Origin of the sequence: Nonomuraea sp. GTA35 (assembly GCF_041950525.1) — a bacterium.
In the GTDB taxonomy this organism is placed as follows: Bacteria; Actinomycetota; Actinomycetes; order Streptosporangiales; family Streptosporangiaceae; genus Nonomuraea.
Map to the genome: position 1 here is coordinate 1 of NZ_JBGNUV010000023.1, position 56,408 is coordinate 56,408.

Genomic DNA, 56,408 nt, shown 5'->3' on the forward strand with positions numbered 1-56,408 from the left:
GCCGCCCTGAACCTGCGCCGCCTGATCAACCTCGGACTCGCCCACGCTCAGGGCACCTGGACGCTACAGCCGGCCACCGGCTGAGGCCATCCAGCGGGCAACAACCCAGGGCCGCTTCACCATCAAAACCTCGATCGCCAGACCCTCAGCCCGTGATCCATCACGCCAGCAACATCTTCAGAGGGGTCCTAGGCGCGCGGCCCGTACGCTGCACGCGATCCCCCCGATAGGAAGATGTCCGGCCATCCTGGTGTTGAATGTTCGGAACCCGTACACCCGGACGAAAGGATCGACTGTGCCCACGATCGGTGTGCTCGCCCTTCAGGGAGACGTGCGCGAGCATGTGCGCATGCTCCAGGAGGCAGGCGCCACGGCCGCCGCCGTGCGCCGTCCCGCCGAGCTGGACGCGGTCGACGCCCTGGTCATCCCCGGCGGCGAGTCGACCACGATGTGGAAGCTCGCCGAGACCTTCGACATGCTGCAGCCGCTGCGCCTGCGCGTCAAGGAGGGCATGCCCGCCTACGGCTCCTGCGCCGGCATGATCATGCTGGCCGACCGGATCGAGGACGGCATCGCCGGGCAGCAGACCATCGGCGGCATCGACATGGTGGTCAGGCGCAACGCCTTCGGCCGCCAGGTCGACTCCTTCGAGTCCGACCTCGACTTCGCCGGGGACCGGGTGCACGCGGTCTTCATCCGGGCTCCCTGGGTGGAATCCATCGGCGCGGACGTCGAAGTGCTGGGCAGGTGCGAGCCTGGGGATAGGATCGTCGCGGTCCGTCAAGGGCCGTTGCTCGCTACGTCGTTCCATCCCGAGCTCACCGGGGACGTACGCGTGCACCGTTACTTCGTAGACATGGTGAGGGAGCTCTAGGTAATGTCCGGCCACTCCAAATGGGCGACGACGAAGCACAAGAAGGCCGCGCTCGACGCCAAGCGCGGCAAGCTGTTCGCCAAGCTCATCAAGAACATCGAAGTGGCGGCACGGACCGGTGGCCCTGACCCGGACGCCAACCCCACCCTCTTCGACGCCATCTTCAAGGCCAAGAAGAACTCCGTGCCCAACGACAACATCGAGCGGGCGCGCAAGCGGGGCGGCGGCCTGGAGGCGGGCGGCGCCGACTGGCAGACGATCATGTACGAGGGTTACGCGCCCGGCGGCGTCGCGGTGCTCATCGAGTGCCTCACCGACAACCGCAACCGCGCCGCCTCCGAGGTGCGCGTCGCGCTCACCCGCAACGGCGGCTCGCTGGCCGACCCCGGGTCCGTCTCGTACATGTTCAACCGCAAGGGCGTCGTGATCGTGCCCAAGGCCGACGGGCTCGACGAGGACACCGTGCTGATGGCCGTGCTCGACGCGGGCGCCGAGGAGGTCAACGACCTGGGCGACACCTTCGAGGTCGTCTCCGAGGCCGGCGACCTGGTGCCGGTGCGCAAGGCCCTGCAGGACGCCGGCATCGACTACGACTCGGCCGAGTCGAGCTTCCTGCCGACGATGAGCGTGCCGCTCGACGAGGAGGGCGCCAAGAAGGTGTTCCGCCTCATCGACGCGCTGGAGGACAGCGACGACGTGCAGAACGTCTTCGCCAACTTCGACGTCTCCGACGAGGTGCTGGCGGCGCTCGACTAGCGTACGGACGCGATCGCGAGGGCCCGGCCACCGCCGGGCCCGTCCGTTTTCGTGCCCGGATCGGCGCATACCGGGCCGCATCGCCACCACGCCCGCGCAACGCGTTTCTTCGCGTGCGAGAGGGCCCGCGGCAGCGTAGGGTCTGGCGACGTGACTTCCCCCACCCCTCCTCAGGCCAACGTCCCACCCGCCCTCGGCTGGCTGCTCGCCGTGCCCGCGCTGCTCGGCGCGCTCATCACCCTGGTGCTGCCGACCGCGCAGACGATCTGGCTCAGCTTCCAGAGCGGCGGCGTCCTGCGGGAGAGCGCCTACGTGGGGATGGCGAACTACAGCGAGCTGCTGGGCGGGGGCGACTTCTGGCGGGCGCTGGGGTTCACGCTCTCGCTGACGGTGATCCCGCTGCTGGTGGCCGTGGTGGTGGGGCCGCTGCTGGCGCTGGCGCTGGACCGGGCCGGCACCTGGCCGCGGCGGGCCGGGCGGGTCGTGCTCTCGCTGGCCGTCGTCGCCTTCTCGCCGGTGGCGGTCGCGGGCGCCTGGCTGCGGGGGGCGATGCCGCACGCGTCCGGCCTGGTGACGCTGGCCGAGGGGCTGCGTGAGCCCGCGACGGCGCCGGGAACGTTCCGGCTGATCGTGGCGGCGGCCACGTTCGGCGTCGTGTGCGCGCTGGCCGTGATCGCGTTCCTGCCCGCCCTGCGCGGCGGCACCCCAGGCCCCGCGACGCTCGTCGTCGCGGTGCTGGTGGCGCTCTCCGTGGTCGCCGTGGGGCTGCAGACGTTCTCGTTCGGGCTGGTGCTCACGCGGGGAGGCCCTCAGCGGGCCACAGAGACGCTCGCGGGGCTGCAGTACGACTACGCCTTCCGGCTGGCCGAGTTCGGGCCTGGGGCGTCCGTCGCGGCCCTCACGGGGGTGATCCTCGGCGTGCTGGGGATCGTCGCCACGGTCGTCGCGGTGGCGGCCCGGCTCCGCATCACGCTGACGCCGCGCACCACGTCCCAGGAAGAGACCGGCACCCCGTACCCGCAAGGGACGGGCACCTCGCATCCGTACGGGACCGGCATCCCGCATCCGCAGGGAACAGGCATTCCGCACCCGCAGGGAACAGGCATTCCGCACCCGCAGGGGGCGGGCGCCCCGCAGCCGCACGGGACGGGCGCCCCAGCCTCGCAGGAGACCGGAACCCCGGTCCCGGTCCCGGAGAAGACGGACACTCCGGCCCCGGCGCCGCCCGCGTCCGCCGGGATGGCGGTGGCCGGCGTCGTCGCGCTCGTGCTCGTCGTCGCGATCGCCCTCGTCCTCACCTGGCCCTGGATGGACGGCGTGCTGGCCTCGCCCGCCACCCCGGCCGGAACCCTCACCGCCCAGATCAACACCTGGGTCCCCGCCGTCGCGGGAGCCGTCGTCTCGGTCGGCGTGGCCTACCTGGCGGCGCTCGGCATCGGCGGCCTGCGCCCGCTCGGCCGGGCCAGCGAGTGGCTGCTGCTGCTCTTCGCCCCCTGGCTGTTCGTCGGCCCGGGCCCGCTCGCCGTCGCCAACTGGCAGAACGTCCACAACCTCGGCCTCATCGACTCCTTCCCCGCGCTCATCCCGCCCCTCCTGATCAGCGTCCCCGCGCTGCTCGTGCTCACGCTCCTGTGCAAGGGCCTGGCCGAGCGGGCGGGCGGTGACTTCTTCGGCGGCGTGCTGTTGCCGTCGCTCCCCATGGCGGGCATCCTCGCCGGCGCCGTCGCCCTGATGAACGCCCACGACCTGCTCTGGCCGATGCTGGTCGTCCAGAAGCCGGACCTGTTCACCACCCCGGTCGCGCAGGTGAACCAGCTCGCCGGCTACACCGCGACCACGCCCGACGTGGGCGCCGCCACGCCGCTGGCCGTGGTCGCCGTCGTGCTGGCCGCCCTGGCGGCCGCCCAGCTCCTGTATCTCGACAGGCTCGCCATCCGGACAAACAGCTCGCACGTTCGCACACCGCCTGCGTAGGGTGGCCGCTTGTGGACATTCGCGACCTGACTACCGAAGACCTCGACGACGTTCTCGACCTGCGCAAGCGCTCCTTCGGCCCGCTGTCGGCCGACGACAGGGAGAAGTGGCGCAAGGCGGTGCTCCCGGCGCTGGGGGAGGGGCGTTACCTGGGCGTGTTCGACGGCACGCGGCTGGCGGCGGCGGCGCGCCTGCGCAGGTTCACGCAGTGGTGGCACGGCAAGCCGCAGCCGATGGCGGGCGTCGCGGGCGTCACCGTCAGCCCGGAGGACCGCGGGCGCGGCCTCGGCACCCGGATCATGCGCGCGGTCATCGGCCGCGCCGTCGAGCTCGGCGACGCGGTCTCCGCGCTCTACCCGGCCACCACGGCGATCTACCGCGGGGTCGGCTTCGAGCACGCCGGTGCCCAGCACAACGTGCGCCTGCAGGCCGAGTCGCTGCGCGGCATCCGCCCGTCGGGGCAGGTCAAGCTGCGCAGGATGGGACCGGGCGACGCCGCGGAGCTGATGTCGGTGCTGCACCGCGTGCACGGCGCGGCCCGTTCCAGCGGACCTGTCTCCTGGGACGAGGACACGTGGAACGTGTGGCTCGCCGACGAGGACGACTTCCTCTACCTGGCCGACGACGGCTACGCCATCTACCGGTGGAAGGGCGACGACATCGAGGTCGAGAACCTCGTCGCCGCCTCGCCCGAGACCCTGCGGGCCCTGTGGTCGATGGTCGGCAGCGCGTCCACGATCGCCCGCGAGGTCGTCGCCTCCGTGGCGCCGGACGACCCGGTGCTGTGGCTGCTGCCTGAGCGTACGCGGGAGCGCGTCCAGCAGGTGCGGTGGATGTTCAGGGTGCTGGACGTGGCCGCGGCCGTCGAGCGGAGGGGTTACCCGGCGAACGCGGCCTGCGAGGCCGTCGTCACCGTCGACGACCCGATCAGGGGCGGGGGCACGTGGCGGCTGGACATCTCCGGCGGATCCGGCACGGCCACGCCGGTCGAGGCGACCGGCGTCACGCTCTCGGTGAACGGCTTCTCCGCCCTGTACGCCGGAATCCCCACCCGAACCCTTCGCCTCGCCGGTCTCATGTCCGGACATGACGGCTACGACCAGGCGCTCGACGCGGCCTTCGCCGCCAAGCCGTACATGCTCGACTACTTCTGACCCCCGCATCCCGCTGCACGCCCACCCCGGCCGGAGTAAAGTCTCATGCCGAACAGATGTTCGGCGACGGGAGGGTGGGGCCGGTGCGGGTGATGGGCGTCGATCCAGGGCTGACCCGGTGCGGCCTCGGTGCTGTCGAGGGGCGCCCGGGCGCACCGCTGAGCCTGGTGGCCGTCGGGGTGGTGCGCACCGGGGCCGACGAGGAGCTCGGCGCCCGGCTCGTCGGCATCGAGGCGGGCATCGAGCGCTGGCTCGACGAGGTGCGGCCCGACGCGGTGGCGGTGGAGCGCGTCTTCAGCCAGCACAACGTACGCACGGTGATGGGCACGGCCCAGGCGGCGGGCATCGCGGTCCTCTGCGCGGCCAGACGCGGCCTCCCGGTGGCCCTGCACACCCCGTCGGAGGTCAAGGCCGCGATCACGGGCAGCGGCACGGCCGACAAGAAGCAGATCGGCGCCATGGTCACCCGCCTGCTGCGCCTCGCCGAAATGCCCAAACCCGCGGACGCCGCCGACGCCCTCGCCCTGGCCATCTGCCACGTCTGGCGCGGCGGCGCCCAACACCGCCTCGCAGAGGCCCTGGCCCGCGCCCCCCGCAGAAACCCCGCCCGATGACACGCGGCCACGCACCCCGCCCACCTCTCGGCGCCACACCGGCGTCCGGCGGCACGGAGCCGGGCTCCGCGGTGCAGAGGGGCGCCAGGCTGAGCCGCGCAGTGGGCGACGTGAGCCCACAGCCGCGCCCGCGCCCTGGGGGACGAGCCACGCCCCCTGCGCCAGGCGACTGCGTGACCGCACGACTGCGGCCGCGACTGCTCGACCGCGCGCCGCAGCCGCGCGACTGCACGACCGCGCGGCTGCGACTGCGTGACCGCGCGACCGCGGCCGAGACTGCGCGACCGCGCGACACGATCTGGCACGACCCGACCTCCACCACACGATGCAGGACCACTGCCAAGCCCACCCGAGGGCCACACGGGCCGATCTCACCCCAAGCGCCCACACGGGCCGACCCCACCTCAAGCGCCCACACCGGCCGAACCGCAGGGGGCCGCCACACGGGCCGAGCCGGCCCGCTGGGTCGCGTGGTCGCGCGCTCAGGCGGCGAGGCGATCGGCACCGGTGATCGGCCACGGCGATCGGTGCCCACGCGTTCGGCACGGCAAGCCAGAGCCGCCTGGAGCGGTCGCAGCGCGTGGGCGCGCGAAACAGCCACGCAGGATGCGTTGTGGGCCGTGGAGCGCGGCGTGAGTGGGCTCCACGGCGCGAAGTGCGCTATGACAGGAGCCGGTGATGGAAGCCGAACCGTGGCGGGGCCGATGACAGGAGGACGGTTGTGATCGCGTCGGTGGCGGGCAAGGTGACCGCGATAGCGCCGGACGGCGCCGTGATCGAGGTGGGCGGCGTAGGCATCCTCACCCACTGCACCCCTGGCACCCTCGCGACCCTCAGGATGGGCGAGCAGGCGCGCCTGGCCACCTCGCTGGTGGTGCGCGAGGAGTCACTCACCCTGTACGGCTTCGCCACCGACGACGAGCGCGCCGTGTTCGAGCTCCTCCAGACCGCCAGCGGCGTCGGCCCCAAGCTGGCCCTGGCGATGCTCGCCGTGCACACGCCCAACACGCTCCGGGTCGCGGTGGCCAGCGCCGACGTCAAGGCGCTCACGCAGGTGCCGGGGATCGGGCAGAAGGGGGCGCAGCGCATCATCCTGGAGCTGAAGGACCGGCTCGGCACGCCCGAGGAGGCCGTCAACGCCGCACTCAACGGGGAGCGGCGGGTGGCGGTGTGGCGGGAGCAGGTCCACTCCGGGTTGGTGGGGCTGGGCTACTCCAGCAAGGACGCCGACGAGGCGGTCGCCGTCGTGGAGCCGGACGCCGAGGCCGAGATCGCCGCCGGCCGCCAGCCCCAGGTGGCCGCCCTCCTGAAGGCCGCCCTCCGTTCCCTGAGCGTCCGATGACCCCCTCCCTCCCCGCGTGCGCCCCGCCCGCGATGGCCGGCGATGTGCGCGGCAGGGTCGCGGGTGTCGCGCGCGGCACCGGGGTGAGGGATGCGGGCCGCAGGGTGACATCTTCGGACCCCGGAGCGCGGCACCCCCACCATGACGGCTCCGCCCCCTCGGCCTACCAGGCGCCGGCGTCCACAGCCCTCACCACGGGACCGGCGATCACCCCGCCTCGCGGCGCACCGGCGATCACCCCGCCTCGCGAAGCACCGACGTCCCCGCGGCGTCGCGCAGCGGCGACGCTCACACCGCCTTGCCGCGCACCGGTGGTCGTGCACCACGCGGTGACCGCCGCGCGGGGCCGCCGATCACCCACCGACGTCCGAATGCAGACCCGAGAGCGCAGGGAGAGGAGGTGCGGGCGTGGGACTTGAGCGGGAGGAGATCCTTTCGTCCACGGCCGGAGGCGACGACCTGCAGATCGAGGCCGCGCTCCGGCCCAAGCGCCTCAGCGAGTTCATCGGCCAGGGCCGCGTGCGCGAGCAGCTGTCGCTGGTGCTGGAGAGCGCCCTGCGCAGGCAGAGCCCGCCCGACCACGTGCTCATGAGCGGCTCCCCCGGTCTCGGCAAGACGACCCTGGCCATGATCATCGCAGCGGAGCTGAACGCCCCGCTGAGGATCACCTCGGGCCCGGCGCTGGAGCGTGCCGGCGATCTGGCGGCGATCCTGTCCACGCTGGCCGAGGGCGAGGTGCTGTTCATCGACGAGATCCACCGGATGGCCAGGCCGGCCGAGGAGATGCTGTATCTCGCGATGGAGGACTTCCGGGTCGACATCGTCGTCGGCAAGGGCCCGGGCGCCACCGCCATCCCGCTCGACATCGCGCCGTTCACGCTGGTCGGCGCCACCACGCGGGCGGGGCTGCTGCCGGCGCCGCTGCGTGACCGGTTCGGGTTCACCGCCCACATGGACTTCTACGAGACCGCCGAGCTGGAGCAGGTGCTGCGCCGCTCGGCCAAGCTGCTCGGGGTGGGCCTGCCGGACGACGGCGCGCACGAGATCGCGCGGCGGTCCCGTGGCACGCCGCGAATCGCGAACCGGCTGCTGAGGCGCGTGCGCGACTTCGCCGACGTGCGGGCCGACGGCGTGATCAACCGCGACATCGCCGCGGCGGCGCTGAACCTGTACGAGGTCGACGGCGAGGGGCTCGACCGGCTCGACCGGGCGGTGCTCGGCGTGCTGCTGAAGAAGTTCGGCGGCGGCCCGGTCGGCCTGTCCACCCTGGCGGTGGCCGTGGGGGAGGAGCCGGAGACGGTCGAGGTGGTGGCCGAGCCGTTCCTCGTACGGCAAGGTCTGCTGGCCAGGACCCCGCGCGGCCGGGTCGCCACGGCGGCGGCGTGGGTTCACCTGGGGATGACACCACCACCAGATGCGTTCGGAGCGTCACTTTTCGAGTGATCACAGATCGGTTGCAACCGTTTCATTATGGGAACTTCCCCGCGCGCCGGAACGCTGCCTCGTTGCCGCGTTTCGCAACAAGCGCCTACACTCCGTGGCTTGGCTGGCTGTGTAGGCTGACGGGCTGAGCGGCGCGGCCCGACGCAACGCACGGAATTTCCGGCGCGAGGCCGGTGTCAACTTCTTGTACGACAATGGAAGGTCGCCCCTTATGGACATGGGACAACTCGGAAGCATCCTGCCGCTGATCCTTCTGGTGGTGGTGTTCTACTTCCTGCTGATCCGCCCCCAGCGCAAGCGCCAGCAAGAGGCGATCCAGATGCAGAACTCGCTGACGCCCGGCACCCGGGTCATGACCACGACGGGCCTGTTCGGTACCGTCGTGACGGTCGACAACGAGGACGTCGTCCTCGAGGTCGCGCCGGGCATCGAGACCCGCTGGGTGAAGGCCGCGATCGGCCGGGTCGTCGCTCCCGGCGACGCCCCGGTCAGCGACGACGAGTCGGCCGCTGACCAGGTCGAACTCGATGAAGAGGGCAAGAAAGGGTCCGAGGCCACCGTAGAGCGCGACGGCGACCAGGGCTCCAGTACCAAGCAGTCCTGACTAAGCTCTGCGACAAACCTCTATCCGAAAGAACTGACGACCAGTGGCCCGACCGACCAGCCGCCACAGCCGACCGGGGCGTACGCTCCTCGTGCTTCTGGCGCTCATCCTCGCCCTGGGCGGGACGATGTTCCTGCAGCAGGCGTACACGCCGAAGCTGGGACTCGACCTCGCGGGCGGCACCACGGTGACTCTGACTCCCGTGACCCAGAACAACGCGTCGCCGCCTGAGGAGATCCTCGACCGCGCGGTCAACATCATCCGCGACCGGGTCAACGGCACCGGAATCTCCGACGCCGAGGTCGCCAAGTCCGGCGACAACATCATCATCTCCATCCCGGGCGTCGGTCAGAACGAGGCCATCAAGCTGGTCGCGACCACTGCGGAGCTGCGCTTCCGCCAGGTGCTCGCCGTGGCGGCCACGCAGGCCCCGCAGGATCTGGCCACCAACGCGCCGACGCCGGGCAGCACGCCCTCGGGGTCGGCCAGCCCGTCGGCCAACCCCTCCACGTCGCCGACGGCCCAGCCGTCCACCCAGCCGTCGTCCTCGCAGTCGATCACGACGCCGAGCGCCTCCCCGACGGGCAAGGCGCTGTCGTCGGCGCTGACCGCCCCGACGCCGGCGGCCTCGGCCCCGGCCCAGGGCTCCGCGGACCCGTCGGCCAAGCCGGCCACGACGCAGAAGACCGGACAGACGGGCCAGGACAGCAAGACCCAGACGGCCCAGGACGGTAAGACCCAGACGGGCCAGGACAGCAAGACTCAGACCGGCCAGGACGGCAAGAACCAGGAGCAGGGCGGCAAGAAGGGGCAGGAGGCCAAGACCTCCCCGACGGCCAAGGCCAGCCCGAGCGCCCAGCCGAGCACGCCTCCCGCGCAGGACCCCAACGCCGGCATCGACACCACGGGCATCGACCCGGCGGTGCTCCAGCAGTTCAACAAGCTTGACTGCGCCAACCCCGCCAACCGCGGCCAGGGCGTCCAGGACGACCCGGCCAAGCAGTACGCGGCCTGCGAGACCGACGGCAGCTACAAGTACGTCCTCGACGTCGCCAAGGTCGTCGGCACCGACATCGACACGGCCTCGGCGGGCGTCCGCCAGGGCACCACCGAGTGGGTCGTCCAGCTCGACTTCAAGAGCAAGGGCGCCGGCGAGTGGGGCAAGCTCACCACCACCGCCTACAACTCGCCCGAGCCGCGCAACATGGTCGCGGTCGTGCTCGACGGCGTCGTCATCACCGCCCCGGTCATCCAGAGCCCGATCCCCGGCGGCCGGGCCGAGATCACCGGCGGCTTCGACCAGCTCAGCGCCACCAACCTGGCCGACCAGCTCAAGTACGGCGCGCTGCCGCTGAAGTTCAACCGCAGCTCGGTCGACACGGTCTCCTCGACCCTGGGCCAGGACCAGCTGGAGGGCGGCCTGATCGCCGGCATCATCGGGCTGGGGCTCGTGGTGCTCTACTGCCTGCTCTACTACCGGGGCCTGGGCATCGTGGCGGTGCTGAGCCTCGTGGTGGCCACGATCATCACGTACACCTCGGTGGTCGTGCTCGGCCACAACGCCGGCTTCCGGCTCTCGCTGCCGCACATCATCGGTTTGGTGGTCTCGATCGGTATCACCGCCGACTCCTTCATCGTGTACTTCGAACGTATTCGTGATGAGATGAAGGAAGGTCGGCGGACGCTTCGCGCGGCCGTCGAGGTGGCCTGGGTTCGTGCCCGGCGCACGATCCTGATCGCCGACGCCGTCATGTTCATCGCCGCCATCGTGCTGTACTTCCTGGCGGTGGGCGGTGTGGCCGGGTTCGCGTTCGCGATGGGCCTGACCACGCTGATCGACATCGTGGTGGTGTTCCTGTTCACCAAGCCGTTCATCGCCCTGCTGGCGAGGATGAAGTTCTTCGCCAAGGGGCACCCGCTGTCGGGTCTCGACGCCGAGCGCATGAGCGAAGTGTCGTCCACCGGCCGCACGACCACTCCGCAGGAGGCCTGAGATGGGACTTGCGCGTCGCCTCTACCGCGGCGAGATCGACGTCGACTTCGTCGGCAAGTGGCGGTTGTGGTACAGCCTGTCCGGCCTGCTGCTGGCCATCTCGCTGGCCGGTCTGCTGGTCAACGGCCTCAACCTCGGCGTCGAGTTCAAGGGCGGCACGATCTTCTCGTTCAAGGCCACCCAGACCTCCGTGCAGGAGGTCCGCGAGTCGGTCCTCGACGAGGGCGTGCACCAGGTGATCGTCCAGCAGGCCGGCACCGACGGCTGGCGGGCGACCACGGAGAGCCTGTCGGAGGACACCAGGGTCCAGGTGCAGAGCGCGATCGCCAAGGACTTCAACGTCCCGGTCGATCAGGTCAGCATCCAGGCCATCGGCCCGTCCTGGGGCGGTGAGGTGTCGCAGAAGGCGTGGATCGGCCTGGCCGTGTTCATGCTGGCGATCATCCTGTACCTGTCGATGGCGTTCGAGCCGAAGATGGCGCTGGCCGCCATCGTCGCGCTCATCCACGACCTCGTCATCACGGCCGGCATCTACGCCTGGTCGGGCTTCGAGGTCACGCCCGCGACGCTGCTGGGCTTCCTGACCATCCTCGGTTACTCGCTCTACGACGCGGTCGTGGTGTTCGACATGATCAAGGAGGTCACGGCCAAGCTGGGGCACACGTCCAAGCAGACGTACTCGATGGCCGCCAACAACGCGCTCAACCACACGCTGATCCGGTCGCTGAACACCTCGCTGGTCGCGATCCTGCCGGTGGCGGCGATCCTGTTCATCGGCACCACGGTGCTCGGCGCGGGCACGCTGAAGGACCTGTCGCTGTCGCTGTTCGTCGGCATGATCGTCGGTACGTACTCGTCGCTGTGCGTCGCCACGCCGCTGCTGGTGACGCTGAAGGAGCGTGAGCCGAAGTACCAGGCCATCGCCAGGCGCCTGGCCTCCACGGGAGGTGGCGGCAAGGGGTCGAAGGGCTCCAAAAGCGCGGCGGTAGCCAAGGGTTAGCCGCCGCAGGTCCCCGGCCTGCACACGTACGGCGCCCTCGCCCCGCAACGGGGCGGGGGCGCCGTTCGCGTGCGGCCGGGGCCGGACAGGGCCCGGTACGCACGGGTGCCGGAATGCACCATCATGGACCCCGGCAGACGGCCGGTGGAGAGATGCGAGGGAAACGCCAATGACCGAGCTGAGCACGCTGATCCTGGACCGGATCAGGGATGTGCCCGACTATCCCAAGCCCGGGGTCATGTTCAAGGACATCACCCCGCTGCTGGCCGACCCGGTCGCGATGGCGGCCGTGGTGGACGAGCTGGCCGGGCTCCACCAGGTGGACAAGATCGTGGGCATCGAGGCGCGAGGGTTCATCCTGGCCGCGCCGGTGGCCTACCGGGCGGCGGCGGGGTTCGTCCCGGTGCGCAAGAAGGGGAAACTGCCCGCCGCGACGCTGGAAGAGTCCTACGATCTGGAGTACGGCTCCGCGACCATCGAGGTGCACCGTGACGCGTTCGCGCCCGGTGACCGGGCGCTCATCGTCGATGATGTGCTGGCCACGGGAGGCACCGCGAAGGCGGCCGTGGAGCTGGTGGAGAGGGCCGGAGCCGAGGTCGTCGGCATCGCCGTGCTGATGGAGCTGGCCTTCCTCAAGGGACGTGAGCGGCTGACGGGGGTGGACTTGCACTCCCTCGTGATCGTCTGAGCCCGGCCCGCGACGGTCCACGTTCGCCACCTGGATACACTGGGGGGATCTGGACTCGAAACGTGAGGAGCTTTGCGTGGGGAGTCAGTGCGGGAGGAGTCTGAGTGCCCCGTGATGTGGTCGTGCCCGACGTAACCGATTCTGGCAGCGCCGAGGCGCCCGGCGTGCCCGCGGTGCGTCGACGGCGGTTTGGGGGTGGGGCCATGAATCCGGTGCTGGAGCCGCTGTTCCGCACGGTCAGGGCCACCCATCCCAAGGCCGATCTGCGGCTGATCGAGCGCGCCTACGACGTGGCCGCCTACCACCACCGTGACCAGAAGCGGAAGTCGGGCGATCCGTACATCACGCACCCGCTGGCCGTGGCGACGATCCTGGCCGAGCTGGGCACCGACGACGAGACGCTGTGCGCGGCCCTGCTGCACGACACGGTCGAGGACACCGCCTACAGCCTCGACGAGCTGCGCGGCGACTTCGGCGACACGATCGGGTCCCTGGTCGACGGCGTCACCAAGCTCGACAAGGTCAAGTTCGGCGACGCCGCGCAGGCCGAGACCGTGCGCAAGATGGTCGTGGCCATGTCGCGCGACATCCGCGTACTGATCATCAAGCTGGCCGACCGCCTGCACAACATGCGCACCATGCGCTACCTGCCGGAGCACAAGCGCCACCAGAAGTCGCGCGAGACGCTGGAGATCTTCGCCCCGCTGGCCCACCGCCTGGGCATGAACACGATCAAGTGGGAGCTGGAGGACCTCGCGTTCGCCATGCTCTACCCCAAGCGGTACGACGAGATCGCCCGCATGGTGTCGGAGCGGGCGCCGCGCCGCGACCTGTTCCTGCAGGAGGTCATCGAGAAGGTCCACGGCGACCTGCGCGAGGCGAAGATCCGCGCGGTGGTGAAGGGCCGGCCGAAGCACTACTACTCGGTCTACCAGAAGATGATCGCCAGGGATGTCGCGTTCGACGACATCTACGACCTTGTGGGCATCCGCGTGCTGGTCGACAGCGTGCGCGACTGCTATGCCGCGCTCGGCACCATCCACGCCAGGTGGAACCCGGTGCCGGGGCGCTTCAAGGACTACATCGCGATGCCCAAGTTCAACATGTACCAGTCGCTGCACACCACGGTGATAGGTCCCGAGGGCAAGCCGGTGGAGCTGCAGATCCGCACCCACGCGATGCACCACAGGGCCGAGTACGGCGTGGCCGCGCACTGGAAGTACAAGGAGGAGGTCGGCGCCCCCGGCCCCACGGGCAAGGTCAAGCCGGGCAGCGACATGGCCTGGCTGCGCCAGCTCCTCGACTGGCAGAAGGAGACCTCCGACCCGGGCGAGTTCCTGGAGTCGCTGCGGTTCGACCTGTCGGTCTCCGAGGTCTACGTGTTCACCCCGAAGGGCCAGGTCATCGCCCTGCCCGAGGGTGCCACGCCGGTCGACTTCGCGTACGCGGTGCACACGGAAGTGGGGCATCGCTGCATCGGGGCCCGGGTCAACGGGCGGCTGGTGCCCCTGGAGTCGCGGCTCGGCAACGGCGACACGGTGGAGATCTTCACCTCCAAGTCGCCGGACGCGGGGCCGTCGCGCGACTGGCTGAAGTTCGTCAAGTCGGGCCGGGCCCGCAACAAGATCCGGCAGTGGTTCTCCAAGGAGCGCCGCGAGACCGCGATCGAGGCGGGCAAGGAGGCCATCGGCCGGGCCATGCGCAAGCAGGGCCTGCCGCTGCAGCGGCTGATGTCCGGCGAGGCGCTGCTGGCGCTGGCGCGCGACCTGCGCTACCCCGACGTGTCCGCCCTGTACGCGGCCGTGGGCGAGGGGCACATCGCGGCCCAGGCGGTCGTGCAGAAGCTGGTGGCCTCGATCGGCGGCGTCGACAGCGCCGAGGAGGACATCGCCGAGACCTCGCTGCCGACGCGGCTGCGCGGCCGTCCCCGCGGCGGTGGCGGCGCCGGCGTGGTGGTGGCGGGCGACGCCGACGTCTGGGTACGCCTGTCGAAGTGCTGCACCCCGGTGCCCGGCGACGAGATCGTCGGCTTCGTCACCCGGGGCCACGGCGTGTCGGTGCACCGGGCCGACTGCACCAACGTGCAGCAGCTCAAGTCGCAGCCGGACCGCCTGGTGGAGGTGAGCTGGTCGCCGAGCGACGACAGCGTGTTCCTGGTGGCCATCCAGGTGGAGGCGCTCGACCGGCCGCGGCTGCTGTCGGACGTCACCCGTACGCTGTCGGACCAGCACGTCAACATCCTCAGCGCCTCGGTGACGACGTCGCGCGACCGGGTGGCGATCAGCAAGTTCACCTTCGAGATGGGCGACCCGAAGCACCTGGGCCACGTGCTCAAGGCCGTGCGCAGCATCCAGGGCGTGTTCGACGTCTACCGGGTGAGCGGCGCGGGCGGCTAGTGCTGGCGCAGGTCGGGCAGGTTGACCACGACGGCCTCCTGCGTGCTGCGCGCGATCACCACGACGGCCTCCTGTGACGGGTCGGGGTTCTCCTCGCGGTGCGGCACGTACGGCGGCACGAACACGTAGTCGCCGGGCCCGGCGTCGATGCGCCTCTCCCGCCCGTCCTCCAGGAACACGAACGACGGTGTGCCGCTGACCACGTAGATGGCCGTCTCGCAGGCGCCGTGGTGGTGGTCGGTGGAGCGGGTGGCGGGGGCGACGTGGGTCTGCCCCATCCACAGCCTCGACGAGCCGGCCGTGGCGCCGCTGATGGCGGCCAGCCTCCTCATTCCGCCGCTCTGCGCCGTTTCGCCGGAGAGCGCCTGTGAGGGCACGTGGCGCAGCGGCTGGTGGAAGGGGTCACCCTGGGCGCGGTAACCCTCCCAGAGGCGCCCTCCGGCCCGCTCAAGGACGTCCGTGGCCACCGCGGCCAGCCTGGCCGGGTCGTCGCGGGCGGCGAGCAGCTCATCGGCCAGCCTCGCATCGTGGGCGCGCAGCTCGCGCAGCAGCCACTTGCCGTTGCCCTGCCACGCCCGCCCCACGCCCAGCGCCGTCCGCGCGGTCGCCTGGACGACCTCCCAGCCGATGAACGCCCGCTCGCCGGGGTCGCTCGCGCCCGACAGGTCGTCCAGCAGGTCGGACAGCACGTGCCTGAAGCGGTCGGCCTGGCCGTCCGTGAGCCCGGAAGGGCCGTCCGCGAGGCGGTCGGCCAGCTCGCCCTGCAGGTCGCTGGCCCTGCCGCCCGTCCTGTCGGTCACCACCGCGCCCTCGGCGCAGATGCGCGCCAGGACCGGCCGCCGCTGCTCGAAACCGTTGTCGATGTAGACGGCCAGGCTGGTCTCGCTGTGCGCGAACAGCTCCACCGGCCACTCGTGCCAGCGCAGCGTCTCCCGGTACGGGGCCGCCAGGCCGTCGAGCACCACCACCACGTCGAGGTCGGAGGTGCTGGTGCGGCGCTCGGTGAGCACGCTGCCGCCGACGAAGGCGTACAGGGCGCCGGGGAAGAGCTCTTCGACGAAGGCACGCGCGGCCGCGACGGGGTCCATGCCCGCCAGCCTAGATCCCGGGCCCCGTCGCGCGCCGCCCGATCGGCGACGGCGGCCCGGGGGAGAGTCCTGGCCGGACTCCTTGCTGAACCCCTAGCTGAACCCCTAGCTGAACCCCTAGCTGAACTCGGTGAGCGTGCGCTCGGCCTCCGCCAGCCACGAACGGCGGGCGATCAGGGCCTCCTCGGCCTCCTTGACGTCCTTCGCGCGCCCGGCGGCCTGCGCCTTGGACAGCCGCTTCTCGAGCTGCTCGATCGAGGTGCGCAGCTGGTCCACCGTGCTCTGGGCGCGGGCCCTGGCCTCGGGGTTGGACCGCTTCCACTCGGCGTCCTCGGCCTTGCGCACGGCCTCGTCGACCTTGCGCAGCCCGCCCTCCAGCCGGTCGCGCTGCTCGCGCGGCACGGGCCCGGCGGCCTCCCAGCGCTCCAGGATGTGCCGCAGCGTCGCCCTGGCCGTGCGCACGTCGGTGATCGGCAGGAGCTTCTCGGCCTCGGCCAGCAGCACCTCCTTGACCTCCGCGTTGGCGGCCAGCGAGGCGTCACGTTCGGCGAACACCGCCGAACGGGCCTGGAAGAACTGGTCCTGGGCGGCCTTGAAGCGCGCCCACAGCTCGTCCTCGGCCTCGCGGGAGGCCCGGCCCGCGTTCTTCCACTGCTGCATCAGCTCGCGGTAGATCGCCGCCGTCTGGCCCCAGTCGGTCGAGTCGGCGATCGCCTCGGCCTCGGCGACGATGCGCTCCTTGGCCGCGCGAACACCCTCGCGCTGCTCGTCCAGACCCGCGAAGTACTGCTTGCGCCGCTTGGCGAACGCCGTGCGCGCGGCCGACAGCCGCTTCCACAGCGCGGCCTCGGTGACCCGGTCGATCCGGTCGGCGGCCTTCCACTCCTCGACGAGCTGGCGCAGCCGCTCGCCACCCGACTTCCAGTGGGTCGTCTCCTCCGCGATGCGCTCGGCCTCGCCGACGATCCGCTCCTTGACCACCCTGGCCTCGGCCCGCGCGTGCTCGCGAGCGGCCTTGACCTCCTCGCGGCGCTGCGCGACGAGCTCGGTCAGGCCGTCCAGCCGCCGGGTCAGCGCGTCCAGGTCGCCGATGGCGTGCGCTTCGGAGACGGCCTCGCGCAGCTTGGTGATGCTCGCCTCGGCCTGCGCCGGAGCCAGATCGGTGCCCCTGACACGCTGTTCGAGCAGCTGCACCTGACCGGCCAGCTCGTCGTACTTGCGATGGAAGTAGGCCAGTGCCTCTTCGGGTTCACCGGCCTGCCAGGAGCCGACGGCCCGCTCTCCCTCAGCCGTACGCACGTAGACGGTGCCGTCGTCGTCTACCCGGCCCCACGGGTCGGTGCTCACCGTGTCCTCCCGCACTATCCATCAGACCCTTCGGGACTACTTCGTCCCTAGTTTGTATTACGTCAGCTCTTGCCGGCGATTGTCACGTCTTTGATTTCGACGGTTTGCTTCGGTGCTCCAGTCCCATCTCCCATGGCGCTAGGGATGTTGCCTGCTTTGTTCACCTTGTCCAGGATGTCGAGCCCCTTGGTGATCGTACCCACCGGTGTGTAATCCGGGGTGAGCCCGATGTCGCCGTAAACCAGGAAGAACTGGCTGCCCGTGCTGCCCGGGGCCTGCGTTTTGGCCATGGCCATCACGCCGCGCTTGTACTGGGCGCCCTGCAGGTTCTCCTCGGCCATGACGTAGCCGGGGCCGCCCTGGCCGTCGGTCTGGTTCTTGCCGTCGGCCTTGGCCGTCGGGTCACCGCACTGCAGCATCGGGAACTGGTCGCCGCCGAGCCGGTGGCACTTGCTGCCGTCGTAGTAGTTCTTCTCCGCCAGGAACTCCAGCGAGTTCGTCGTGCACGGCGCCTTGGCGTTGTTCAGCTCGACCACGATGTCGCCCAGGTTCGTCTTGAACGTCATCGTCTTCGTGGCCGGCTCGGTCTTGACCTTCGCCGGCGGCATGCCGACGTCCTTGACCGTGCCGCCGCCGGTGTCCTTGACGTAGTCGCACGTGCCCGTCTTGGCGTCGTACGGCTTGGGCCCCGTGCTCGCCGACGCCTGGGCGGTGTCGGCGGGTGTGGCCGAGGCCGACGGCGAGGCCGCCGCCTCGGTGCCCGTGTCGTTGCCGCCCAGCAGCGCGACCGCGGCCACGATGCCTCCGACCACGATCACGACGCCCACGGTGGAGCCGATGATCGCCGTGCGCTTGGCCTTCTGCTCGCGCTCGATGCGGCGCTGCATCTGCCGCTCGTAGTGCTCGCGCGCCAGCTGCTTCTGCCGGTCCTTCCCCGTGGCCACCGCTTTGCCTCCCATAGTCAATCAACTGAGGTGGGCGAATCGTATCGGCCAACGGGTAATGATTCGCAGCCCGGCGACCCGCACCGGTACCCTTCGGTTACATTCCCATTGGCTTTTCGACGAGATCACCTGAGGCAGATGCTCATCGCAGGCTTCCCCGCAGGGGCCTTCCAGACCAATTGTTACGTCGTCGCGCCCGCGGCCGGCGAGGAGTGCGTGATCGTCGATCCAGGTCAGGACGCGACCGAGGGCGTCGACGAGCTGCTGCGCGAGCACCGGCTCAAGCCCGTCGCGGTCCTGCTCACCCACGGCCACCTCGACCACGTCTGGTCGGTGGCCCCCGTGTGCGGCGCGCGCGACGTGCCCGCGTGGATCCACCCCGACGACCGCCACCTGCTGAGCGACCCCGCCGCGGGCTGGTCCGACACCAGCGCCTCGCTGTTCGGCGGCATCACGCTGAGCGAGCCCGACGACGTGCGGGAGCTGTCCGACGGCGCCGTGCTCCAGCTCGCGGGCCTCGAGCTCGTGGTCGACCACACGCCCGGCCATACCAGGGGGTCGGTGAGCTTCCGGCTGCCCGGCGACGAGATCATGTTCTCGGGCGACCTGCTGTTCGCCGGCTCCATCGGCCGCTCCGACCTCCCCGGCGGCGACTACCCGACGATTCTGCGCAGCCTGGCTACCAAGTGTCTGCCGCTGCCTGACGATACGGTCGTCCTGCCGGGCCACGGACCACAGACCACGATCGGCCGCGAGCGCGCGACCAATCCGTACCTCAAGGAAGCAGCGCCGCACGCCGGTCCCACACGAGGGATCTAATGACTTTCCAAGCACCCAAAGGCGTCAAGGAGTACGTCCCACCGCAGGCGTCGACGTTCTACGCGATCCGCGGGGCGTTCGCGGAGACGGCCAGGCGTGCCGGCTACTCCTACCTGGAGACCGCGGTCTTCGAGGACACGCAGCTTTTCGCCCGCGGCGTCGGCGAGTCGACCGACGTCGTCAGCAAGGAGATGTACACCTTCACCGACCGCGGCGGCAGGTCGCTGACGCTGCGCCCGGAGTTCACCGCGGGCGTGCTGCGCGCGGTCCTGGAGTACGGCCTGCACCGCGGCCAGCTCCCGGTCAAGGTGTGGACGGACGGGCCGGTCTTCCGCGCCGAGGCGCCGCAGGAGGGCCGCTACCGCCAGTTCTACCAGCTCGACCTGGAGGCCATCGGCAGCGAGGACCCTGCGGTCGACGCCGAGACCATCGCGCTGGCCTGGAGCTGGTACACCTCGCTCGGCCTCACCCAGGTCCGGCTGCTGCTCAACTCGCTGGGCTGCGCCGAGTGCCGCCCGGTCTACCGGGCCAGGCTGCAGGAGTTCCTGCGCGGGCTCGACCTCGACGAGGCCACCCGCGCCCGCATCGAGATCAACCCGCTGCGGGTGCTCGACGACCGCCGCCCGGAGGTGCGCGCGCAGCTCGAGGACGCGCCCCTCATCGGCGACCACCTGTGCCCCGGCTGCAAGGCCTACCACGACCGCGTCAAGCAGCTCCTGGCCGATCTGGACATCCCGTGGGAGGACCAGCCCCGGCTGGTACGCGGCCTCGACTACTACACGCGCACCACGTTCGAGTTCGACCACCCGCTGCTGGGCGCCCAGTCGGGCATCGGCGGCGGCGGCCGCTACGACGGGCTGTCGGAGGCCATCGGCGGGCCGCGCCTGCCCGGCATCGGCTTCGGCCTCGGCCTCGACCGCACCGTCATCGCCCTGGAGCGCGAAGGCGTGAGTCTCGACGTCCCCGCCCGCTGCGAGGTGTACGGTGTGGCGCTGGGCGACGAGGCGGCGCGGGCGATGTTCAAGCTCCTGAGCGAGCTGCGCGCGGCCGGTGTCGCCGCCGACATGGCTTTCGGCGGCAAGGGGCTCAAGGGGGCGATGAAGGGGGCCGACCGTTCCGGCGCCCGCTTCGCGCTGATCCTGGGCGAGCGCGACCTCGCGGCCGGGGCCGTGCAGGTGAAGGACCTGGCCACCGCCGAGCAGACCGAGGTGCCGCTGGGCCAGGTCGTCGACGTCTTGAAGGGAAAGGTGTTGTGATCCGCAGGTCAGCGCGCGCCGGATCGCCGCCGCCCTTCTCCTCCTATCCGTATGAAGGGAAAGTGCAGTGATCCGCACGCATACCGCCGGGTCGCTCCGTGAGGAGCACGCCGGGCAGCAGGTGACGCTCGCAGGATGGGTGGCCCGCCGCCGTGACCACGGCGGCGTCGTCTTCATCGACCTGCGCGACGCCTCCGGCTCGGCGCAGGTGGTCTTCCGCGAGGAGGACCACGCCCACGACCTGCGCGCCGAATACTGCGTGCAGGTCATCGGCCAGGTCAGGGTGCGCCCCGAGGGCAACGAGAACCCCGACCTGCCGACGGGCGCGATCGAGGTGGTGGCCGAGCGGGTCGAGGTGCTGAGCGAGTCCGCGCCGCTGCCGTTCCCGATCGAGGGCAACGTGGGGGTGTCGGAGGAGGCGCGGCTGAAGTACCGCTACCTCGACATCCGCCGCCAGCAGGTGGCCGGCGCGATGCGCACCCGCTCCAAGGCCACCTACCTGGCCAACGAGGTGATGCACGAGCTCGGCTTCGTCTACGTCGAGACACCCACGCTGACCCGCTCCACGCCCGAGGGCGCCCGCGACTTCCTGGTGCCGGTGCGCCTGCAGCCCGGCAACTGGTACGCGCTGCCGCAGTCGCCGCAGCTGTTCAAGCAGCTCCTGCAGGTGGCCGGGCTCGAGCGTTACTACCAGCTCGCCAAGTGCTACCGCGACGAGGACCTGCGGGCCGACAGGCAGCCGGAGTTCACCCAGATCGACGTCGAGATGTCCTTCGTGGACCAGGAGGACGTCATCGAGGTCGGCGAGAAGCTGATCGGCCGGCTGTGGAAGGAGATCGCCGGCTACGAGCTGCCGACCCCGCTGCCGCGCATGACGTACGCCGACGCCATGGCCCGCTACGGCTCCGACAAGCCTGACCTGCGCTTCGGCCAGGAGCTGGTCGAGATGACGGAGTACTTCGCCGACACCTCGTTCCGCGTCTTCCAGGCCGACTACGTCGGTGCCGTGGTCATGCCCGGCGGGGCCTCCCAGACCCGCAAGGAGCTCGACGGCTGGCAGGAATGGGCCCGCTCGCGCGGCGCCAAGGGCCTGGCGTACGTGCTCGTCCAGGAGGACGGCACGCTCGGCGGCCCGGTCGCCAAGAACCTGTCGGAGGAGGAGCTGTCCGGCCTGGCCGCCAAGGTGGGCGCCGAGCCGGGCGACGCGATCTTCTTCGCCGCCGGCGCCAGGAACGCCGCCCGCGACCTGCTCGGCGCGGCCCGCCTGGAGATCGGCCGGCGCTGCGACCTCATCGACGAGTCGCTGTGGTCGTTCCTGTGGGTCGTCGACGCCCCCATGTTCGAGGAGGACGGCGAGGGCGGCTGGACGGCCGTGCACCACCCGTTCACCGGCCCGAAGCCGGAGTGGGCCGACAACTTCCAGGACCATCCGGGCGAGGCGCTGGCCTACGCCTACGACATGGTCTGCAACGGCATGGAGATCGGCGGCGGCTCCATCCGCATCCACCGGGCCGAGATGCAGCAGCGCGTGTTCGACGTGCTCGGCATCTCCAAGGAGGAGGCGGAGAGCAAGTTCGGCTTCCTGCTGGAGGCGTTCAAGTACGGCCCGCCCCCGCACGGCGGCATCGCCTACGGCTGGGACCGGATCTGCATGCTGCTGTCCGGCGGTGACTCGATCCGCGACGTGATCGCGTTCCCGAAGACGGCCTCCGGCTTCGACCCGCTCACGGGCGCGCCGACGCCGATCACGGCCGACCAGCGCAAGGAGGCGGGCGTGGACGCCCAGCCCAGGACCGAGGCGTAGCGGTCAAGCAGAAAGGGCCGGGGCGGCAGCGCCTCGGCCCTTTCTCGTGAGGTCCCCTACTTCAGGGTGACCTTCTCGATGATGATCGGGATCTTCGGCGCGGTGGAGCCGCCGTCGCCCGTGATGTCGTCTGGGTTGACGATGACGCCGCCCTCGGCGACCTTCTCGATGATCTCAAGGCCGGACTTCACCACGCCCAGCACCGAGTACACCTGCTCGAGCTGGGTGTTCTCGTCCGACAGCGAGATGGCGAACTGGCTGCTGTTCTGCCCCGCAGCGTCCAGCGGCTGGGTCAGGAAGACCACGCCCTTGCTGTACGGCATGACGTCCACGGCCTCGTCCCCGAAGACGTACCCGGCGTTGCCCTGGCCGTCGGTCTTGTTCTTGCCGTCGGCCTTGGCCTGGGGGTCGCCGCACTGCAGCAGGTACAGGCCGGAGGTCTCCGGCTTGGCCAGGCGGTGGCACTTGTTGCCCTCGTAGAAGCCCTTCTTGGCCAGGAAGGCCATCGAGTTGACCGAGCACGGGGTGGCGTTCGGGTCCACGTCGATGACGATGTCACCGTGGTTGGTCTTCACCGTCATCGTCGAGAGCTTCATGTTGGGCTTCTTCGGAGGAAGCCCGACGTACTTGTGCGGGACCGACTTGTCCCGCTTGTACGTGCAGGTGATGTTCTTCGCCGCCTGTGGCGTGCTGCTCGGGAGCGCCGTCGGCAACGCGGCTGACGGCGAGGCCGACGCGGAGGCGGAGGCCGAGGGCGTGCTCTCGGCCGCTGCGTTGCTCGCGCCGTCGTTGCCCACCAGGGTGGTCGCGGCGAAGATGCCGCCCGCGACCACGACGACGGCCACAGCCGCGCCGATGAAGGTGTTCCGCCTTGCCTTGGCGCTCTGCTCGGCCGCGCGCTTCGCCTGCCGTTCCTTGTGCTCCCGCGCCAGCTCTTTCTGGCGGTCCTCTTCGTTCTGGCGGTCGTCGCCGCTCACCGCTATGTCCTCTCGTCTTTGCCAACGCATGACCAAACAACTCCGCGAATGCTACCGGCCCCCGATATGTGACGGACGTAAGTGGCGAAAGCCGCACCTGCGACTGTTGTGATCGCGAACCTTATGGTGTCCGCGTACGTAGTTGAAATGAGCACTAAGGAGGCGCCCCATGTTCGACCAGATCCTGGGCCTGCCGGCGCACGCCCTGATCATTCACTTCGCCGTGGTGCTGACCCCGCTGCTCGTCGCGGTCGCGGTGGCCTACGCGCTGCTGCCGCGCTGGCGGGCGAACGTCGCGTGGGCGGTGGTCCTGCTCTCGCTGGCCGTGCCGGCGGCGGTCTTCTCGGCCAGGCAGAGCGGCGAGAGCCTCAAGGCGGCCCGCTTCGGCACGGCGGAGGGCGAGATGGCCGCCCGCATCTCCACCCACCAGAGCTTCGCCACCCCGCTGCTGATGTCGGTGCTCGGGCTGAGCGTCGCGGCCCTGCTGCTCGTGTACGCCACCCGCCCCGCCCGCGACTCCGTCGGCCGCGACCGCTTCGGCCGCCCCGTCACGATGATCCTCTCGGTGCTGACGGTGGTGCTGGCGGCCGTCTCCGGCTACTACGTCTTCCAGGCGGGCGACTCGGGCGCCAGAGCGGTGTGGTCGTGACGCGGGCCTGCTGCGGTGCGCGGCCGTGACGCGCGGCTGCGGTGCGCGATCCTGACGCGGGCCGGCTGCGGTGCGCGGTCGTGACGTGGAGCGGCGGGATGCGTGGACGCGACGCGGACCGGCGGGTGCGCCGCAGCGTGTAATCTCGCGTTGTGGATAGCCTGTTCGACTCGGCGGCTGAGGAGGCCACCCCGCAGCCTCTCGCGGTGCGCATGCGCCCCCGCACGCTCGACGAGGTGATCGGCCAGCGGCACCTGCTCGGCTCCGGCACCCCGCTGCGGCGCCTGGTCGAGAGCGAGGCTCCCATGTCGCTGTTCCTCTGGGGGCCGCCGGGCACCGGCAAGACCACGCTCGCCTACGTCGTCTCCAACGTCACCAAGCGCCGCTTCGTCGAGGTCTCCGCCGTGTCGGCGGGCGTCAAGGACGTACGCGCCGCCATCGACAACGCGCGCCGCGAGCTCGGCATGACGGGCCGGCAGACGGTGCTGTTCGTGGACGAGGTGCACCGCTTCAACAAGGCCCAGCAGGACGCCCTGCTGCCCGCCGTGGAGAACCGCTGGGTCACCTTCATCGGCGCCACCACCGAGAACCCGTTCTTCTCGGTCATCTCGCCGCTGCTGTCACGCTCGCTGCTGCTCACGCTGGAGTCCCTGTCGGACGACGACGTGCGCGCCGTCCTCCAGCGTGCCGTGTCCGACCCGCGGGGCCTGGCCGGTCGCGCCACCCTCGCCCCCGAGGCCCTGGAACATCTCGTCCGCCTCGCGGGCGGCGACGCGCGGCGGTCCCTGACGTACCTGGAGGCGGCGGCGCTGCTGGCCGACGACATCACGGTCGAGGTGGTGGAGAAGGCCGTCGACAAGGCCGCCGTCCGCTACGACCGCCAGGGCGACCAGCACTACGACGTGATCAGCGCGTTCATCAAGTCGATGCGCGGCTCCGACGCCGACGCCGCGCTCCACTACCTGGCCCGCATGATCGAGGCCGGCGAGGACCCGCGTTTCATCGCCCGCCGCATCGTCATCTTCGCCTCCGAGGACGTGGGCATGGCCGACCCCACCTGCCTGCAGACGGCCGTGGCGGCGGCACAGGCGGTGCAGCTCATCGGGCTGCCCGAGGGGCAGATCAACCTCGCGCACGCCGTCATCCACTGCGCGATGGCGCCCAAGTCCAACGCCGTCGTCAAGGCCATCGGCGCGGCGATCGGCGACGTGCGCAAGGGGCTGATCGGGCAGGTCCCCGGGCATCTGCGCGACGCCCACTACCCGGGGGCGGCCAAGCTCGGGCACGGGGACGGGTACAAGTACCCGCACGACTTCGAGCACGGGCTGGTGCGCCAGGAGTACGCGCCGGAGCAGGTGCGGGAGCGGCGCTACTACGAGCCGACCCGGCACGGGGCCGAGGCGCCGGTGGCCGAGCGGTGGGCGAAGATCCGCGACTTCCTCCGCAAGCCGTCCTGACCACCCGCCCGCCACCCCATCGTCCCGCCACGCGGGCTGCGCTCGCCATGCGGTGCCGGGGGTGGTGGCGGTGCCCGGGCGGTGGTGCGGGGCGCGGTAGGTTGATCAGGATATGACCGAGTACCGCGCCTCCTTCGACGCCGCGATCGCCTTCAGCAACGGCGGAGATCTCACCGTTCACGGCTTCCGGGTGGACCTGCCCGGCCCGGACACCTCGGAGGCCGACATCGCGACGCTGTTCGTGGCGTCGCTGGGCCTGCTCATGACCGACACCGTGAAGCTCACCAACGTGCGGATCTTCTCCGAGCCGCACAAGGGCACCAGGGGCGGCCCGTCCGAGCCGCGCCACACCCGGCAGCCGGCCTCCGGCGACGGGCGGGGGAGGCTGGTCGAGCTCAACCACCTCCCGCAGGAGGGCGGCACCTACCTGGAGGCCCCGGGTGGCGACCTGGCCGCCGTCGAGCTGGTCAAGGCGGTGGACCTCCCCGCCGTGGTCGTGCGGGTGACGGGCGCGCGGCGCAGCCCCATCGGGGTCGGCTCGCTGGCCCCCTTCGACGTACGCGGCCACGCCGTGCTCCTGCACACCGGCGTACGCGAGGGCCACTGCCTGGCCGCCGGCGCGGCCGCCTGGCTGGTGGAGCACGGCGCGGTGCTGGTCGGCACCGACGCCGACGGGCTCGACGACTGCGCGCGCGAGGCCCGCCCCGCGCGCGAGGCGCTGCTCGGCGCGGGCGTCCCCGTCGTCGAGAGGCTGACGGGGCTGGAGCGGCTCCCGCCGACCGGCGCACTGTTCACGGCCGCGCCCCCGCGCCTCCTGGGCGTCGGCCGCGTCCCGGTCCGCGCCTACGCCCGCCTCCCGCTCACGTAGCCAGGACCGTCCGCGCCCGCCTCCGCTCGCGCAGCCCGGCCGGTGCGCGTTCCGCCCCCGTAACGCTTCGCCGTCGAATCGTGCAAAGTCGTACTAAGCAAGCGATCTCGGGGAATCACCACCATGTGAAGGCAACGGTTACCCCCGGCGGAGGCCTTTTCGGCCCCCGGTCGATCACCTGGCGCGTGCACACCGAGACGCCGGGCTGGCCGGCCGCCGTACGAGCCTTCCAGCTCCAGTCCCTGCACCCCCGCACCATCCGCGGCATCGCCCAGAACTGCCTGCTCGACGACCCGGAGGTGGCCCGCGCCCGGCTGCGGCGGCAGCTCGACTACATCGCCGTGCGCACGTTCGGCACCCGGGAGCAGGCCGAGCACGCGGCCGAGCGGGCGCGCCGGGTGCACGCCCGCCTGATCGGCCTCGACACCGACACCGGCACCCTGTTCCGGGTCAACGAGGAGGAGAACCTGCGCTGGGTGCACTGCGTGGAGGTCTGCTCGCACCTGGAGGTGGCCAGGCGCTCAGGCGTCCGGCTCACCGCGGCCGAGCGCGACGCGTACGTGGCCGAGCAGTGCCGCAGCGCCCGCCTCGTTGGCCTCGGGGACGTCCCGCGCGACACGGGGGAGCTGGACGACTACCTCGACGGCATGCGCCCGTACCTGTCGGCCACCGACGAGGCGCGCGACGCGCTGCGCCGCAGCCTCAGCCCGCAGCTGTCGCTCAGGCTGGCGTTCGTCGAGCCGCCGCTGGCACTCGGCTCGCTGCCCGCCGTGGGCGCGCTGGCGTTCGCGACGCTGCCCGCGTGGGCCAGGCAGATGTACGGCTGCCGCGGCAACCGGGCGGCCGGGTACGCGGCGGACGTGGCGCTCAAGGGGCTGCGTTCGGCGGCCATGGCGCTGCCGGAACGGCTGGTGGCGCCGGAGATCAGGGCGGCACGGGGGCTCATGCGCGCGGTCACGGAAGTGCCAGGGGCCGACGTGGCGGCCTGATCGGGGTCGCGCTCGCCACTAACGTTGTCACTCGAACGCGATAGGGTCTTGCCGTTCCGGCCCAGCGTACGAGGGAGATGAGCGGATGCTTACCGCTGGAGAGGTAGCCGGGCTGATCGCGGCCACGGGCTGGGTGGTCCTGGTCTGCGTCATGGCCATGGTGCTCGTCAAGCTCGCGAGGCTGCTCACCGAGACCACCAAGGCGGTCTCCGACCTGAACAACCGCCTCGCGCCGCTGCTCGACGACATGAGCGTCACGGTCAACGAGACCAACAGGCAACTGGTCGCGGTGGAGGCCATCGCCAAGGACGTCAAGCAGGTCAGCGGGCACGCGGCCAAGCTGAGCGCGGTCACGCAGACCATCTTCACCGGCCCGCTGATCAAGGTGTCCTCGCTCGGCTACGGCGTGCGCCGCGCCATCGAGGCCCGCCGCGTCAACCGGCCCCGGCCCCGCGCGAGACAGCCCAAGCAGGGACGAGTGCGATGATAAGAAGGCTGTTCTACCTGTCGCTCGGCGCGTTCCTGGCCTTCTGGGTGATGCGCAGGCTGCAGGCGCTGCACCCCGACCACGTCGCGCGCAGGACCGCCGACGGCGCGGCGGGGATGCTCCGGAGGGTGAGAGACTTTACTTCCGACGCGTTCGGCGAGGCCGCGGAGCGCGAAACGGAGTTGCGAGCGCGCTTCGGGCTCGACAACGCTGAGGACAGCAACCGCTGAAGGCGGCGGCCACCGGAATCGGTGACCCGCTGCTGACGGCGACCGCAGGTGACGGCGCCTGCCGAGAGGCCGGCGCCGGTGCCGGCACGTGCTGCGCCGGCGTCGCCGAAGACGGCGACCAACGCTAGAAAACAACTGACTACAGCAAAGGATGGCCACCATGGAGTCGGCAGAGATCGCGCGCCGCTTCCTGCGCTTCTTCGAGGAGCGTGGGCACAAGGTAGTGCCCTCGGCCAGCCTGATCGCTGAGGACCCGACGCTTCTCCTGGTCAACGCGGGTATGGCACCGTTCAAGCCGTACTTCCTGGGGCAGCGAAAGCCTCCGGCGCCACGGCTGGCCACCGCGCAGAAGTGCGTGCGCACCCCCGACATCGACGAGGTCGGCAAGACCACCCGGCACGCGACGTTCTTCCAGATGCTGGGCAACTTCTCGATCGGCGACTACTTCAAGGCGGAAGTGATCCCGTTCGCGTGGGACCTGCTGACCAAGTCCGAGTCCGACGGGGGCTTCGGCTTCCCGGAGGACAAGCTGTGGGCGACGGTCTACCACGACGACGACGAGGCGTTCGAGATCTGGCGTGACAAGGTCGGCCTGCCCGAGCACCGCATCCAGCGCCGCGGCCTGGAGGACAACTACTGGCACATGGGCGTGCCCGGCCCCGGCGGCCCCTGCTCGGAGATCTACTACGACCGCGGCCCCGAGTACGGCAAGGAGGGCGGCCCCGTCGCCGACGAGGACCGCTACCTCGAGGTGTGGAACCTCGTGTTCATGCAGTACCAGCTCAGCCAGGTCCGCTCCAAGGTCGACTTCGACATCGCGGGCGAGCTGCCGAGCAGGAACATCGACACCGGCATGGGCCTGGAGCGCATGGCGGCGATCCTGCAGGGCGTCGACAACATCTACGAGATCGACACCACCTACAAGATCCTCGACAGGGCGGCCGACCTCACCAAGACCCGCTACGGCCGCGACCACCGCGCCGACGTCAGCCTGCGCGTGATCGCCGACCACGTCCGCACCGGCACCATGCTGGTCGCCGACGGCGTCCTGCCGAGCAACGAGGGCCGCGGCTACGTGCTGCGCCGCATCCTGCGCCGCTCGATCCGCAACCTGCGGCTGCTCGGCTCGGGCGACGAGCGCTACATGCACGAGCTGACCGACGTCGCGATCAACGTCATGGGCGAGCAGTACCCCGAGCTCAGGACGGACGCGCCGCAGATCCACTCGGTCATCGACGCCGAGGAGGCGTCGTTCCTGGGCACGCTGCGCACCGGCACGGCGATCTTCGACGTGGCGGTCGAGGAGACCAAGCGCAAGTCCGGCACCACGATCTCCGGCGACCAGGCGTTCAAGCTGCACGACACCTACGGCTTCCCGATCGACCTGACGCTGGAGATGGCGGCCGAGCAGGGGCTCCAGGTCGACGAGGAGGGCTTCCGCCGCCTCATGAAGGAGCAGCGGCAGATGGCGAAGGCCGACGCCGCGGCGAAGAAGACCGGCAACGCCGACATCTCGGTGTTCGGGCAGCTCCTGGAGACGGCGGGCCGGGTCGAGTTCCTCGGCTACGACCAGACCGAGGCCGACACCAGCGTGGTCGGCATCCTCGTGGACGGCCTGCCCGTCCCCGCGGCGGGCGCGGGCACCACGGTCGAGGTCGTGCTGCAGCGCACCCCGTTCTACGCCGAGGGTGGCGGCCAGCTCGCCGACCAGGGCGTGATCCGCACCAGCGGCGCCGAGGTCGAGGTGGTCGACGTGCAGACGCCGCTGGCCGGCCTCGTCGTGCACCGCGGCAAGATCCGCACCGGCGAGCTCAAGGTCGGCGACGAGGCGCAGGCGGAGATCGACATCGAGCGCCGCCGCGCCATCTCGCGCAGCCACAGCGCCACCCACCTCGTCCACCGCGGCTTCAAGAACGCGCTCGGCGAGACGGCGGCGCAGGCCGGCTCGGAGAACTCTCCCGGCCGCTTCCGCTTCGACTTCACCTCCGCGGGCGCGGTGCCGCCGAGCGTGCTGCGTGACGTCGAGGACGAGGTCAACGCCGTGCTCGTCAACGACCTCAAGGTCAACGCGTTCTACACCTCGCAGGCGGAGGCCAGGGCGATGGGCGCGCTGGCGATGTTCGGCGAGAAGTACGGCGACGAGGTCCGCGTGGTCGAGATCGGCGACTACTCGCGCGAACTGTGCGGCGGCACCCACGTCCACAGCTCCGGCCAGCTCGGCCTGGTCAAGGTGCTCGGCGAGCAGTCGGTCGGCGCGGGTGTGCGCCGCGTAGAGGCGCTCGTCGGCCTCGACGCCTTCCGCTTCCTGGCGCGCGAGAGCGTGCTGGTCGCGCAGCTCACCGAGCAGCTCAAGGCGCGCCGCGAGGAGCTGCCCGAGCGCATCGACGGCATCGTCACCCGGCTGCGTACGGCGGAGAAGGAGCTGGAGAAGCTCCGCTCGGCCCAGGTGCTCCAGGCGGCGGGCGAGCTGGTGTCCCAGGCTCGCGACCTCCAGGGTGTCTCCGTGGTGACACACCGCGCGCCTGATGGAACCGGTGCCGATGACCTGCGTAAGCTCGCGCTTGATGTGCGTGGCAGGTTCCCGGCCGACAGGCCGGCGGTCGTCGTGATCGCCGGTGCCCCCTCCGACCGGCCGGTGGTGGTTGCCGCGGTCAACGAGGCGGGGCGCGAGCGGGGGCTCAAGGCCGGACAGCTGGTCGGCGTCGCCGCCAAGGCTCTTGGGGGTGGCGGTGGCGGCAAGGACGATGTCGCACAGGGCGGCGGCACGCGGCCGGAGGCGATCGGCGACGCGCTGCGCCTGGTCGAAGAGGCGATTTCTGGGCAGCTCGGCTGACATGAGGTTCGGTTCACGGATCGGCGTGGACGTCGGCTCCGTACGTGTCGGCGTGGCCCGCAGCGACCCCAGCGGGCTGCTGGCCACGCCGGTCGAGACCGTCAGGCGGGGCAAGGGCGACCTTGACCGCATCGCCGCGATCGTCGCGGAGCACGAGGCGATCGAGGTCGTGGTGGGGCTGCCCACCTCCCTGTCGGGGCGCGAGGGGCAGGCCGCGGGGCTGGCGCGCGAGTTCGCCGCCAAGCTGGCGGCGAAGCTGGCGCCCACGCCCGTGCGGCTCTTCGACGAGCGGCTGACGACGGTCGCGGCGCAGCAGGGGCTGCGGGCCAGCGGCGTGCGGGCCAAGAAGCAGCGGGGCGTCGTCGACCAGGCGGCGGCCGTCGTGCTGCTGCAGGACGCGCTCGACTCCGAGCGCGCCACGGAAAGACCACCAGGCAGGCCCGTCGAACCGCCCACAGCGGCCGACGGACCTGCCTCATGAGCGGGCGGACGACGGGGGTCCGTCCCGCTGGGACGCACCGGACGGGCGAGGCGGGGCGTGCGCTCGCCGCCGGTCGCGAGGTGATCTCGTGAACGGGACACCTGGGGACGAGGACGACCTCGGCGACGTGATCCCGTTCCGCTCCTCGGAGGACCGGCCGGCAGAGGGCCGGGCCTCGGAGGGCCGGTCGGGAGAGGGCCGGCCAAGGGAAGACCGTTCATCGGAGACCGGGTCGCCGGAGGGCGGGTCGCCGGACGGCCGATGGTCGGAGAGCGGGCCGGGGACGGGCGAAGGAGACCGCCAGGCCGCGCCGGGGCAGCCGGAGCCCGAGGCCGGGCAGGCCGCCGCCGACGCGGAGGTCATCCCGCTGCCGGCGTCCCGCCGGCGGGCCGTGCGCAAGGTGGGCCTGCTCTCCGCGGGCCTGCTGGCCGGGGTGCTGGCCCTGGGCGCGGGGGCCATCGCGGTGCTCAAGCCGTACCTGAGCCCCGACGACTTCGACGGGCCCGGCAGCGGCGCGGTGACCGTGCGGATCGCGCCGGGCTCCAGCGCGGAGGCGATCGGCTCGGCGCTGGCCGACGCCGGGGTGGTGGCCAGTGCGCGGTCGTTCGTGAACGTGACGGAGGACCGCGCGGTCAGCGACCGCCTGCGGCCCGGCCACTACCGGCTGCGCAAGGGCATGGCGGCGGGGGCGGCGCTCGACCTGCTGCTCAGCCCGGCCGCCAGGATCGTGCGGCGGGTGACCGTGCCCGAGGGCATGCGGGTGTCGGAGGTGCTGACCCGCCTGTCCAAGCAGGCCGGGCTGTCGCTGCAGGCGCTCAAGGGCGTGGACACGGCCCTCGTCGGCCTGCCCGAGTACGCCAACGGCCTGGAGGGGTTCCTGTTCCCGGCCACGTACGAGATCGAGCCCGGCGACACGGCCGTGGACGTGCTGGCGGCCATGGCCGAGCGCTTCGCCGCCGCGGCGCGGCACGTGGGCCTGGAGGAGCAGGCGCCGCGGGTGAACCTGACGCCGCTGCAGGTCGTCACGGTGGCCAGCCTGATCCAGGCCGAGGGCGGCACCGACGCGGACTATCCGAAGATCTCGCGGGTGATCTACAACCGGCTGGCGAGGAACATGCCGCTGGAGATCGACAGCACGGTCCTGTACGCGCAGAACAGAAGGACACTGAAGGTCACGGAGCGTGACACCAAGGTGAACTCCCCCTACAACACCTATCGCCACAAAGGACTGCCTCCCGGGCCCATCGCCAATCCTGGCGAGAAGGCGCTGATGGCGGCCCTGAACCCTGCCGAAGGTGATTGGCGGTGGTTTGTAACGACGGATCCAGCGCATAGAATCACCAAATTCACCAGCAAAGAGAGCGAGTTCGTGAGATACCGGGAAGAGTTGAACAAGAACCTCGGGGCGAGCTGATGTTCGATGGGACCCCCTACCTTCCCGCACAAAGGTCCCAAAGTGGGGCGTGTGTCCTCTTTCCGTCCCCTAGCATGGCTACCCAGAGTGATCCCCGCCGTGCGGTGCAGTGCGCACGGCGGCTCCCCCAGTTTCGCTCGGTGACACCAGCCGGTTGGGCAGTTCCGCTTGACGTCCGACCGGCGGTACCGGGAGATTGGCCAGCGCACCTATGAACGATCTCGACCTGAACACCCTGCTCGGCGCCGAGGACGACGAAGGCTCGTCCCGGCGCCGCTCCCGGAATTCCGGCCGACGTGGCAGCCGCAGGCGGCGCCGCCGCCGCAACCGGGGCAGATTCATCGCACCGCTGCTCGCGTTCGTCGTCCTGGCGGGCATCATCGGCGGCGGCGGCTACTACGGCTACATGTGGCTCAACGACGCTCTCGTGCCCGACGACTTCACCGGTCAGGGGACCGGCGAGGTCGTCATCGAGATCAAGCCGGGTCAGAGCGCCTCGGAGGTGGCGCAGGAGCTGGAGCGGCAGGGGGTCGTCGCCAGCGCCAGGGCGTTCACCAATGCCATCTCCAACGCGAACATGAGCGCCTCCCTGCAGCCCGGCGAGTACAAGCTGCGCAAGAAGATGTCGGCCGCCAGCGCCGCCGCGATGCTCGTCCCGGCCAACCGGCTGCTCGCCAAGGTGACGCTGGAGGAGGGGCTGCGGCTGTCGCAGACGCTCGCCAAGCTGGCCGAGGAGACCGGCAAGCCGATCAAGGAGTTCCAGGCCGCGGCCAAGGACGCCGAGGACCTTGACCTGCCGTCGTACGCCAAGGGCAACCTCGAGGGGTACGCCTTCCCCGCCACGTACGAGTTCCAGCCCAAGACCACGCCCAAAGAGATGCTGGCGACGATGGTCAAGCGGTTCAACCAGACGGCCGAGACGGTGGACCTGGAAGGCGGGGCCAAGGCGCTCGGCTTCAAGCCGCAGGAGATCATCGTCATCGCGAGCATCGTGCAGGCCGAGGCCGGCCGGACGCAGGACATGGCGAAGATCGCCCGGGTCATCTACAACCGGCTCGCACTCCCGATGAAGCTGCAGATGGACAGCACGACGATGTACGCCCTGGGCAAGTTCCGCACCAAGGCGACCTTCGCCGAGACGGAGACCAAGCACCCGTACAACACGTACTACGTCGACGGTCTGCCGCCCGGAGCCATCACCAACCCCGGCGACCACGCCATCGAGGCCGCGCTGAACCCTGCCAAGGGGAGCTGGCTCTACTTCGTCGCCACCGACCCCAAGAGCAACGTCACCGAGTTCGCCACGACGGAGGCCGAGTTCCGCCAGCTCGAGGCCAAGCTCCGGGCGAACGGAGGCTGACCCGCGCCCGCCCCGGCCCGTGCTGGCGGGCCGGGGCGATAGGGTCGTCCCGTTCGGAAGGAGTGGGGGATGCGGGCTGCGGTGATGGGGTCGCCCATCGGCCATTCGCTCTCGCCTTACCTGCACAGGGCCGCCTACCAGGCGATGCGGCTCGACGGGTGGAGCTACGAGGCGTTCGAGTGCGACGAGGCGCGGCTGCCGGGGCTGCTGGCCGAGCTGAGGCCCGTACGCGGGCAGGCGGGCGCCGGTGACGACGCCTGGGCGGGCCTGTCGCTGACGATGCCGCTCAAGCGGGCCGTGCTGCCCCTGCTGGACACGGTCTCCGAGCTGGCCGTCGAGGTCGGCGGGGCCAACACCGTGGTCTTCCGCGACGGGCGGCGCCACGGCGACAACACCGACGTCTACGGCATCGAGCAGGCGCTGGCCTCGGCGGGGGTGCCGGCGCCGCGCTCGGCGACCATCCTGGGCGGCGGCGCCACGGCGGCCTCCGCGCTGGCGGCGCTGCGCAACCTCGGGCTGTACTCGGCCACCTTGCTGGTGCGCGATCGCGCGCGGGCGGGGGAGACCGCGGCGGTGGCCGAGCGGCTGGGGGTGGCGCTGGCGGTCGAGACGTTCGACAAGCTCGACGCGTTCACCGGGGTGGACCTCGTGGTGTCCACGCTGCCGGGCCGGGCGGCCGACGCGTTCGCGAGCCGGCTGGCGCGGGTGCCGGCGCTCTTCGACGTGATCTACTCACCGTGGCCGACCGACGCGGCGGCGGCTGTCACGGCCGCGGGCGGCATCGTGGTCGGGGGGTTCGAGATGCTGCTGCACCAGGCGGTGCGGCAGGTTCAGCTGATGACCGGCTTCGCGGAGGTGCCGGTGGAGGCCATGCGTGCCGCTGGGGAGGCTGAGATCCTCAGGCGAGCAGTTCGAACGGGTTGATCACGATCACCCCCGTGTCCGCGAAGTCCTTCACGTTGCGGGTGACCACGCTCCAGCCATGGACCTTGGCCGTGGCGGCGATCAGCATGTCAGAGGCTCCTCGCGGCCGCTGGTTGCACAGACGTCCCCACTCCTCGGCGATGTCCTCGGTGACGGGGACGATCCTGCTCCCGAAGGAGGCATACAGCCGTGCCAGCCAGCGTTCGAGGATCAGCGCCTGCTGGGGGTCGCGACGCCTGCGCTGTTCGATGCCCCAGCGGATCTCACCGATCGACATGACGCTGAGGTAGAGCGTCGGCCCGAGGGAGGACGCCACCCACGCCTTGACGTCCGAGTTGCCGTGCGGCTTCCGCACCTCCGAGATGATGTTGGTGTCGAGAACGTAACCGACGCTCACCAGCCGAGGTCCACTTCTCGCGGAAGCTCCCTGCTGCGCGGGATCTCCAGGTCGTCGGGCCAGTCAGGGGCGCTGAGCAGGAACTCCTTGAAGTCCGGCTCCGGCTCGGTGCTCGTGAGCCTGCGGTACTCGTCCATGTCGAGGATGACCGCGATATTCCTTCCATGCTTGCTGACGACCTGAGGTCCCTCATCGTGGGCCCGTCTGAGAACCTCGCTGAAGCGCTGCTTGGCTTCTTGAACCTGCCATGTGGCCGTTTCGGCCCGTTCCGCGGCCATATAGCCTCTTTCTGACTAGTTTCCTGGACAGAAGCTTAGTGCAGGGGTTCCCGCCAGCGGGGATGATTCGAGCAAGCCTCAGCGTTGTGGTAATGTAGCTCTCTGATCGGTCCGGCATGCTTTGCTGGACGCGCAAGCGGAGGTCTCCCTCCCACCCGAGTCACCGAAAGGCGGCCGGGTCCAGGATCACGCCGGACTACTCCGGGGAGCTCGAGGCCACGAAAGCCACAGAGCTCAGTGGCCCCGCATGCGCGACGTGCGGGGCTTTTCGCATTCGGGGGAATGCGTCAAGCTCCGATACGACGAGCACGTAGGGATCGCAAACCTAGGAGGCCCCATCAGCACTGAGCCCCGCATCAACGAGCGTATCCGAGTTCCCGAGGTTCGCCTCGTGGGCCCGAACGGCGAGCAGGTAGGCATCGTCTCGATTCACGACGCCCTGAAGCTCGCCCAGGAGGCCGACCTCGACCTCGTCGAGGTCGCGGCCACGGCTCGACCGCCCGTGTGCAAGCTCATGGACTACGGCAAGTTCAAGTACGAGTCCGCGATGAAGGCGCGCGAGGCGCGCAAGAATCAGGCGCACACGATCATCAAGGAGATCAAGCTCCGGCCGAAGATCGACCCGCACGACTACGAGACCAAGAAGGGTCACGTGGTGCGGTTCCTCAAGGCGGGGGACAAGGTCAAAGTCACGATCATGTTCCGCGGACGCGAGCAGTCCCGGCCGGAGCTCGGCTTCCGGCTGCTGCAGCGGCTGGCGGACGACGTCCAGGAGCTCGGCTTCGTGGAGTCCCACGCCAAGCAGGACGGTCGTAACATGATCATGGTGATCGGTCCGCACAAGAAGAAGGCCGAGGCAAAGGCCGAAAAGGCCGCAGCCAAGGCACAGCGTGGCGGCGAGGAGCCTTCCGTACCGGAAGAGTGACCCGCGGTTGGGGTTAGCCTTACAGGCACCCCAGCAGCCACCGGCAGACGTTAGACGCCGCGACCGGGTCGGCCAGCACCGGCCCGGCCACCGGCACGACCGAAACGAGGAGAGACGGCGACATGCCGAAGATGAAGACGCACAGCGGTGCGAAGAAGCGGTTCCGGCTCACCGGCACCGGCAAGATCAAGCGTCGCCGTGCCAACCGCGCGCACTACAACGAGTGGAAGTCGTCCACTCTGACGCGCCGTCTCAAGAACGAGGTCGTCCTTTCCGACGCCGATTCCAAGAAGATCAAGAAGCTGCTCGCCAAGTAGCGCGAACTTTCCCCGGGGAGAAGAAACATGGCACGCGTGAAGCGGGCGCTCAACGCCAAGAAGAAGCGCAGGGTCGTCCTCGAGAGGGCGAGCGGTTACCGTGGCCAGCGGTCGCGTCTCTACCGCAAGGCCAAGGAGCAGATGCTCCACTCGATGACGTACGCCTACCGGGACCGCAAGGACCGCAAGGGCGCCTTCCGTCGTCTGTGGATCCAGCGCATCAACGCCGCCGCTCGTCAGAACGGCATGACCTACAACCGCCTGATCCAGGGTCTGCGTCTGGCCAACATCGAGGTCGACAGGAAGATCCTGGCCGACCTCGCGGTGAACGACAGCCAGACCTTCGCCACGCTCGTCGAGGCCGCCAAGAAGGCGCTTCCGGCGAACGTGAACGCTCCGGCCGCGAGCTGAAGCGGTTGATCTGACCGAGGGGCCCACCGATGCCGGTGGGCCCTTTGTTGCTGTCTGAACGGTTGCCGTCTGTACGAGTGGGGGAAGTTTTGGCCGGGTCCGAGCTGACCAACGTCAGGTCGCCGCGGGTGAAGGCCGCCAGGCGGCTCACCAAGCGCGCCTTCCGCGAGCAGGACAGGAAGTTCCTGGCCGAGGGGCCGCAGGCGGTGCGCGAGGCGCTCAGGCTCGACGACGTGACGCTGGAGCTGTTCACCACGGCCGAGGCCGAGCTGCGCCACCCCGAGATCGTCACCGAGGCCGCGCGCCGGGGCGTGCCCGTGCACCGGGCCAGCGGCGAGGTCATGTCCGAGCTCTCCCAGACCGTGACCCCGCAGGGGCTGGTGGCCGTCTGCCGGCTCGTGCACGTGCCGCTGGAGGAGGCGCTGAGCGGCGAGCCGCGGCTGGTCGCGATGCTCGCGCACGTACGCGACCCGGGCAACGCGGGCACCGTGATGCGGGCCGCCGACGCCGCCGGGGCCGACTCGGTGATCTTCACCGACGCCTCCGTGGACCCGTACAACGGCAAGTGCGTGCGCGCGAGCGTCGGCAGCCTCTTCCATCTCCCCGTCACGATCGGTGCACCGGTGGGCGCCGCCGTGCGTCAACTGAGGGAGCGGGGCCTGCGCGTGCTGGCGGCCGACGGCGCGGGCAAGCACACGCTCGACGATGTGGATCTTTCGGGACCCACCGCGTGGATCTTCGGCAACGAGGCCTGGGGACTGCCGGAGGAGATACTCGCCGAGGCGGACGATGTGGTCAGAGTACCCATCTACGGACAGGCTGAAAGCCTGAACCTGGCCACCGCCGCGGCGGTATGCCTTTACTCCTCGGCGAGGGCTCAGCGGGTGCCCTAGGTGGCGGGAAACCCGCTATTGTCGGCGTTGTAGGCGGAGGAGGCGAGGTCGTGCACGGCGCAGACACCGACGGGCGAGTAGTGGCCGCCGCGTGCACGATAGCCATCGACGATCTTCCCGACGGCCTTATCGTGACCGACCGATATGGGTGCGTCCTGGCCGTGAACCGGGCCGCCTCGCGGCTCACCGGCGTCGCGATGGAGCGCGCGGTCGGCCGGCACATGAGCGACGTGTTCCCGTTCCGCGACCACGACGGGCGCGACTGGTGGAAGGCGCTCGACCCCGAGGGCGGGCTGCGCACCAGGAGCCGGGCCCCGGAGCGGCCGCTGCACCTGCCCGGCGGGCAGGAGCTGTACGTGGCGGCCAGGCTCGTGCGCGAGCCCGAGCGCGCCGGCGAGGTCGAGCGCGTCACGATCACCCTGCGCGACGGCGGGGCCCGCGCCCGGCTGGAGCGCAGCCGGGCCGACCTGGTCTCGACCGTGGCCCACGAGCTGCGCTCCCCGCTGACCAGCGTCAAGGGCTTCACCGCGACGCTGCTGGCCAAGTGGACCCGCTTCACCGACGAGCAGAAGCGCGTCATGCTCGAGACGGTCAACAACGACGCCGACCGCGTCACCCGGCTCATCACCGAGCTGCTCGACGTCTCGCGCATCGAGTCCGGGCGGCTGGAGGTGCGCCGCCAGGTCGTCGACCTGCCCGCCAGGGCGCGCAGGCTCATCGCGGGCCGGGTGGCCGCCGGCGAGGCGGAGGACCGGTTCCGGCTCGTCGTGGGCGACGACCTGCCGGAGATGTGGCTCGACCAGGACAAAGTCGACCAGATCCTGGGTAATCTGGTGGAAAACGCGCTGCGCCATGGGCGTGGCACTGTCACAATCGAGATCGAGTCCGTCGGATGGGGAGTTGCCGTGTCGGTGCGCGATGAGGGCGAGGGCATCGAGCCCGAGCTGGCTCCGCGCGTCTTCAGGCAGTTCTGGCGGGGCGGCAACAGCCGCCGCCGCGGCGGCACCGGGCTGGGCCTGTTCATCGTGAAGGGCCTGGTCGAGGCGCATGGCGGCACGATCACGGTGCAGCGCGCGCCCGAGGGAGGGGCGGAGTTCCGATTTACCGTGCCCACCGGCACGCCCGACTTCGCCAGCGTCTAGGTCGTCGAGTTCGGGCCCGGTGGGCGGGTCCCACTAGACTCTTTTCCGCTCAAGCCCTGGATACGGAGCCCACTCTTGTCTGACTACGATCCCGTCGAGGTGACACCGTTGCATGCCGACGAGTTGTCCCGGATGGAGGCCGACGCCATCGCGGCGATCAAGGCGGCCGGCGACCTCGACGCACTCAAGCAGGCCAGGCTGGCGCACGCGGGTGACCGCTCGCCGATCGCCCTGGCCAACCGCGAGATCGGGGCCCTGCCCCCGGCGGCCCGCGCCGAGGCGGGCAAGCGGGTCGGCGGCGCCCGCAAGGCGATCAACGAGGCCCTGGCCGCGCGCCAGGCCGAGCTCGAGGCCGAGCGCGACGCGCGGGTGCTCGTCGAGGAGACCGTCGACGTCACCCTGCCGTGGGACCGTCGCCCGCGCGGCGCCCGCCACCCGCTGACCACGCTGCAGGAACGCATCGCCGACGCGTTCGTCGCGATGGGCTACGAGGTGGCCGAGGGTCCCGAGCTCGAAGGCGAGTGGTTCAACTTCGACGCGCTCAACATCGCCAAGGACCACCCGGCCCGCTCCGACCACGACACGTTCTTCGTCGGGTCCACCGAGTCCGGCATGGTGCTGCGCACGCAGACCTCGCCGGTGCAGATCCGCGCGCTGCTCCAGCGCGAGCTGCCGGTGTACGTGATCTCGCCGGGCAAGACGTTCCGCACCGACGAGCTCGACGCCACCCACACCCCGGTCTTCCACCAGACCGAGGGCCTGGCCGTCGACGAGGGCCTGACGATGGCCCACCTCAAGGGCACGCTCGACCGGTTCGCCGAGGTGATGTTCGGCAAGGGCATCACGACCCGCTTCCGGCCCAACTACTTCCCGTTCACCGAGCCGTCCGCCGAGATGGACCTCAAGTGCTTCGTCTGCCGCGGCGCCTCGGCCGTGCCGGGCAACCCGCCCTGCCGCACGTGCAAGTCGGAGGGCTGGATCGAGTGGGGCGGCTGCGGGATGGTCAACCCGCGCGTGCTCATCGCGTGCGGCGTGGACCCCACGCGTTACTCCGGGTTCGCGTTCGGCATGGGCATCGAGCGCACGCTGATGTTCCGCCACAACGCCGAGGACATGCGCGACATGGTCGAGGGCGACATCCGCTTCACCCTCCCGTTCGGAATGGAGATCTGATGAAGGTCCCGCTCTCCTGGCTGCGGGAGTACGTCGATCTCCCGGCGGTCACCGCGCACGAGGTGGCCGACAAGCTGACCGCGGCCGGGCTCAAGCTGGAGTCGATCACCTCGCACGGGTACGACGTCAAGAACGTCGTGGTCGGCGAGGTGCTCGAGATCGAGGAGCTGACCGGCTTCAAGAAGCCGATCAGGCACTGCAAGGTCGAGGTGGGGGAGGCGACGCCGCGCGAGATCGTCTGCGGCGCGACCAACTTCGTCGCCGGCGACCGCGTGCCCGTCGTGCTGCCCGGCGGCGTGCTGCCCGGCGGGTTCGAGGTCGGGGCGCGCAAGACGTACGGGCGCATGTCCGAGGGCATGATCTGCTCCGAGCGCGAGCTCGGCCTGGGCGACGACCACAACGGCATCATGGTGCTGCCCGCCGGCACGCCGATCGGCACCGACGTGGTCGAGCTGCTCGGGCTGCGCGACGACGTGATCGAGCTGGAGATCACGCCCGACATCGGCTACGCCCTGTCGATCCGCGGCGTGGCCCGCGAGGCGGCGACCGCGTTCGGGGTGGACTTCCGCGACCCCGCCGACGTCGAGCTGCCCGCCGACAGCGCGCCCGCGTGGCCCGCCTCGATCGCCGACCCGACGGCGTGCGACCGGTTCGTGCTGCGCGAGGTGAGCGGCTTCGACCCGGACGCCCAGAGCCCGCTCTGGATGCGCGTGCGCCTCACGCGGGCCGGCATGCGTCCCGTGTCGCTGGCCGTCGACATCACCAACTACCTGATGCTGGAGCTGGGGCAGCCGCTGCACGCGTTCGACCGGGCCAAGCTGCGCGGCGAGATCGTCGTGCGCAGGGCCGTGGCCGGCGAGCGGCTGGAGACGCTCGACCACGTGGTGCGCGAGCTCGACCCCGACGACATCCTCATCACCGACCAGTCGGGGCCGATCTCGATGGCCGGCACGATGGGCGGCCTGGAGACCGAGATCTCCGGCGCCTCCACCGACATCGTCATCGAGGCCGCGCACTTCTCCGCGACCGGCATCTCCCGCGAGTCGCGCCGGCACGGGCTCGTGTCCGAGGCGTCCAAGCGGTTCGAGCGCGGCGTGGACCGCGAGCTGCCGCTCGTCGCCTCGTGGCGGGCGGTGCAGCTGCTGGCCGAGCTGGGCGGCGCCACCGTGCAGCCCGGCGTCACGCACGCCGAGGTCGAGGTGGAGCCCGCGCGCATCGCGATCCCGGCCGGTTACCCGAGCCGGGTCGCCGGCGTCGAGTACTCCAAGGACACCGTGGTCGCCCGGCTGGAGCAGGTCGGCTGCGTGGTGACCGACGGCGATGACCCCGCCGTGCGCAAGGGCGGCGTGGCCCCCACCGGGGTCGTGACCGGCGGCGCGCTGGCGGCCAGGCTGGCCGTCACCGGCGACGACATGATCACGGTGACGCCGCCGTCCTGGCGGCCCGACCTCACCGACCCCAACGACCTGGCCGAGGAGGTCATCCGGCTGGAGGGCTACGAGAGCCTCCCGTCGGTGCTGCCCTCCGCCCCGGCCGGCGCCGGGCTCACCGAGGGCCAGCGGCTGCGCAGGCGGGCCGGCAGGGCGCTGGCCGAGGGCGGCTACGTCGAGGTGCTCAGCTACCCGTTCATCAGCGGCGACGACTTCGACCGGCTGCTGCTGCCCGGCGACGACGCGCGGCGCGCGGCCGTACGGCTGGCCAACCCGCTGTCCGAGGACGAGCCGCTGATGCGCACCACGCTGCTGCCGGGGCTGCTCAAGACCCTCGTCCGCAACGTCGGGCGCGGCTTCACCGACGTGGCGCTGTTCGAGACGGGCTCGGTCTACCGGCCCCGCCCGGGCGCGCCGGAGGCGGCGCCCGTGCTCGGCGTCGAGCGGCGGCCGACCGCCGAGGAGGTCGCCTCCATCGAGGCGGCGCTGCCCGACCAGCCGCTGCGGGTCGCGGTGGTGCTGGCCGGCGAGTTCGAGCGCTCCGGCTGGTGGGGCGGCGGGCGCGCGGCCTCCTGGGCCGACGCCGTGCAGGCCGCCCGGCTGGTGGCTGCCGAGGCGCGGGTGGAGCTGTCCATCAGCGCCGACCAGCACGAGCCCTGGCACCCCGGCCGGTGCGCCGCCCTGTACGTGGGCGACACGCTGGTGGGGCATGCCGGTGAGCTGCACCCGCGGGTGATCGAGGCGTACGGGCTGCCGGCGCGTACGGCGGCGATGGAGCTGGAGCTGTCGCGGCTGGAGGCCGTCATGCCGGGGCCGGTGCAGACGCCCCCGGTGTCCGCGTATCCGGTGGCCACGCAGGACGTCGCGCTGATCGTGCCCGACTTCACGCCGGTCGCCGATGTGGAGGCCGCGCTGCGCGACGGGGCAGGGGAGCTGCTGGAGTCGATCCGGCTGTTCGACGTGTACGCCGGGGAGCAGGTGGGCGAGGGGAACAAGTCGCTCGCCTACTCGATGCGGTTCAGGGCCGCCGACCGTACGCTGACCGTCGAGGAGACGACGGCGGCGCGGGACGCGGCGGTGGCGATGGCGGCCGATCGCGTGGGGGCTCAGCTTCGCGGATGAACGCCTGTTGAGGGCCGGTGCGGCGGGTGCCGTGCCGGCCTTCAGCGGGTGCCGGGCATGTACAGCGTAGAGAGGTCGATGTCGATGTCGAACGGGACCGTACGCTTCAGCCAGTCGTGACAGACGCCGGCAGGGACGTAGGACTTGGTGGCCGGGTCGAGCTCGTAGACGAAGACAGCGGGCTTCTCGTTGATCTCCTCGATACGCCAGAAATGAGGAATCCCGGCCTCGGCGTAGAGGACGGGCTTGCGGTACCTGTCCCGTAGCTCGGACTCGATCGAGACCACTTCGACGACGAGCACGACATCGGCGGCATCGAAGCAGGTGACCCCGCTGGTAATCGTCGCGTTCGGGCCGAGGACGATGATGTCGGGCTCCGGGCGCTGCCGCGGACCTAGTTTGATGGTCATCTCCTGAGCCACTGCGTGTCCTGCCGGCACGAATTCGTCCAAGGCATTGCACAATCGACGAATGACCATCTGATGGAAGTGTCGCTGAGGGCTCACGAAGACCAAGCTTCCATCAATCAACTCTGTGTGCGCAGGCAAATCCGGAAGGTGATCGAGGTCTTCGGCGACGAAGCCCTGCGGAGGCGGAAACACCCAGTCGGGGAGCGAGGGAGGCGTCATCGTAACGATCACCGCTTCGGCAGTCATGGTTCAACGCTACCAATCTATTGTGCTCACGCCTCGTGAACGTCAAGACACGGATGGGAAGTTAAGAAGGCCGTTCTATGACTCAGTTGCTCGTTTTCGGCGAGAGGGACGACGCCGAAGAGGTCGCCGAGACGCTCGGGGAGTGGTTTCCCGGGCTGGGTGTGCCGCGGGTGGTGCGGGAGACGCTGGCCGGGGAGGACGACGCCGAGGACGCCCAGTGGCTGGTCGTGGTCGAGGGGCTGGACCACGAGGCGCTGGGCAAGGTGGACGAGCTGGTCGAGCGGTACGACGGGTGGCGTGAGGTCGGCTGAGGGGTTCGCCGGGTAGCGAACACGGGCCCGGGGCCGGGGCTCGCGCGGGAGAGTGGGGCATGCGAGTTGCCGTGCTTTCCGACATTCATGGGGTGCTGCCCGCGCTGGAGGCCGTGCTGGCCGAGCCCGACGTGGCCGGGGCCGATCTGGTCGTGCTGACCGGGGACATGGCCGCGGGGCCGATGCCGGTGGAGACGCTCGACCTGCTGGTATCGCTGGGGGAGCGGGCTCTGTGGGTGAGCGGGAACGCCGATCGGGAGCTGGTGGAGGCCGCCGGAGGGAAGGCCGGCCCGTACGCGTCCTCCCAGTGGGCGGCGGGGCAGCTGCGTGACGACCAGGTCGAGTTGCTGGCCGGGTTGCCGGCGCGGCAGGTGCTGGAGCTCGGGCGGCTGGGGACGACCCTGTTCGTGCATGCGACGGCGCGCAGCGACGAGGAGGTGATCCTGGTCGACAGCTCGCTGGAGCGGTGGGGCGAGGTGCTGGCCGGCGAGCGGGCCGCAACCGTGGTGGTGGGGAACACGCACATGCCGTTCGTGCGGCTGGTCGATCGGGTGCGGGTGGTGAATCCCGGGTCCGTGGGGATGCCGTACGGGACGTACGGGGCGCACTGGGCGTTGCTCGACGGGGAGAGCGGCGCGGTGACGTTGCGGTGCACGCCGCTCGACGCCCGGCGGGTGGCGGAGCGGCTGCGGGCCGGGAGCACGTTCGAGGGGATCGAGGAGTGGGTGGGGGAGTACGTGACCAGCGTGTACTCCGATGCAGAGGCGTTGAGAGCGTTCGCCAAGGCGGAGGGGAGAGCCTGAGCGGGCGGTGAGCCCCCTCGGGTGTCAGGCTGTGGCCTCGGCCGCTGCCGCCGCCTCCCGGCGGGCCTTCTCCGACAGCGCGTGCTCGTCCGTCCTGGCGTCGTACCGGCGGAACTTCGGCAGGGCGGCGACCAGGGCCGCGACGGCGGCCACGCACAGGACGCCGCCGCTGGTGAGGGAGAAGCGGACGCCGCCCAGGTCGGCCATCAGGCCGGCGCGGGCGTTGCCCAGCATGGGGCCGCTGGCGTAGGAGAGCAGCTCGATGCCGGCCAGGCGGCCGCGGTACTCGGGCGGGATGGTCTGGTTCCACATGGTCATGCGGAAGATGCCGCTGATCATGTCGGCGGCGCCGGCGAGCGCGATGCAGGCGAAGACCAGCCACACGTTCGGCGCCAGCCCGGACAGTGCCACGCCCACGCCCCAGACCACGGCCGCGACGATCACGCCGAGGCCCTGGCGTTGCACCCGCGCCGTCCAGCGGCCGGTGAGCGAGGCGATCAGGGCGCCGGCCGCGGCGGCCGAGTACAGCAGCCCGACCGCGTGCGGCGCTCTCAGCTCGTCGGCCAGGAACGGGAACAGCGTCGTGCCCATCGCGAAGACCATGGCGGCGATGTCGACGAGGTAGGTGCCCATCAGGTCGCTGCGGCGCATCGCGTACCGTACGCCGTCGAGCAGCGACTGCAGGGAGGGCGGCGCGGCGTCCTCGGCGGGCGGGATCGCGCGGACGCGCCAGAGCAGGGCCAGCGACACCACGAAGGTCAGCGTGTCCACGGCGTACGCGGCGGCGGTGCTCCACGTCACCAGCACGCCGCCGAGCGCGGGGGCGACGATGGCGCCGAAGTTCCAGCGCAGGCTCGACAGCATGGCTGCGGCGCTCTGCTGCTCGTGCTTGACCACCTGCTGGAGCACGGCATCCAGGCTCGGGCGTTGCAGGGAGGCGATGCCGGTGGTGATGGCGCCGATCACGTACAGGACCCAGATCTGCGGCTCGGGCAGCATCGCGTTGACCATGAGGACCGCGGAGGTGCCCATCAGGCCCAGCTCGCTCAGCACGATGACCTTGCGGCGGTCGAGCGCGTCGGCGATGGCCCCGCCCCACAGGCCGCACACCACCATCGGCACGAACTCCGCCAGGCTGACCAGGCCGACCGCCAGCGGGGAGTCCGTCAGCTGCTTCATCTGGACCGGCACCGCCACCATGGTGATGAACGTGCCGAACATCGTGATGACGCCGGAGCCGAAGAGCAGCCGGTAGTCGCGGGAATCGCGCAGCGGGCTCAGGTCCAGCGACAGGTGGCGGAGTAGGCGTTTCACGGCAGGTAGCACGAGGTGCAATTGTCGGTCAGCGGCGGAACGTTGGGCAAATCGTTTTCGCCGGGCACGGGAACGGCCCTCCGGATGTCCGGAGGGCCGTCACGAGCGGGGGTTCAGGCGGCGGGGACCTTGTCCAGGAAGCCGAGCACCTTGCTGATCCTGCCGTCCTCGGCCAGCTCGACCACGTCGAACCCGACCGCGACCGGCTCCCCGCCCTCCGGTCCCAGGTGCCAGGTGAAGCGGGCGATGCGGTGGTGGGTGTCGAAGACCTCGCCGGGGGTGAAGACCAGGCCGGGGAACATGCCCTGCGCGCCCTCGATCACCGCGGCGATCCCGGTGTGGCCGGCGACGTCGGCGAGCGGGTCGGTGTAGGTGGCGTCCTCGGTCCAGAGCGCGGCCACGGCCTTGGCGCGGGCCTCGGGGTCGGTCTCGTTCCAGCAGGCGATGTAGCGGTCGACGAGGTTCATGGTGATGTCTCCTTGTGGGATGGGTTCGTGCGGCTGTTGCGCAGGCCGTCAGTTCGTGCGGCTCTTGCGCAGGCCGGTGATCTGGAGCTCGGCGAATCCGGCGACCACCAGGGCCTGGGCGATGGCCCAGATCGCGCCGATCGTGGTGAAGCCGGCCGCGCCGGTGACGACGGCGGCGATGCTGGCGAGGGTCCAGATGACGTTCAGGGCGATGACGGCCTTGGCGCCGGCGGGGCTGATGTCGCGGCGGGTGGCCAGGAAGCCGACGGCGGCGCCGTACACGAGGAGGAAGACGCCGATGCCGCGCAGCAGGCCGGTGTCCGGGCCGAGCAGGGTGCCGACCGGGCCGGCGAAGGCGAGGTAGGCCAGCCCGTTGCCGCCCGTGACGACGGCGTCGGCGGCCAGCGCCATGCGCAGGAACTTCATCCGGTCGGTGGTGACGGTCACGGCGGTCATATCGGGCTCCTTCGGAGTGGCCTTGTCGTTCGGACACCTGAAAGATGTCAGGCCGGGGGTAGGGGCCGCGATTACGCGCCAGGTAATGAAGGGTGGGGATTCCCGCGCCGAGCAGGGGAAACGCGGGTCGTGTGAGGGCCGTCACAGGCGGCCGAGGGCTTGATCGGCAGGGGGCGGGCACCCCATCAGGCCCACCCCCGGACGCCGCCAGGCGCAGCGCGCGACCGGCCCGGGACGGCAGGGGCGCACCGGCACCCCTGGGGGACGGGGCGCCCGGGCCCGGCGTTCCCCCAGGGAGATGATCAGCCGTCCATCAGCTGCCGAGGACCTCCCGGCGCAGGTGCGTCTTGAGGATCTTGCCGCCGGGGTTGCGGGGCAACTCGCCCTCGCGGAACCAGACGTGTACTGGGATCTTGAACTTGGCGATCCGCTCCGCCAGGAAGGCCTGCAGCTCCCCGGCCGTGACCGTCTTGCCGGGGGCCAGCCGGATGACCGCCCCGACCTCCTCGCCCAGCTCGTCGTGCGGCACGCCGATGACGGCGGCGTCGTCCACGGCCGGGTGCTCGAACAGGGCCGCCTCCACCTCGGCGCAGTAGACGTTCTCGCCGCCCCTGATCACCATGTCCTTGGCGCGGTCCACGATGTAGACGAAGCCCTCGTCGTCGATCTTGGCCAGGTCGCCGGTGTGCAGCCAGCCGCCGACGAACGTCTGCGCGGTCGCCTCCGGCTTGTTCCAGTAGCCGAGGATGACGTTCGGGCCGCGTACGCACAGCTCGCCGACCTCGCCGGGCGCCAGCTCGTCGCCCATCGGGTCCACCACGCGCACGTCCACCACCGGCGACGGCAGGCCGATGCTGTCGGGCTTGGCCTGGTAGTCGGCGCCGCCGTTGCCGATGGCCAGGGCGGAGGTCTCGGTCATGCCGTAGCCGTTGGAGGGGGCGCGGTTGGGCAGGTTGGTGGTGATGCGCTCCAGCAGCTTGGGCGGGGCGGGGGCGCCGCCGTAGCCGAGGGTGGACAGCGACGACAGGTCGTACTTGCCGAAGTCGGGGTGGGACATGAGCTGCCAGGCGTTGGTGGGCACGCCGATCATGGCGGTGACCCGCTCCCGCTCGATGAGGCGCAGGGCCTGCTCGGGGTCCCACTTGTACATCAGCACCAGGCCGCCGCCGCTGAACATCGTCGTGGTCATGGCCGAGAAGCAGCCGGTGACGTGGAAGAGCGGGACGGTCAGGAGCGTGATCCTGCGGGTGCCGGCCGCCGCGCCGACGTCCTTGCCGGCCATGGCGACCGCGCGCATGAGGCCGTAGGCGACCGTCATGGGGGACTGGCCGATGTTGCGGTGGCTGCCCAGCGCGCCCTTGGGGCTGCCGGTCGTGCCCGAGGTGTAGAAGATCGTGGCCGGGTCGTCCGGGGCCAGCTCGACGTCGGGGAGCTTCACGTCGGCCACGACCTCGCCCAGGACCTCGTCGAGCGCGCGCGCCCCCGGCGGCACCTCGCCCCTGGTGACGATCATCGGCACGCCCGTCGAGGCCAGCCGGACGGCGCGCTCGCCGTCGGCGATCAGCACCTTGGCTCCGGAGTCGCTCACGCCGTAGGCCAGCTCGGCCTCCGTCCACCAGGCGTTGAGCGGTACGGCGATCGCCCCCGCCGCCAGCGTGGCCGAGAACGCGACCACCCACTCGGGGTAGTTGCGCATCGCCACGGCCACCCGGTCGCCCTTGCCCACGCCGTACTCCTCGACCAGGCGGTTGGCGAGGGTGGCGGCGCGGCGGAAGTGCTCCTCGAACGTGATGTGCTCGTCCTCGTAGACCAGGAAGACCTTCTCGCCGTGGAACCTGCTCATCTCCAGCAGGGCGCGGAAGTGGCCGGGAGCGTGCTTCCACGTGCGTACGCCGTTGTCGCCGATCTCTTCCATCTCGAAGAGCTGGCCGGGGGCGGTGAGCTGGGCCTGGACCTGGGCGTGCGAAAGAGACATACGCAGAACTCCCGCAATGGACGATTATTCCGGAGATTTCACGGTACCGACCGGTAGGTACGTCGCGCTAGAGGGTCCCGCGGGCACCCGGTCGGCGTGAAAGTTTCATTGACCTGCCGATAGTTTCTGCTTTCCAACTGCTGCTTTAGTGACACTGTGAGCGTGCCATTGACCGTTCACGCGCATGTCAATACCGTCTGCGATGCGGCCTGAACCGGGCCGAAACTTTCGGAATCGAGTGCCTGCCTCCGGAGGTAGATGTCCGTGCATTCGTCCTCGCTCCTGCGAATCCTCACGTTAGTGGGGATGTTCGCAGCCTTCCTCCTGCCCGCCACCTCGGCGGAAGCGTCAGCGCCGCTGCGCACGCACGCCGCCGCCAGGAGCAAGTTCATCGGTGCGGCGCTCGCCACCAGCCCGCTGTCCAATGAGACCTCCTACCGCAACATCGCGGCCACCGAGTTCAACCAGGTGACCGCCGAGAACGTGATGAAGTGGGACACCGTCCAGCCCAGCCAGGGCCAGTTCAACTTCTCCGGCGCCGACGCCATCGTCAACTTCGCCACGCAGAACAACCAGCAGGTCCACGGCCACACCCTGGTGTGGCACAGCCAGACCCCCGGCTGGGTGCAGGGCCTGGGCGCCAGCGCGATGCGTACGGCGATGCAGAACCACATCAGCCAGCTCGTCGGCCGCTACGCCGACAACGCCACCGTGGTGTCGTGGGACGTGGTGAACGAGATCTTCGACGACAACGGCGGCTGGCGCAGCTCGTTCTGGTACAACACGCTCGGCCAGAGCTTCGTCGCCGACGCCTTCCGCGCCGCCCGCGCCGCCGACCCCAACGCCCGGCTGTGCATCAACGACTACAACGTCGAGGGCATCAACGCCAAGAGCACCGCCATGTACAACCTGGTCTCGTCGCTGCGCCAGCAGGGCGTGCCGGTGGACTGCGTGGGCTTCCAGGGCCACCTGGCCATCCAGTACGGCTTCCCCAGCGACATCCAGCAGAACATGCAGCGCTTCGCCGACCTCGGCGTCCAGGTCCGGGTCACCGAGCTGGACGTGCGCATGCAGATGCCCAGGAGCTCCAGCAAGGACACCACCCAGGCCACCTACTACCGCAACGTGATCAACGCCTGCAACGCCGTCACCGCCTGCGCAGGGGTGACGATCTGGGGGTTCACCGACAAGTACTCCTGGGTGCCGGACACGTTCCCCGGCGAGGGCGCCGCGCTGATCTACGACGAGAACTACCAGCAGAAGCCGTCCTACACCGCCGTGCACGACGCGCTGGCGGGCGGCACCACCACCGACCCCACCCCGCCGACCACGCCGGGCACGCCCACCTCGAGCAACGTGACGTCCAACTCCGCCACGCTGACGTGGACCGCCTCCACCGACAGCGGCGGCAGCGGCCTGGCCGGCTACAACGTCTACCGCGAGCAGGGGACGACGGACACGCAGCTCGGGCAGAGCACCACCAACTCGATCAACCTCACCGGGCTGACCCCCAACACCCAGTACCAGGTGTACGTCCGCGCCCGTGACGGGGCGGGCAACCTGTCCGCCAACTCGGCGACGGCCACGTTCACCACGCAGTCCGGCCCGGTGGGCGGCGGCTGCACCGCGGCCGGCACCGTGCAGAACCAGTGGAACAACGGCTACGTCGTCCAGCCCGTCACCGTCACCAACGGCGGCTCGTCGGCGATCAGCGGCTGGACCGTCACGTTCACCCTGCCCGCCGGCCACACGCTCGCCGGGTCGTGGAACGCCACCCTGACCGTCAGCGGCCAGACCATCGCCGCCAGGAACGCCGGCTACAACGGCAACCTGGCGCCGAACGGCAGCACCACGTTCGGCTTCCAGGTCACCCGGCCGAGCGGCGACACGCAGACGCCTTCGGGCTACACCTGCGCCTGATCGGGGATCCCCTGGGGCCTGCCCGCCTGCCCGCCCGGCATCGGCACCCGCCCCAGGGGATTCTCTCCGCCCGGAACAGTGACCTGCCATCTCGTACGCGGGCAAGGACCCGCGTTCCTCCGGATCCGAACCCGGGGCGGGGCCGCTCGGCGACGGTCAGCCCTTCACCGAGCCGCCGAAGTTGAACGACCCCGCCAGGTACTTGTTGACCGCCACGTACAGGACCACCGCCGGCGCCGTGTACAGGATCGAGAACGCGGCGAGCTGCCCGTACGCCACCTGCCCGTACTGCGAGAAGAACGTGTAGATGGTGACGGCGGCGGGCTGCTTCTCCGGCGTGTCCAGCAGGACGAACGGCGCGAAGAAGTTCCCCCACTGCCCCACGAACACGAAGATGGCCACCACCGCGATCCCCGGCGCCATCAGCGGCCCCACCACGGCCCGCAGCGACTGCACCCAGCCCGCGCCGTCCACCCAGGCGGCCTCCTCCAGGCTGACCGGCACCCCGTCCATGAAGTTCTTCATCATCCAGATCGAGAACGGCAGCGAGCTGGCCGTCAGGAACAGCACCATCGCGGGGACGGAGCCGTACAGGTTGAACCGGAAGAACATCGCGTAGACGGGGACGAGGATCGCCGTCACCGGCAGGCCCGTCGTGAACAGCAGGGTCAGCATGAAGTGGCGGCGGTAGCGGAGCTGGTAGCGCGACAGCGGGTACGCGGCCAGCCCCGCCACCAGGACCGTGAGCAGGGCCGTGGACCCCGAGATGACGATCGAGTTGATCAGCGGCAGGATGATCGTCTCCCAGGTGAGCACGGCCTTGAAGTTGTCCAGGGAGAACGTGAGCGTCGGGGCGGCGGAGAGCGAGGCCTCCGGCTGCACCGAGGCGATCAGCACCCACAGGAACGGGCCCAGGAAGGCCAGCGTGATGACCAGGAGCGACAGCAGGGCCGCGCCTCTGGCGGCGATGCGGGTCATGAGGCCTCCTTCGCCGGCCTCATGAGCGACGTGCTGTGCTCCCCGATGCCCTCGACCAGCTCGGTCATGTGTCCTCCACCTTGATCAGACGCAGGTAGACCAGCGAGAACAGGGCGCCGATGATCAGCATGACCAGCGCGATGGCCGAGCCGTAGCCGATCTCGAAGTAGCGGAAGGCCTGCTCGTACATGTAGAGCGGGGTGGTCTGGCTGGCCGTGCCCGGGCCGCCGCCGGTCAGGGCGTAGATGAGGCCGAAGCCGGCCAGCGTCTGGAGCGTGATCAGCATGAGGTTCGACATGATCGAGCGGCGGATCAGCGGCAGCGTGATGTGCAGCAGCCGCCGGGCCGGGCTCGCCCCGTCCACCGCCGCCGCCTCCACCAGGTCGGGCGGCACCTCCGACAGCGCGGCCGAGTACACCAGCATCGAGAACGCCGTGCCGCGCCAGACGTTGGCCAGGATGACGGCGAGCATCGGGGCGGTGTAGAGCCACTCCTGCGAGATGCCGAGGACCGTGTTGAGCGTGCCGTCCTCGGCCAGGAACGAGAACCAGCAGGCGGCCGCGACGATCTCGGGCATCACCCAGGCGCCGATGACCACGCCGTTGACCACGCTGCGCGTCACCCGGCCGCGGCCGCGCTGGAGGAGGGCGATGATCAGGCCCAGCGTGTTCTGGCCGATCACGGCCGAGCCGATGACGAAGACGAACGTGAGCAGGAAGGAGTTGACGAAGTTCGGGTCGCCGAACATCCTGACGAAGTTGTCCAAGCCCACGAACTGCGAGTTCACCGAGGCCGAGCCGGTCAGGGTCTCGTTGGTGAAGGCGATGTAGACGCTCCACAGGATGGGCCCCGCGAGGAACAGCGCCAGCAGCGCCAGCGCGGGAGCCATCGGGAGCAGCCAGCGCAGGACCCGCCGCCGCCGTGCCGGGCCGCCTGCCGGCGAGCCCGTCACGGCGGGCGACGGTGCTGTGGCGACCGTCATCGCGCCAGGACCTTGTCGGCGCCTCCCACGGCCGTGGGCAGCGCCTTGACGTAGGCGGCGGTGGCCTCCTCAGGGGTGCGCGAGCCGGTGGTGACCGCCTCCATCGCCTCCTGGACCTGCGCCGACACCTTCGGGTACGCCTCGTACGCCGGCCGGTAGTGCGTCACCGCGGCCAGGTCGGTCCAGAACTTCACGCTCGGGTTGTCGGCGGTGTACTTCGGGTCGGCCGCGACGTCCTTGCGGACGGCCAGGTCACCGGTGCTCACGGAGTACGTCATCGAGTTCTCCTTGTTCGTGGCCACCGTGATGAAGTCGAACGCCTCCTGCTTGAGCTTGGTGTAGGAGCTCATGGCCATCACCCAGCCGCCCGACATGCTGACCGCTCCCGGCGCCTCGCCGTTCTGCGTCGGCATGGCCGTCCAGCCGATCTTGTCCTTCCACTCGGGCCACGGCTTGGTGCTGGTCGGCTTCCACGCGGCCGCCGTCCAGGCGCCGTCGAGCGAGATGCCGACCTTGCCTGCCGGGAACCACTCCAGGTTGACCTTGTCGGCGAGCTTGGCGTTGTGCGCGTCGGCCTGCTTGGGGCCGAGCTCCTCGCGGTAGATGGTGTTGATGAAGGTCAGGGCGTCGGTGAAGTTCTTGCCGCCGGCCACCCACTTCTGCTGCGTGTCGTCGTACAGGGTGCCGCCGGGGGTGCCGTACAGGAGCATCTCGAAGCCCTGCATGGTGGCAGCCTCGCCGTGGATCTTCGTGGAGTACATGCTGAACGGGACGGCGTCCGGGACCTTCTGCTTGATCGCGCGGGCCGCGGTCAGGACGTCGTTCCAGGTCTTCGGCTCCCAGGGGACGGGCAGGCCGGCCTTGGCGAAGACGTCCTTGTGGTACCAGAGGCCGCGCGTGTCGGTGCTGATGGGCACGCCGTAGATCTTGCCGTCGGCGCCCTTGGCGGCCTGCTTGACCGAGTCGGGGAACTGGGTGTTCCAGTCGGGCCACTTGGCCAGGTGGTCGTCGAGCGGGGCCAGCTTGCCCGCCGCGACGTCCGCGTTGACCTGGAAGGTGTCGTGGTAGTAGAGGTCGGGCGCCGAGTCGGGGGAGCGGTTGAGCAGCGCCAGTTTGGTGTAGTAGGCCTCGTTGTTGCCCTGCACCGGGGTCAGCTTGATCGTGACACCGGGGTGGGCGGTCTCGTACTGCTTCTTGGCGTCGCGCAGCATCTTCTCCAGATGCGGCCACGTCGGTTCGACCTTGTAGAGGACTTCGAGCTCCTTGGCTCCGGACGCGGATTCCTGGGCGGCGTCGCCGCCGCAACCTGCTGCTGTCAGCGCTGTCAACAACATGAGGGAACCAGCCAGGCTACGTCTCATCACGGCCTCCCCTTGTTTCCTTGGGTTGCGGAGAAACGTAAATCTTTTTGATTTACTAAGTCAACACTCTGTGGTGACATTGCTCACATGCAGCAGGGCACGAACCTGCCCAAGGTAGGCAGCTACAACCGCGCCGTCGTGCTGGAGGCCATCCAGGCGTCCGGCGGGATCAGCCGGGTGCAGATCGCCGCCGTGACCGGGCTCACCGCCCAGACCGTGTCGGTGATCGTGCGCAGGTTGCTGGAGGAGGGGCTGGTCGTCGAGGACGGCTCCGCGCCGTCGAGCGGCGGCAAGCCGCGCACGATCCTGCGCGTGGACGCCCGCGCCGGCTACGCGGTCGGCGTGCACTTCGACCCGCAGGAGCTCTCCTGCGTGCTGGCCGACCTGGCGGGCAACCCCGTCGCCCGGCTGCACCTGCCCCTGCGCCCGGCGATCAGCCCCGACGCGGTGATCCGCAGGATGGCCAGGGCGGCCCGCAGGATCCTGCGCGAGGCCGGGGTGCCCGACGGCAAGGTGCTCGGCGTGGGGCTGGCCTGCCCGGGGCCGCTGGACGCCGACGGCGTGATGGTCTCGCCGCCGCGGCTGCCCGGCTGGAACCGGGTGCCGATCAAGGGCCTGCTCCAGGAGTACACCCGCTTCCCGGTGACGGTGGACAACGACGCCACGGCGGCGGCGATCGGGGAGCGCTGGGCGGGCATCGCGCGCTCGGCTCCCGGCTTCGCCTACCTCTACCTCGGCACCGGGATCGGGGGCGGGCTCATCCTGGACAACCAGGTCTACCGGGGCAGCTCGCTCAACGCCGCCGAGTTCGGGCACATCACGGTGGAGCCGGAGGGGCCCGAGTGCTACTGCGGCAACCGGGGGTGCGTGGAGGCCGTGTGCTGCCCGAGCGCCATCGAGGCCGCGTTCGGCAACGGCGCGGACCACGCCGCCATCTGCGCGGCGGCGGCGAGCGGGGAGCCCGAGGCCCGCCGGGTGATCGAGCGGGTGGCGCAGCGGCTCGCCGACGCCGCCGTGAGCGTGGTGAACATGCTGGACATCGATCTGCTCGTGCTCGGCGGGCCCGCGCTGAGAGAGGTCGGGGAGATCTACCGGGAGGTGATCGCGCGGGCCGTGACGGAGCGGCCGCTGGCCAGGCGGCTGCACTCGGTCAGGGTGGAGACCTCGCCGATCGCGGCCGACGCCGCGGCGATCGGGGCGGCCTCGCTGGTCTTCCACGCCACGTACGCGCCCCGCCTGGGCGCCCTGCTCAGTGGCTGAGGTCAGATTCGTCCCGTTCGGCCTGGGCCAGGAGGTCACGCATGGCGGTCTCGGCCGCGTCCGGATCTCCGTCGCGTACGGCGTCGAGCACCGCCCGGTGCGTCGCGGCGAAGCCGGGGCGCTCGCCCGTCGAGTGCACGAGCCGGTCCCGGGCCGACAGCGCCGCGGCGATCACCACTTCCAGGCATTCCAGCAGCTCGTTGCCCGAGGCGGCCAGCAGCAGGCGGTGGAAGGCCGCGTCCGCCTCGGTGTGCGCCACGGGGTCGGCCACCGTGGCCGCCATCCGCTCCAGCGCCGCCTCCAGCGCGGCCACGTCCTCCGCCGAGCGACGCGCCGCCGCCAATCGGGCCCCCGCCGGCTCCACCACGGCCCGCACCTCGGCCAGGTCGCGCAGCATGTCGGTGTCGCCCCGCTGCTCGAAGCGCCAGCGCAGCACGTCGGGGTCCAGCAGCGACCACTCGCCCCGCGGCCGGACGAACGTGCCCCGCTTGGGCCGGGCGTCGACCAGCCCCTTGGCCGCCAGCGTCTTGAGTGCCTCCCTGACCACGGTATGGCTGACGTGGTAACGGCGACCCAGCTCGACGGGGTCGAGATGACCCTCGGCCTCGGGGTCACCGCTCACGATCCGGCGGCCGAGATCTTCGACAACCTCACCGTGCATGCCTCGCCGTGGATAGCTCACGCGGCGCCTCCCCTTCGATCCGACTTCCGAGGGACAAATCATATTTTATGAAAACTCGGACACATCGTCTGAGGGCCCCCTCCTCGGCCTGGCCGCGGTGGTGGATGTTGCTGCTCAGCGCCTGCGGAAGCGGAGCCGGGCCACAGCCCGTCCGGCTGACCTTCTGGGCCTGGGTCCCCGGCATGGACAAGGCGGTGGACCTGTTCAACAGGACCCACAAGGACATCCACGTCACGCTGGACAACATCCCGCCCGGGAACAGGGGCGGACACGGCAAGATGCACGCCGCTGTCATGTCCGGTGACGCGCCCTGCCTGGTTCAGATGGAGTTCCAGGAGTTGCCATCCTTCCTGCTGAACAGCGAGCTCGTCGACCTGGGGCCCTACCTCA

The 56,408-nt window shown here is 70.6% G+C and carries 53 protein-coding genes (1 of these 53 running past the window's edge); 38 read left to right on the forward strand and 15 right to left on the reverse strand.

Features of this window, described 5'->3' with window-relative positions; all coding sequences use genetic code 11:
* The first annotated feature begins 295 nt into the window (after positions 1-295).
* The 12 genes from pdxT to ACBJ32_RS54455 all read left to right on the forward strand — a co-directional run bounded on the left by pdxT (position 296) and on the right by ACBJ32_RS54455 (position 14,838).
* Positions 296-874 carry a pyridoxal 5'-phosphate synthase glutaminase subunit PdxT gene (gene pdxT, locus ACBJ32_RS54400; protein WP_357876153.1) on the forward strand — a complete coding sequence of 193 codons (579 nt, stop codon included), beginning with the start codon at positions 296-298 and terminating at the stop codon, positions 872-874.
* 3 nt (positions 875-877) lie between these two features.
* On the forward strand, positions 878-1,630 hold the full coding sequence (locus ACBJ32_RS54405; protein WP_225267051.1) for a YebC/PmpR family DNA-binding transcriptional regulator: 753 nt from the start codon (positions 878-880) through the stop codon (positions 1,628-1,630).
* A gap of 150 nt (positions 1,631-1,780) precedes the next feature.
* The gene (locus ACBJ32_RS54410; RefSeq protein WP_375133565.1) at positions 1,781-3,604 is read left to right on the forward strand and encodes a hypothetical protein; all 1,824 of its coding nucleotides are present in this window, start codon (positions 1,781-1,783) and stop codon (positions 3,602-3,604) included.
* Between the two features lie 11 nt (positions 3,605-3,615).
* The gene (gene eis / locus ACBJ32_RS54415; protein ID WP_375133566.1) at positions 3,616-4,758 is read left to right on the forward strand and encodes an enhanced intracellular survival protein Eis; all 1,143 of its coding nucleotides are present in this window, start codon (positions 3,616-3,618) and stop codon (positions 4,756-4,758) included.
* An 83-nt stretch (positions 4,759-4,841) separates the two neighbouring features.
* Positions 4,842-5,372 carry a crossover junction endodeoxyribonuclease RuvC gene (gene ruvC / locus ACBJ32_RS54420; RefSeq protein WP_357876593.1) on the forward strand — a complete coding sequence of 177 codons (531 nt, stop codon included), beginning with the start codon at positions 4,842-4,844 and terminating at the stop codon, positions 5,370-5,372.
* A gap of 721 nt (positions 5,373-6,093) precedes the next feature.
* Positions 6,094-6,714 carry a Holliday junction branch migration protein RuvA gene (ruvA, locus tag ACBJ32_RS54425; protein WP_375133567.1) on the forward strand — a complete coding sequence of 207 codons (621 nt, stop codon included), beginning with the start codon at positions 6,094-6,096 and terminating at the stop codon, positions 6,712-6,714.
* A gap of 408 nt (positions 6,715-7,122) precedes the next feature.
* A complete protein-coding gene (ruvB, locus tag ACBJ32_RS54430) occupies positions 7,123-8,157 on the forward strand; it encodes a Holliday junction branch migration DNA helicase RuvB (RefSeq protein ID WP_357876145.1) in 1,035 nt (344 codons plus the stop codon).
* Between the two features lie 211 nt (positions 8,158-8,368).
* Positions 8,369-8,761, forward strand: coding sequence for a preprotein translocase subunit YajC (yajC, locus tag ACBJ32_RS54435; RefSeq protein WP_357876143.1), 393 nt, complete (start codon positions 8,369-8,371; stop codon positions 8,759-8,761).
* A gap of 91 nt (positions 8,762-8,852) precedes the next feature.
* The gene (gene secD / locus ACBJ32_RS54440) at positions 8,853-10,754 is read left to right on the forward strand and encodes a protein translocase subunit SecD (RefSeq protein WP_375133568.1); all 1,902 of its coding nucleotides are present in this window, start codon (positions 8,853-8,855) and stop codon (positions 10,752-10,754) included.
* 1 nt (position 10,755) lies between these two features.
* Positions 10,756-11,754, forward strand: coding sequence for a protein translocase subunit SecF (gene secF, locus ACBJ32_RS54445; protein ID WP_357876139.1), 999 nt, complete (start codon positions 10,756-10,758; stop codon positions 11,752-11,754).
* A 169-nt stretch (positions 11,755-11,923) separates the two neighbouring features.
* The gene (locus ACBJ32_RS54450) at positions 11,924-12,442 is read left to right on the forward strand and encodes an adenine phosphoribosyltransferase (protein WP_357876137.1); all 519 of its coding nucleotides are present in this window, start codon (positions 11,924-11,926) and stop codon (positions 12,440-12,442) included.
* A 203-nt stretch (positions 12,443-12,645) separates the two neighbouring features.
* The gene (locus tag ACBJ32_RS54455) at positions 12,646-14,838 is read left to right on the forward strand and encodes a bifunctional (p)ppGpp synthetase/guanosine-3',5'-bis(diphosphate) 3'-pyrophosphohydrolase (protein ID WP_225267040.1); all 2,193 of its coding nucleotides are present in this window, start codon (positions 12,646-12,648) and stop codon (positions 14,836-14,838) included.
* Here the strand turns inward: ACBJ32_RS54455 and ACBJ32_RS54460 are convergent.
* The 3 genes from ACBJ32_RS54460 to ACBJ32_RS54470 all read right to left on the reverse strand — a co-directional run bounded on the left by ACBJ32_RS54460 (position 14,835) and on the right by ACBJ32_RS54470 (position 18,217).
* Complete coding sequence (locus ACBJ32_RS54460; RefSeq protein WP_375133569.1) at positions 14,835-15,926, reverse strand: cupin domain-containing protein; 1,092 nt, start codon at positions 15,924-15,926, stop codon at positions 14,835-14,837. The two genes, ACBJ32_RS54455 and ACBJ32_RS54460, sit on opposite strands and share 4 nt — an antisense overlap.
* Positions 15,927-16,043: 117 nt before the next feature.
* Positions 16,044-17,273 carry a DUF349 domain-containing protein gene (locus ACBJ32_RS54465; RefSeq protein WP_357876133.1) on the reverse strand — a complete coding sequence of 410 codons (1,230 nt, stop codon included), beginning with the start codon at positions 17,271-17,273 and terminating at the stop codon, positions 16,044-16,046.
* 62 nt (positions 17,274-17,335) lie between these two features.
* Entirely contained in the window at positions 17,336-18,217 is an 882-nt protein-coding gene (locus tag ACBJ32_RS54470; RefSeq protein WP_375133570.1) for a peptidylprolyl isomerase, read from the reverse strand.
* Between the two features lie 138 nt (positions 18,218-18,355).
* Between ACBJ32_RS54470 and ACBJ32_RS54475 the strand changes: the two genes are divergently transcribed.
* The 3 genes from ACBJ32_RS54475 to aspS all read left to right on the forward strand — a co-directional run bounded on the left by ACBJ32_RS54475 (position 18,356) and on the right by aspS (position 22,096).
* Positions 18,356-19,036, forward strand: a complete 681-nt coding sequence (locus ACBJ32_RS54475; RefSeq protein ID WP_253741785.1) for an MBL fold metallo-hydrolase — start codon at positions 18,356-18,358, stop codon at positions 19,034-19,036.
* Positions 19,036-20,292 carry a histidine--tRNA ligase gene (gene hisS, locus ACBJ32_RS54480; protein WP_375133571.1) on the forward strand — a complete coding sequence of 419 codons (1,257 nt, stop codon included), beginning with the start codon at positions 19,036-19,038 and terminating at the stop codon, positions 20,290-20,292. The genes ACBJ32_RS54475 and hisS overlap by 1 nt, the downstream gene beginning before the upstream one ends.
* A gap of 67 nt (positions 20,293-20,359) precedes the next feature.
* The gene (aspS, locus tag ACBJ32_RS54485; RefSeq protein ID WP_375133572.1) at positions 20,360-22,096 is read left to right on the forward strand and encodes an aspartate--tRNA ligase; all 1,737 of its coding nucleotides are present in this window, start codon (positions 20,360-20,362) and stop codon (positions 22,094-22,096) included.
* A 56-nt stretch (positions 22,097-22,152) separates the two neighbouring features.
* Here the strand turns inward: aspS and ACBJ32_RS54490 are convergent, their stop codons facing one another.
* On the reverse strand, positions 22,153-23,073 hold the full coding sequence (locus ACBJ32_RS54490) for a peptidylprolyl isomerase (protein WP_375133573.1): 921 nt from the start codon (positions 23,071-23,073) through the stop codon (positions 22,153-22,155).
* Between the two features lie 169 nt (positions 23,074-23,242).
* Between ACBJ32_RS54490 and ACBJ32_RS54495 the strand changes: the two genes are divergently transcribed.
* From ACBJ32_RS54495 to ACBJ32_RS54545, 11 genes are all read left to right on the forward strand, one after another.
* Positions 23,243-23,722, forward strand: coding sequence for a DUF2231 domain-containing protein (locus tag ACBJ32_RS54495; protein WP_375133574.1), 480 nt, complete (start codon positions 23,243-23,245; stop codon positions 23,720-23,722).
* A 152-nt stretch (positions 23,723-23,874) separates the two neighbouring features.
* Positions 23,875-25,179, forward strand: coding sequence for a replication-associated recombination protein A (locus ACBJ32_RS54500; RefSeq protein ID WP_357876122.1), 1,305 nt, complete (start codon positions 23,875-23,877; stop codon positions 25,177-25,179).
* A 112-nt stretch (positions 25,180-25,291) separates the two neighbouring features.
* Positions 25,292-26,047, forward strand: coding sequence for a cyclase family protein (locus ACBJ32_RS54505; RefSeq protein WP_375133575.1), 756 nt, complete (start codon positions 25,292-25,294; stop codon positions 26,045-26,047).
* 185 nt (positions 26,048-26,232) lie between these two features.
* Positions 26,233-27,036, forward strand: coding sequence for an oxygenase MpaB family protein (locus ACBJ32_RS54510; RefSeq protein ID WP_375133576.1), 804 nt, complete (start codon positions 26,233-26,235; stop codon positions 27,034-27,036).
* Positions 27,037-27,121: 85 nt separating this feature from the next.
* Entirely contained in the window at positions 27,122-27,523 is a 402-nt protein-coding gene (locus ACBJ32_RS54515; RefSeq protein ID WP_357876116.1) for a DUF948 domain-containing protein, read from the forward strand.
* The gene (locus ACBJ32_RS54520) at positions 27,520-27,753 is read left to right on the forward strand and encodes a hypothetical protein (protein ID WP_375133577.1); all 234 of its coding nucleotides are present in this window, start codon (positions 27,520-27,522) and stop codon (positions 27,751-27,753) included. The genes ACBJ32_RS54515 and ACBJ32_RS54520 overlap by 4 nt, the downstream gene beginning before the upstream one ends.
* Positions 27,754-27,913: 160 nt before the next feature.
* Positions 27,914-30,586, forward strand: a complete 2,673-nt coding sequence (alaS, locus tag ACBJ32_RS54525) for an alanine--tRNA ligase (RefSeq protein ID WP_357876114.1) — start codon at positions 27,914-27,916, stop codon at positions 30,584-30,586.
* Between the two features lies 1 nt (position 30,587).
* Entirely contained in the window at positions 30,588-31,067 is a 480-nt protein-coding gene (gene ruvX / locus ACBJ32_RS54530; protein ID WP_357876112.1) for a Holliday junction resolvase RuvX, read from the forward strand.
* 88 nt (positions 31,068-31,155) lie between these two features.
* Entirely contained in the window at positions 31,156-32,481 is a 1,326-nt protein-coding gene (mltG, locus tag ACBJ32_RS54535) for an endolytic transglycosylase MltG (protein ID WP_375133578.1), read from the forward strand.
* A 211-nt stretch (positions 32,482-32,692) separates the two neighbouring features.
* On the forward strand, positions 32,693-33,841 hold the full coding sequence (gene mltG / locus ACBJ32_RS54540) for an endolytic transglycosylase MltG (RefSeq protein ID WP_375133579.1): 1,149 nt from the start codon (positions 32,693-32,695) through the stop codon (positions 33,839-33,841).
* A gap of 69 nt (positions 33,842-33,910) precedes the next feature.
* Entirely contained in the window at positions 33,911-34,765 is an 855-nt protein-coding gene (locus ACBJ32_RS54545) for a shikimate dehydrogenase (RefSeq protein ID WP_357876107.1), read from the forward strand.
* Here ACBJ32_RS54545 and ACBJ32_RS54550 read toward each other — a convergent pair.
* Together ACBJ32_RS54550 and ACBJ32_RS54555 are read right to left on the reverse strand one after the other, a co-directional pair.
* Positions 34,740-35,162, reverse strand: coding sequence for a type II toxin-antitoxin system VapC family toxin (locus ACBJ32_RS54550; RefSeq protein WP_357876105.1), 423 nt, complete (start codon positions 35,160-35,162; stop codon positions 34,740-34,742). The two genes, ACBJ32_RS54545 and ACBJ32_RS54550, sit on opposite strands and share 26 nt — an antisense overlap.
* Positions 35,159-35,440 (reverse strand): type II toxin-antitoxin system Phd/YefM family antitoxin, encoded by a 282-nt coding sequence (locus ACBJ32_RS54555; protein WP_375133580.1) that lies wholly within the window; start codon positions 35,438-35,440, stop codon positions 35,159-35,161. The genes ACBJ32_RS54550 and ACBJ32_RS54555 overlap by 4 nt, the downstream gene beginning before the upstream one ends.
* Positions 35,441-35,687: 247 nt before the next feature.
* On the opposite strand from ACBJ32_RS54555, the gene infC reads away from it, so the two are divergent.
* From infC to ACBJ32_RS54590, 7 genes are all read left to right on the forward strand, one after another.
* Entirely contained in the window at positions 35,688-36,365 is a 678-nt protein-coding gene (infC, locus tag ACBJ32_RS54560) for a translation initiation factor IF-3 (protein WP_246546609.1), read from the forward strand.
* 122 nt (positions 36,366-36,487) lie between these two features.
* Positions 36,488-36,682: a 50S ribosomal protein L35 gene (gene rpmI, locus ACBJ32_RS54565; protein ID WP_043622108.1), complete on the forward strand. Its 195-nt coding sequence runs from the start codon at positions 36,488-36,490 to the stop codon at positions 36,680-36,682.
* A gap of 27 nt (positions 36,683-36,709) precedes the next feature.
* Entirely contained in the window at positions 36,710-37,093 is a 384-nt protein-coding gene (rplT, locus tag ACBJ32_RS54570; protein WP_043622113.1) for a 50S ribosomal protein L20, read from the forward strand.
* An 89-nt stretch (positions 37,094-37,182) separates the two neighbouring features.
* Positions 37,183-37,986: an RNA methyltransferase gene (locus tag ACBJ32_RS54575; protein WP_357876591.1), complete on the forward strand. Its 804-nt coding sequence runs from the start codon at positions 37,183-37,185 to the stop codon at positions 37,984-37,986.
* Between the two features lie 80 nt (positions 37,987-38,066).
* Positions 38,067-39,128 (forward strand): ATP-binding protein, encoded by a 1,062-nt coding sequence (locus tag ACBJ32_RS54580; RefSeq protein WP_375133630.1) that lies wholly within the window; start codon positions 38,067-38,069, stop codon positions 39,126-39,128.
* A 132-nt stretch (positions 39,129-39,260) separates the two neighbouring features.
* Complete coding sequence (gene pheS / locus ACBJ32_RS54585; RefSeq protein ID WP_357876589.1) at positions 39,261-40,301, forward strand: phenylalanine--tRNA ligase subunit alpha; 1,041 nt, start codon at positions 39,261-39,263, stop codon at positions 40,299-40,301.
* Entirely contained in the window at positions 40,301-42,853 is a 2,553-nt protein-coding gene (locus tag ACBJ32_RS54590) for a phenylalanine--tRNA ligase subunit beta (RefSeq protein WP_375133581.1), read from the forward strand. The genes pheS and ACBJ32_RS54590 overlap by 1 nt, the downstream gene beginning before the upstream one ends.
* A 41-nt stretch (positions 42,854-42,894) precedes the next feature.
* Here the strand turns inward: ACBJ32_RS54590 and ACBJ32_RS54595 are convergent, their stop codons facing one another.
* Positions 42,895-43,509, reverse strand: coding sequence for a Uma2 family endonuclease (locus ACBJ32_RS54595; RefSeq protein WP_375133582.1), 615 nt, complete (start codon positions 43,507-43,509; stop codon positions 42,895-42,897).
* A gap of 77 nt (positions 43,510-43,586) precedes the next feature.
* Here ACBJ32_RS54595 and ACBJ32_RS54600 point away from each other — a divergent pair, with 77 nt between their 5' ends.
* Positions 43,587-43,820, forward strand: coding sequence for a hypothetical protein (locus tag ACBJ32_RS54600; RefSeq protein WP_375133583.1), 234 nt, complete (start codon positions 43,587-43,589; stop codon positions 43,818-43,820).
* Positions 43,821-43,879: 59 nt separating this feature from the next.
* The gene (locus ACBJ32_RS54605) at positions 43,880-44,623 is read left to right on the forward strand and encodes a metallophosphoesterase family protein (protein ID WP_375133584.1); all 744 of its coding nucleotides are present in this window, start codon (positions 43,880-43,882) and stop codon (positions 44,621-44,623) included.
* A gap of 24 nt (positions 44,624-44,647) precedes the next feature.
* Here the strand turns inward: ACBJ32_RS54605 and ACBJ32_RS54610 are convergent, their stop codons facing one another.
* The 4 genes from ACBJ32_RS54610 to ACBJ32_RS54625 form a co-directional block, all read right to left on the reverse strand.
* Positions 44,648-45,937: an MFS transporter gene (locus ACBJ32_RS54610; protein WP_375133585.1), complete on the reverse strand. Its 1,290-nt coding sequence runs from the start codon at positions 45,935-45,937 to the stop codon at positions 44,648-44,650.
* Positions 45,938-46,050: 113 nt separating this feature from the next.
* Positions 46,051-46,404, reverse strand: a complete 354-nt coding sequence (locus tag ACBJ32_RS54615; protein WP_375133586.1) for a nuclear transport factor 2 family protein — start codon at positions 46,402-46,404, stop codon at positions 46,051-46,053.
* A 48-nt stretch (positions 46,405-46,452) separates the two neighbouring features.
* Positions 46,453-46,860 (reverse strand): hypothetical protein, encoded by a 408-nt coding sequence (locus ACBJ32_RS54620; protein WP_375133587.1) that lies wholly within the window; start codon positions 46,858-46,860, stop codon positions 46,453-46,455.
* 313 nt (positions 46,861-47,173) lie between these two features.
* Positions 47,174-48,835 (reverse strand): class I adenylate-forming enzyme family protein, encoded by a 1,662-nt coding sequence (locus ACBJ32_RS54625; protein WP_375133588.1) that lies wholly within the window; start codon positions 48,833-48,835, stop codon positions 47,174-47,176.
* A 306-nt stretch (positions 48,836-49,141) separates the two neighbouring features.
* Between ACBJ32_RS54625 and ACBJ32_RS54630 the strand changes: the two genes are divergently transcribed.
* Positions 49,142-50,755: an endo-1,4-beta-xylanase gene (locus tag ACBJ32_RS54630; RefSeq protein WP_375133589.1), complete on the forward strand. Its 1,614-nt coding sequence runs from the start codon at positions 49,142-49,144 to the stop codon at positions 50,753-50,755.
* A gap of 156 nt (positions 50,756-50,911) precedes the next feature.
* Here the strand turns inward: ACBJ32_RS54630 and ACBJ32_RS54635 are convergent, their stop codons facing one another.
* The 3 genes from ACBJ32_RS54635 to ACBJ32_RS54645 all read right to left on the reverse strand — a co-directional run bounded on the left by ACBJ32_RS54635 (position 50,912) and on the right by ACBJ32_RS54645 (position 54,049).
* A complete protein-coding gene (locus ACBJ32_RS54635; protein WP_357876081.1) occupies positions 50,912-51,733 on the reverse strand; it encodes a carbohydrate ABC transporter permease in 822 nt (273 codons plus the stop codon).
* A 64-nt stretch (positions 51,734-51,797) separates the two neighbouring features.
* Complete coding sequence (locus tag ACBJ32_RS54640) at positions 51,798-52,715, reverse strand: sugar ABC transporter permease (RefSeq protein WP_357876079.1); 918 nt, start codon at positions 52,713-52,715, stop codon at positions 51,798-51,800.
* Entirely contained in the window at positions 52,712-54,049 is a 1,338-nt protein-coding gene (locus tag ACBJ32_RS54645) for an extracellular solute-binding protein (RefSeq protein ID WP_375133590.1), read from the reverse strand. Before ACBJ32_RS54645 ends, ACBJ32_RS54640 begins: the two co-directional genes overlap by 4 nt.
* A gap of 114 nt (positions 54,050-54,163) precedes the next feature.
* Between ACBJ32_RS54645 and ACBJ32_RS54650 the strand changes: the two genes are divergently transcribed.
* Entirely contained in the window at positions 54,164-55,336 is a 1,173-nt protein-coding gene (locus ACBJ32_RS54650; RefSeq protein ID WP_375133591.1) for an ROK family transcriptional regulator, read from the forward strand.
* Here the strand turns inward: ACBJ32_RS54650 and ACBJ32_RS54655 are convergent.
* On the reverse strand, positions 55,326-55,997 hold the full coding sequence (locus tag ACBJ32_RS54655; RefSeq protein WP_375133592.1) for a FadR/GntR family transcriptional regulator: 672 nt from the start codon (positions 55,995-55,997) through the stop codon (positions 55,326-55,328). The two genes, ACBJ32_RS54650 and ACBJ32_RS54655, sit on opposite strands and share 11 nt — an antisense overlap.
* A 203-nt stretch (positions 55,998-56,200) precedes the next feature.
* Between ACBJ32_RS54655 and ACBJ32_RS54660 the strand changes: the two genes are divergently transcribed.
* A protein-coding gene (locus ACBJ32_RS54660) for an ABC transporter substrate-binding protein (RefSeq protein ID WP_375133593.1) crosses the window boundary here: on the forward strand, positions 56,201-56,408 show its beginning. Its footprint extends 617 nt past the window's final position; only the first 208 of its 825 coding nucleotides appear in the window; the start codon lies at positions 56,201-56,203; the stop codon falls past the right edge of the window.

Excerpts from the sequence above, each read along its gene's own strand:
- mltG (WP_375133579.1), top strand. The coding sequence starts at position 32,693 with ATGAACGATCTCGACCTGAACACCCTGCTCGGCGCCGAGGACGACGAA.
- ACBJ32_RS54635 (WP_357876081.1), bottom strand. The coding sequence starts at position 51,733 with ATGACCCGCATCGCCGCCAGAGGCGCGGCCCTGCTGTCGCTCCTGGTC.
- ACBJ32_RS54520 (WP_375133577.1), top strand. The coding sequence starts at position 27,520 with ATGATAAGAAGGCTGTTCTACCTGTCGCTCGGCGCGTTCCTGGCCTTC.
- ACBJ32_RS54615 (WP_375133586.1), bottom strand. The coding sequence starts at position 46,404 with ATGAACCTCGTCGACCGCTACATCGCCTGCTGGAACGAGACCGACCCC.
- ACBJ32_RS54645 (WP_375133590.1), bottom strand. The coding sequence starts at position 54,049 with ATGTTGTTGACAGCGCTGACAGCAGCAGGTTGCGGCGGCGACGCCGCC.
- ACBJ32_RS54460 (WP_375133569.1), bottom strand. The coding sequence starts at position 15,926 with ATGGACCCCGTCGCGGCCGCGCGTGCCTTCGTCGAAGAGCTCTTCCCC.
- ACBJ32_RS54405 (WP_225267051.1), top strand. The coding sequence starts at position 878 with ATGTCCGGCCACTCCAAATGGGCGACGACGAAGCACAAGAAGGCCGCG.
- pheS (WP_357876589.1), top strand. The coding sequence starts at position 39,261 with ATGGAGGCCGACGCCATCGCGGCGATCAAGGCGGCCGGCGACCTCGAC.
- yajC (WP_357876143.1), top strand. The coding sequence starts at position 8,369 with ATGGACATGGGACAACTCGGAAGCATCCTGCCGCTGATCCTTCTGGTG.
- ACBJ32_RS54605 (WP_375133584.1), top strand. The coding sequence starts at position 43,880 with ATGCGAGTTGCCGTGCTTTCCGACATTCATGGGGTGCTGCCCGCGCTG.
- ACBJ32_RS54625 (WP_375133588.1), bottom strand. The coding sequence starts at position 48,835 with ATGTCTCTTTCGCACGCCCAGGTCCAGGCCCAGCTCACCGCCCCCGGC.
- ruvX (WP_357876112.1), top strand. The coding sequence starts at position 30,588 with ATGAGGTTCGGTTCACGGATCGGCGTGGACGTCGGCTCCGTACGTGTC.
- hisS (WP_375133571.1), top strand. The coding sequence starts at position 19,036 with ATGACTTTCCAAGCACCCAAAGGCGTCAAGGAGTACGTCCCACCGCAG.
- ACBJ32_RS54455 (WP_225267040.1), top strand. The coding sequence starts at position 12,646 with ATGAATCCGGTGCTGGAGCCGCTGTTCCGCACGGTCAGGGCCACCCAT.
- ACBJ32_RS54475 (WP_253741785.1), top strand. The coding sequence starts at position 18,356 with ATGCTCATCGCAGGCTTCCCCGCAGGGGCCTTCCAGACCAATTGTTAC.
- ACBJ32_RS54630 (WP_375133589.1), top strand. The coding sequence starts at position 49,142 with ATGTTCGCAGCCTTCCTCCTGCCCGCCACCTCGGCGGAAGCGTCAGCG.
- ACBJ32_RS54450 (WP_357876137.1), top strand. The coding sequence starts at position 11,924 with ATGACCGAGCTGAGCACGCTGATCCTGGACCGGATCAGGGATGTGCCC.
- ACBJ32_RS54620 (WP_375133587.1), bottom strand. The coding sequence starts at position 46,860 with ATGACCGCCGTGACCGTCACCACCGACCGGATGAAGTTCCTGCGCATG.
- rpmI (WP_043622108.1), top strand. The coding sequence starts at position 36,488 with ATGCCGAAGATGAAGACGCACAGCGGTGCGAAGAAGCGGTTCCGGCTC.
- ACBJ32_RS54595 (WP_375133582.1), bottom strand. The coding sequence starts at position 43,509 with ATGACTGCCGAAGCGGTGATCGTTACGATGACGCCTCCCTCGCTCCCC.
- secF (WP_357876139.1), top strand. The coding sequence starts at position 10,756 with ATGGGACTTGCGCGTCGCCTCTACCGCGGCGAGATCGACGTCGACTTC.
- ACBJ32_RS54640 (WP_357876079.1), bottom strand. The coding sequence starts at position 52,715 with ATGACGGTCGCCACAGCACCGTCGCCCGCCGTGACGGGCTCGCCGGCA.
- ACBJ32_RS54590 (WP_375133581.1), top strand. The coding sequence starts at position 40,301 with ATGAAGGTCCCGCTCTCCTGGCTGCGGGAGTACGTCGATCTCCCGGCG.
- ACBJ32_RS54545 (WP_357876107.1), top strand. The coding sequence starts at position 33,911 with ATGCGGGCTGCGGTGATGGGGTCGCCCATCGGCCATTCGCTCTCGCCT.
- ACBJ32_RS54495 (WP_375133574.1), top strand. The coding sequence starts at position 23,243 with ATGTTCGACCAGATCCTGGGCCTGCCGGCGCACGCCCTGATCATTCAC.
- ACBJ32_RS54655 (WP_375133592.1), bottom strand. The coding sequence starts at position 55,997 with ATGCACGGTGAGGTTGTCGAAGATCTCGGCCGCCGGATCGTGAGCGGT.
- ACBJ32_RS54505 (WP_375133575.1), top strand. The coding sequence starts at position 25,292 with ATGACCGAGTACCGCGCCTCCTTCGACGCCGCGATCGCCTTCAGCAAC.
- infC (WP_246546609.1), top strand. The coding sequence starts at position 35,688 with ATGCGCGACGTGCGGGGCTTTTCGCATTCGGGGGAATGCGTCAAGCTC.
- ACBJ32_RS54555 (WP_375133580.1), bottom strand. The coding sequence starts at position 35,440 with ATGGCCGCGGAACGGGCCGAAACGGCCACATGGCAGGTTCAAGAAGCC.
- ACBJ32_RS54515 (WP_357876116.1), top strand. The coding sequence starts at position 27,122 with ATGCTTACCGCTGGAGAGGTAGCCGGGCTGATCGCGGCCACGGGCTGG.
- alaS (WP_357876114.1), top strand. The coding sequence starts at position 27,914 with ATGGAGTCGGCAGAGATCGCGCGCCGCTTCCTGCGCTTCTTCGAGGAG.
- ACBJ32_RS54600 (WP_375133583.1), top strand. The coding sequence starts at position 43,587 with ATGACTCAGTTGCTCGTTTTCGGCGAGAGGGACGACGCCGAAGAGGTC.
- ACBJ32_RS54650 (WP_375133591.1), top strand. The coding sequence starts at position 54,164 with ATGCAGCAGGGCACGAACCTGCCCAAGGTAGGCAGCTACAACCGCGCC.
- rplT (WP_043622113.1), top strand. The coding sequence starts at position 36,710 with ATGGCACGCGTGAAGCGGGCGCTCAACGCCAAGAAGAAGCGCAGGGTC.